Genomic DNA, 41,044 nt, shown 5'->3' with positions numbered 1-41,044 from the left:
CCCCCCCCCCCCCCCCCCCCCCCCCCCCGCGACTCCTTGGCGCCGTCCCCGGGACGGCGCAATCCAATCGGGATCAGCTGCGCACCAGCTTCTCGTAGCTCTCGGCGATATCCCGCGCCAGTGCGCCGACCTCAAAGTTGAACTCGCCGATCTGCCCGACCGGGGTGACCTCGGCGGCGGTGCCGGTCAGCCAGCATTGCTCAAAGCTTGCCAGCTCTTCGGGCATGATATGGCGTTCGTGGACCTTGATCTGTTTGGCATCCAGCATGCCGATCACCGTCTGGCGGGTGATACCGTTAAGAAAACAATCCGGTTTCGGCGTGTGCACTTCGCCATTCTTCACGAAAAAGATGTTCGCCCCGGTCGCCTCGGCCACATAGCCGCGGTAATCCATGAACAGCGAATCCGAACAGCCCTTGGCCTCGGCGGCGTGTTTGGACATGGTGCAGATCATATAGAGACCGGCGGCCTTGGCATGCACCGGGATGGTTTCCGGGCTGGGCCGTTTCCATTTGCTGATGTCGAGCTTGGCGCCCTTGAATTTGGCATCGCCGTAATAATTGCCCCATTCCCAACCGGCGATGGCCAGCCGCACCGGGTTGCGTGCCGCCGAGACACCCATGTCCGGGCCGGCGCCGCGCCAGGCGACCGCGCGGACATAGGCATCGGTCCAGCCATTGGCGGCCAGCATCGCGTATTTTGCGGCCTCGATCTCTTCGACCGTGTAGGGGATTTCGAAATCCAGCAATTGTGCCGAGCGGCGCAGGCGTTCGGAATGTTTCACCCCTTCAAAGATCTTGCCGTTGTAGCAGCGTTCGCCCTCGAACACCGAAGAAGCATAATGCAACGCATGGGTCAGCAGGTGGACATTGGCATCGCGCCAGTCGATCAGCTTGCCGTCCATCCAGATTTTGCCGTCGCGGTCATCATATGCGCCGTCCATCGCCTTGGTCCTTTCAACGCGCCCATGCCGGGCTAGATTTTCATTTATTGCGCCGATTATGGCCGATATGGACATATTATTGCGCTGAAGATGCGACTCGCTAACAAATGACCCTTGGAATGTCAACAAGGCTGACTTAAGATGACATTGGGATGAGCATCAACAGGCACGGCATAAGCATCGGCGAGGTCAGCAGCGGAGACGCCCTGCTGTTCCTGACGGATGAGCAATTGCGCCAGGGGATCGAGGCGATGTTCTTTGCCTATCGCGGCTTTACCTCGGCGCCGGATGCGATCCTTGAGGGGCTCGATTATGGCCGCGCCCATCACCGGGCGCTGCATTTCATCGCCCGGGGTCAGGGGATGAAGGTCAAGCGGCTGCTGGATATTCTGGGCATCACCAAGCAATCGCTGAACCGGGTCCTGCGTTCGCTGATCGAGGATGGTCTGGTCGACAGCCGGGTCGGGACCGCGGACAAACGTGAACGTCATCTCTATCTGACCGAGGCCGGTGCGGCGCTTGAAGCACGGCTCTCTGAGGCGCAGCGCCGCCAGATGCGCGCCGCCTATCGCCAGGCCGGGCCCGAGGCAGTGGCAGGGTTCCGCATGGTGCTTGAGGCGATGATGGATACCGGCATGCGCGCGGCCCATGCCTCGCTCCGCGATGGCGGCACATGAGCGATCCAAATCCGCACCTGTTGGTGGTCGATGACGATGAACGCATTCGCGATCTGCTGGCCAAATTCCTGGTGCGCAACGGCTTTCTGGTCACCACCGGGCGGGATGCCGACCATGCCAGGCGGCTGTTGTCGGGTCTGGAATTCGATCTGATCGTGCTCGACGTGATGATGCCAGGCGTCGATGGCATCACCCTGACCCGGCAATTGCGCGATTCCATCGCCACGCCGATCCTGCTGTTGACCGCCAAGGGCGAGGCCCGCGACCGGATCAACGGGCTCGAGGCCGGCGCCGATGATTATGTGACCAAACCGTTCGAGCCGCGCGAGCTGCTGCTCAGGATCAACGCGATCCTGCGCCGGGTGCCCGAGGCAACGGCTGACCGCGCCACGCCCAAGGCGCTGCATCTGGGGCCGATCCGCTATGATGTCGACAAGGGCGAGATGTGGCGCGGCGGCGATCTGGTGCGGCTGACATCGACCGAGAACCAGCTGATGCGGATCTTTGCCGCCCATCCCGGCGAGGCGCTGTCACGCTTACGGCTGGTCGAGGATCTGGGCCGTGCCTCGGGCCGGGATGGCGGCAAGGCGCAGGAGCGCGCCGTCGATGTGCAGATCACCCGGTTGCGCCGCAAGATCGAGGACGATCCGAAACAGCCGCGCTATCTGCAAACGGTGCGCGGCGCGGGCTATATGCTGGCCCCGGATTAAATCGCACCTCGCGCCTGAAATCCCATTTTCGATTGGACCGAACGGTCTATTTTTTGATTGCACTCGCCGGCCGGTTGGTTAGTGTGCGCCGGTCGGCCGGAGGGCCGCGAGTATCGAACAGGATCCCGTGATGGCCATCAAGCCCGAAATCCGCGCGGTACTGCCCATCCTGATCGGTGCCTCGGTAATGCTGAGCCTGACCATGGGACTGCGGCAGAGCCTGGGGTTGTTCATGCCCGCGATCACCAGCGACATCGCAGTGACGGTCACCCAATTCACCCTTGCCGTCGCGATGCAAAATCTGTGCTGGGGCATTTTTCAACCGCTGGTCGGATCACTGACCCCGCGATTTGGCTATCGGCCGATCATGGTCGCGGGCGGAATCGCCTATCTGGCCGGGTTGATCTGCCTGATGCTGGCACAGGAATTCTGGTCGGTGGGGCTGGGCGCCGGAATTCTGATCGGGCTGGGCATGGCCTGTTCCTCGACGGCGCTGTCGATGGCGGTTGCGGCGCGGACGGTTCCAACCTCGATCCGCTCGATGGTGCTGGGCATGGTGTCGGCGGTTGGGTCGCTGGGCGCGCTGATCGCGGCGCCGCTGGGGCAAATGGTGATGCAGGCCGCAGACTGGCGCTGGGCGCTGGCGGTGTTCTGCCTGATGGCGCTGCTGATCCTGCCGGCAGCCTGGACCGCCGGGCGGGTCGACAAGCTGCCACCGCCGCCAGCAATGCCGGATTCAGCCGATGACAAGACCCTCAAGGACGCGCTGCGGATGGCGCTGACCGATCTGCCGTTCCTGGTGATGACCACCACCTACTTCGTCTGCGGCATGCAGTTGATCTTTCTGCTCACCCATCTGCCCAGCTATCTAAAGCTCTGCGGCCAGGATCCGATGCTCGCCGCCAATGTCTTGGGAATCATCGGCGGGATGAACGTGCTGGGCAGTCTGTTCTTTGGCTGGGCCGGCGGACGCTGGAACAAGCAGGTCCTGCTGGGCATTATCTATCTTTCCCGGTCGCTGTTGATGGCCTGGTACTTCCTGCGTTGGCCGACCCCGGAAAACACCGTGATCTTTGCCGCTGGTATGGGCTTTTTCTGGCTCGGGGTTGGGCCATTGGTGGCGGGGTCCGTGATTGACCGGTTCGGGCTGCGCTGGCAGGCGATGCTGCAGGGTGTGACGTTTTCCTGGCACCAGATCGGCAGCTTCCTAGGCGCGCTCGGCGGTGGCCTGGTGTTCGATCTGTTCGGAAATTACGATCTGGCGCTGAAATTCGGGATCAGCCTGGGCCTGTTCGCCGGGATCGTGCAGATCATCGTTGCCCTGTCGCTGACGCCGAAAACACCACTGCCCGCCTGACACCACTGATCAGCCGATTGCCCTTCAGAGCGGCGTTTTGGCCTCCTGGGCCCGGCCCCGTTGCAGTCCGAGATACCGTTCGCGCAGGATGATCGCCACCCCTGCAGAGATGACCAGCGTCGCGCCGAGCAGCGTTTGCACCGTCGGCACCTCGCTGAACAGGAAATAGCCTATCAGCACCGCAAAGATCATCGAGGCATAGTCGAACGGCGCCACCAGCGAGGCATCGGCAAAGCGGTAGGCCGAGGTCAGCAGGATCTGTCCAATACCGCCGACCAGACCGCAGGAAATCAGAACAACCCACTCCCAGCCACTCGGCAGCACCCAGCCGAAGGGCAGCGAGATCAGCGCGATCGCCGAAGAGGTGAGCGAAAAGAAAAACACGATCGCCGAGGTCTGTTCGACCTGCACCATGTTGCGGATATGGATCTGCGACAGCGCCCCGCAGAGCGCCCCAAGCAGCGCCAGAACCACCCCAAGCATTGCGCCGGTTTGCACCGCATCACTATCGGCTATCGTCAACCGGGGCTGCATCACCACCATGACCCCGATCAGGCCGAAGATCACCGCGCCAAAGCGATAGCCCCCGACCTTTTCATGGAGGAACATGAAGGCAAAGACCACCACCAGCAGCGGCTGCGCATAGCCCAGCGCCGTCACCTCGGGCAGCGGCAACAGCAGCACCGCACCAAAGGTCGACCCCATCGCCAGAGAGCCGAGGATGCCGCGCAGGACATGGGCGGGCACCGATTTCACCTTGAAGCCGCTGCGCAGATCGCCGCGCATCGCCAGCCAGAAAATGATCACCGGCATCGCAAAGAAGGAGCGAAAGAACACCGCCTCGCCCGCTGGAACGTGTGAGGCTTTGATCAGGGCGAACATGGTGATGAAACACATCACCGCCCCGAGTTTAAGAACGATTCCGCGAAGCGGTGACATAGCTTGGCCTTGTTGGGCTTGATTGTTCCTTCCGTTTTTGTCGGCTTCATCGGACAAGGTCAATCGCATTGATGGCCTTGCAATTGACTGATCCGGCTTCATATAGGGCATACTAATTTCTAGAGGGCCGCCATGTATGAAGAAAACCACCTGCTGACCAGCCTGGCGCATCAGGCGCAACAAGCCCCCGACCGGGTGTTCGCCCGCCGCGCGGGCCTGCCCGACACCAGCCGCGCCGACCTCTTTGACGGCGCCGAGCGGATTGCCGCGGCGCTGCTCGAAGCCGGGCTGAACGATGGCGACCGGGTTGCGGTCCAGGTGGAAAAGTCGCTGGAGGCGGTGCAGCTTTATCTCGGGACGGTTCTGGCTGGCGGCGTGTTCCTGCCACTGAACACCGCCTATACGGTGTCCGAGCTGGCCTATTTCCTTGGCGATGCGACCCCTAGCGTGGTGGTCTGTGACCCGGCGAAGCGCGATGCGATTGCACCGCTGGCCCCCGGCGCCCATGTCTTTGACCTGGCCAGCGACGGCAGCGGCAGCTTGATGCAGGCGGCGGCGACAGCCGGGTCCTTTACCACGGCCAGGCGCGGCCCGGACGATCTGGCGGCGATCCTTTACACCTCGGGCACCACCGGCCGCTCGAAGGGTGCGATGCTGACCCATGCCAACCTGCTGTCGAATGCCGAAACCCTGCGCGATTTCTGGCACTTTACCGATGCGGATGTGCTGATCCACGCGCTGCCGATCTTTCACAGCCATGGGTTGTTCGTGGCCACCAATACGGCGCTGCTGGCAGGAGCGGCGGTGATCTTCATGCCCGGTTTCGACCCCGAGGCGATCCTGGATGCGATGCCCGAGGCGACCGCGATGATGGGGGTGCCGACGTTCTATACCCGGCTGCTGCAAAACACCCGGCTGACGCCACAAACCGCACGCAACATGCGGCTGTTCATCTCGGGATCGGCGCCGCTGCTGGCCGAAACCCATCGGCAATGGGAAGCGGCGACCGGCCATCGGATTCTGGAACGCTATGGCATGACGGAAACCAATATGAACACCTCGAACCCCTATGAGGGCGAGCGGCGGGCGGGCACCGTTGGCCTGCCGCTGCCGGGGGTCGAACTGCGGATCATGGCCGATGGCGCCGAGGTCGCGCCGGGCGATATCGGGGTGATCGAAGTGCGCGGCCCGAACGTGTTCAAGGGCTATTGGCAGATGCCGGAAAAAACCGCCGAAGAACTGCGCCCGGATGGCTGGCTGATCACCGGCGACCTGGCGGTGCAGGATGCCGATGGCTATGTCTCGATCGTCGGGCGGGCCAAGGACCTGATCATTTCGGGCGGCTACAACGTCTATCCGAAAGAGGTGGAAGAGGCGATCGACGACCTCGAAGGGGTCGAGGAAAGCGCCGTCATCGGCCTGCCGCACCCGGATTTCGGCGAAGGCGTGGTGGCGGTGGTGGTCGCCAATGGCGCGGTGACCGAGGCGGATATCGCCGGGGCGCTGGCGCATTGCCTGGCCAAGTTCAAACAGCCCAAGCACATCTTTATGGTCGATGAATTGCCACGCAACGCGATGGGCAAGGTGCAGAAGAAAGAACTGCGCGACCGCTATGCGGGATTGTTCGCGACACAGTAAGGTCGGGCACTAAGGTATCCACGATTGCGACCTGCGGACGCCTGGTTGGCTGCTGCTGCAGTTTGCTGGCGTCGCGAATAACCTACTCCTTGCTGCAGAGCATGCATTTTCCAACGTCGCCTCGCATGGCCCAAACGGTGACCGGCGGTCTGATGACTGTCGGGGTGTCAGTTACCGGAGTTCCAATTCGTCCCTACACGGCGGGCTATTATGACCCGAATGGGCGTCGAGGAATCAGCCAGGACCCGTCCAGCGGGTGGCGTCAGCAAGCCATGCACAACCCCCGCAGCCTGGGCATGGACGATCAAAATGCCCATGTCGACAGATCAGGTTTGTATCATTACCACGGCGTTTCTACTGATTTGATCGCGTCCCAAGGTGGCCAGTTGATTGGATACGCGCCGGATGGATTCGAGATAAAGTATAGCCCCTCGACGGCAACCTCTTCATGGCAGTTGAAATCAGGGATGCGCCCAAACCCTCCAGGCGATGCATATGACGGAACCTACGAGCAGGACTTCGAACATATCGTCGGAAGCGGGACGCTCGACGAATGCAACGGGCGCATATTGAACGGCACCTATACCTATTTCGCCACGGATACCTACCCCTACTTCCCGCGTTGCTTCAAAGGCGAAGTGACCCCGGAGTTCATGACGAGAAATTAAATGTGCTCGGACCTTTTGACGGAATGCGCGATGCGTGAATCGAGCCGTGTCCTTTGCTGTCTGGTGTCGTGGACTTTTTTCAAAGTAAATGAATGAGTGTGCAGCAATCAAACAATTGCCATTGGCGGCAGGTTTGTCCGCATAGCTGACATCCAGAACACCACGCGCCAGTGCAATACCCGCACCACAAGCAACAAAACGGCCCACCAATCGGCGGGCCGTCTGCATTTTGTCGTATTGCAGCGCGCAACCCGACAATGGCGCCTTGAATCCCGATATTGCAAATGCTGCGGTTTGTCTAAACAGCCACGCTGCAAGGCAAAGGCGGATTGGCCGGATTCCACACCATTTATGGTATGTTATGCTGTACACAACTAGGGATAGCCTGGGCGCATAGGTGGGGGATCTGAGGTGGCATATAATATAGATCTTTCGGCCATTTTTCTCGGCAACATGCCCGATATCGACACCGATGAGTCCAACTACACCATCGAAAACAAGGCCAGCTTGCTGGGCACCTATGGCTCGGACGCCAATCCGCTCAAGGAAGATGTCGTAACAATCGATTCAGACAGTCCAGTGGATGATCTGGATCTGGATCATCACGGAACCGGCTACGGCACGCTGACCTATGATGTTGGCGCCGGGCCTGTGACCACGAGCCTTGATAGTATCGTGCTGTACGAAACGCTGGTCACGTTCATGGACGGCAGCATGGCCAAGGTAAAGCTTGATGTCATCCAGACCACCAATGGCGACGTCTTTGCACTGCCCTGGGACGGGTACACCATCCTTGGCAGTCAGGGGATCAAAAGCTTCAAGCTGGCTGGCGTGGATAGCGACGGATATGCAGGGATCTACCAGTCCGATTACGACGAGGTACAGTTCGTCTGTTACGCTGAAGGCACATTGATCAAGACACCTGAAGGCGAGCGTCGGGTGGAGAGCCTGACACCCGGCGACCGCGTCAACACCCTCGACCATGGGCCGCAAACTGTCCGATGGACCCGCAGCCACACCCATCCGCTGGACGGGCGCGAGGACGCGACCAATCCGGTGCTTGTCAAGGCCGGTGCATTGGGCCGGAACCTGCCCGCATACGATCTGGTCGTGTCGCCGCAGCACCGCATTCTTGTCGGCGGTGGCGGACAGTTGCAGCGGGTCTTCGCCAGCGAGGCCTTCGTGCCCGCAAAATCCCTGACGGAGCTGCCGGGCATCCGCCGCATGAGGCGCAAAAGGGAAATCACCTGGGTTCACTTCGCCTGCGACCGGCACGAGGTTGTCACCGCCAATGGCGGCCTGGCTGAATCATTGTTGTTGGGGCCATTGGCCATGACCGCCTTGAACGCCGCCGAGCGGCAGGAGGTGACCGAAATATTCGGGGCTGCCCTGACGCCCGATGCGGCTCTGAACGGCCCGCCTGCCCGGGACTGCCTGACCGTGAGCGCTGTGAAACGCAATCTTGCCAAGTATCTCAAGGACAAGGGGCGTCCTGAGCGCAACCAAATCAGCAGATGGGATATGGCCCCTGCGATGAAGGCATTCGAAGCCGAGTCGTTGCCTCAGCCCCGCGCCGAGATACTCTGCGGCGGGTAGGCCGCGTTCTGCCTTCGATTGGGCAATGCATTCTTTACGCCTTTGATGCCGCAAAGGCCGCTGGCGATGGATGCGGCGCGAAATCTCAGGCCGAGTGTGTAACTGAGATCCAGATCCCGACGCCCTGGGGCAGAACCTCTGCCATGCTGTGCAAACGGCGCGCTGGTTGGCAGGCCGTTTGCATTGATCCGGCACTGAACCTTAGCGGAACAGCTTTTGCAGCAGCGACACCGACAGCACGATCTTGGGGTCGCTTTGCGAGGTCATCGAATTCACCCCATAGGCACCCAGCGCATTGGTGGCGTGCAGGCTGACCTCGATCGGGGCATTCGGCACCCGGGCCTTGGCCCCGGCCGCCCAGATATGGGCGCCGTTGTTGCGCAGGGTGTATTCGCCGATCAGGGTGATGTTCTTTGACACGGTGAAATTCGCGCCGAAGCCGAGGCCGAGCTCTTCGTTATTGCCGTAGAGCGCCAGCTTCGGCACCAGCTTGATCGCGGTGCGGGAATTCAGCTCGCGCATCACCGGCAGGGCGGCAAAGAACACGCCGCGCTGGTTCAGGTCACGGCCCATCGAAACGCTCAGCGCCAGCGACACCGGGTCGCCGTCGATCTGTTCGAGGAATTGCTGTTTGGCATGGCCGGTCCAGCGGTCGCGGCCGCTCAGCAATTTGCCGATCGAGCCGCTGCCGTCATTGGCGATGCTTTCATAGCTGAACCCGACCTCGGTGAAATGGTCGATGGCCAGCATCGCCCGCATGCCATAGGCGCCGTGGGTGCCGCCAAAGGCGGTCAGCTCGCCGGTGCCACGTTCGCGGATCCGGGCACCAAGCAGGGTAAAGCCGTCACCGGCAAAGGACCGCTGATCATCGGTGACCCGGGTCTCGGGCCGGCGGCCATAGGGCAAACGCTCAGACGAGCCACGGCCGAAAGTGTAGCCAAATTTCAGCCCGATCACCAGGAAATCGCCGTCCGGGAAATGGGTCAGCACACCGGTGGTGCGGGTCACACCGATGCCATTGGTGGCATAGGCTTCAATCGACGAATTCGGGGCGACGTTGTAGCGCCCGCCAAAGGTGACGACGGGACGGCGGCCATAGCTGCCATCCGAGAAAATCGTATTCGCCCCGGTCAGCGGCTGGGTGATTGTGCCATAGACCAAAGTGCGCGGCGTCGGTTTCCACGACAGACCGGCACCGATGCTGGCGACCTTGCCATAGAACCGGCTGCCGCCGCGGCTGTTCGGAAAAATCGAAATCCCCGGCGTCAGATGCGCCTGCAGGGTCGGGGTGATGTCATAGGTCAGCGGCAAATGCGCCGAGCCGATCATCAGGTATTTGTTTGCGGTGCTGCCAAAGAACGGCGCCTGAAAGCGCATCATTTCCGCCGCAACCTGGGCCGAAACACTCAGCCGCCCGCCCTGATAGAGACGCAGCTTGGCGCTCAACCCGCCACCGGTCATCTTGGATCCGCCAGTGTAACCGGCAATCGGCTTGACCGGCGGATCGACGAAATGCTGGTAGGCGACGCCGAATTCCAGCCCGTCGATCGGGGCATAGGCCAGCCGGGCATAATACAGCTGGTTGCCGGTGCCGGGGGTGGAAATCGACGGGTCGGCCTGCAGGGTGCCGCCATCCAGTTTGAAGGTGCCGCGCGGCAGGAAATTGGAGGTGGAGAAATTCTCGAAATCGTTCGGTTGCAACTCGTAGGGCGAGGCAACCTCTTCGGCCATCGCCACCGGCGCCTGGATCAAGACCGCCGCCAATCCAACCAATCTGAGGGTCCGGACCAGGCTGAGGCCCGCCCCAGTTGCAAATCGTGTCATTCCATTCTCCCACAATGCCGACCGGGTGCCGGCCTGTTCGCTTGCGGGCAAGTTCTGTGACTCAGCCGATTCCCGCAAGGCTCGCGGGCAAATTAACTTGGCGATGTGGCAAATGCGGCAGTGCGGCACCGAATCCGGCCACCGGCGCGCGCCTATTCGGCGGCGCGGCGGGGCAACACCCAGTTCGGGCGCGGGAAATGGCAGGTATAGCCATTTGGAATCCGCTCAAGGTAATCCTGATGCTCCGGCTCGGCCTCCCAGAAGTCGCTGGCCGGTTCGACCTCGGTCACCACCCGTCCGGGCCAGATGCCAGAGGCCTCGACATCGGCGATGGTGTCCCGGGCGGTGTGCTGCTGCGCCGCATCGAGATAATAGATCGCCGAGCGATAGGACAAGCCGAGGTCATTGCCCTGCCGGTTCAACGTGGTCGGGTCGTGGATCTGAAAGAAGAATTCGAGGATCTGGCGATAGCTGATCGTGCCGGGGTCAAACCAGATCTCGATGGCTTCGGCATGGCTGCCATGGTTGCGGTAGGTCGCGTTGGGCACGTCACCGCCGGTGTAACCGACCCGGGTGCGTTGAACCCCGGGCAGCCTGCGGATCAGATCCTGCATACCCCAGAAGCAGCCCCCTGCCAGAATTGCGCGCTGTGTGGTCATTGCCCGTCCTCCACCTGATCGAGATAGGCGCCATAGCCTTCGGCCTGCATGTCATCGCGATGCACGAACCGCAGCGAGGCGGAGTTGATGCAATAGCGCAGCCCGCCCCGGTCGCGCGGGCCGTCGGGAAACACATGGCCAAGATGGCTGTCGCCATGGGCGGAGCGCACCTCGACACGGATCATCCCGTGGCTGGCGTCCCGCAATTCGGCGACATGGGCCGGTTCGATCGGCTTGGTAAAGCTGGGCCAGCCACAGCCACTTTCATATTTGTCAGACGAGGCAAACAGGGGTTCGCCCGACACCACGTCGACATAGATCCCCGGTTTCTTGTTGGACAGATAGACGCCGGTCCCCGGTCGCTCGGTGCCGCTTTCCTGGGTCACCCGGAATTGCTCCGGGGTCAGCGCCGCGATGGCGTCGGGATCTTTGCGGTAGGCGGTCATCGGCATCACTCCTCAATCACCGGGTATTAGATGGCAGCACCGCGGCAAAAGAAAACCCCTGTTTCACTCCCGTCGCCCAGTCGTGACCCGCAAGGCGCGTGCCGTGCGGCTTCCTCTGGTCAAAAATATGGGGCATATCCCCTCAGCATAGGTTGTCACTGACGCCAATGCGCGTCAATTTTGTTGCAAAATCGCGAAAGGGCTGCAAGCCTAATCTCCTTTCACATTGGAGGTCTTCAATGATTCTACACCTATTTCGACTTTCGTTATCGGAGCGAAACGCTCCAAACTTATTTGAAGAGAACGACACAAGGTTTCAACTCCTTGAGAGGATCGACTATCTATTCAAGTGGTTTGGCGATGCATTCAGCTACGAGCCGAGAAAGGGAGTATTCCTGAGATTCATTCCAACTCAGATTGACGATACGGTCATTGCCGGTATCGTTGCTCGGCAGATTAACGAAATTAAGCACTCTGATGAAGACGACCCATTTCGTGAAATTGAAGGTATTGAATGGGAAACAGCAAACCTGTTTTTAAACGTCGGGGATGACGAGCAAGTCGTTGGGGTGGAGCAGAACAGAAAAATATCAGCACAGCCACGAACATTAATTCAAGATCTTGTAACGGCTATTAATGAAGTGTCCAAACCAGGTGGTTACAAGATAGATGTATTCCCGGTTCATGATGGCGAAGAGTTTTGGCAAGCAGTGAACAGCTATGGCGGCCCTATAACCAGCCTTACATTCGATCTGGTTGTTCCGAACCCACCTGACACGACGAGCCCAACAAAAGAAGCAATGTGTGCCTTGCAAGAAAAGCTAAAAATGCGGAGCGTGAAGGAGACCTACGGGAACCAAGATGGGTTGGACCTGCATAATGATTTCGTTGAAGACCGCGAAAAATATGCTGCCGCTGGCGGCGGGGACGTTGTAGCGAAAAGCAGCAACGAAACCGTTTTTAGCTCTAAGGACAGCGTGAAAAAGATCGAAGTAGACGACGATTTCAGGGCATCTGGCACGAAGAAGGATGGACTAGCTGACTCTATGCGAGATAGACTCAAGAGATGAGAGAAGGACCATCCATCACGTTGATACTCTCTGCTGTAGGGGGCCTCGTCGTGTCTATTGGTTGGCCCTCATTTCTTGCTGACAACAACTTTCTTATTAATTTCGTGAACCACGAATATATTAATGTTATTGCGGTTCTGGTAACTGTAAGCATGGTTTCTGTTATACAGATTCACCTAGAATATACACGAATTGAGCGCCGTTTTAAGGTTCGGGTTTTTGGAAAAGCCCGCGGTGCCGTGAATATCTCGGCAGTTGTGCTTTCATCAATGCTTGTCACTGCTTTTCTACTATCGTTTCTTCGCGCTGATTTGGCTGATAACCCCGTAGCGGTTTCAATCATACATGTTGCCGCGCTTATGACGGTCCTAGAATGTATTTTTATTATGTACGATCTCGTCCAAACAGTATGCACGATGGCCGAGGAGGAGCCGATTGATGAAGAAAAATAGTCTCGCGGATGCAAGAGCGCACGGCGGGGGCAGCGCCCCCAGCCCGTTCAGCCCCCCAGCCCGGCCTCGGCGGCAATTTGCGCCCGGCTCTTGCGGGCCCGTTCGGTGGCGGATTTCAGCTGGCCGCAGGCGGCCATGATATCCTCGCCGCGCGGGGTGCGGATCGGGCTGGCATAGCCGGCCTTGTGGACGATATCGGCAAAGGCCTGAATCCGGTCCCAGTCCGAGCGTTCATAGGGCGCGCCGGGCCATTCGTTGAACGGGATCAGGTTGATCTTGGCCGGAATGCCGCTGATCAGCTGCACCAGCCGCCTTGCATCGGCATCGCTGTCGTTCACCCCCTTCAGCATCACGTATTCAAAGGTGATGCGTTCGGAATTGGACAGGCGCGGATAGTCACGCAGGGTGTCGAGCAGGGTTTCAATGTTCCAGCGCTTGTTGATCGGCACCAGCTTGTCGCGCACCGCGTCGGTGGTGGCATGAAACGACACCGCCAGCAGACAGCCGATTTCGGTCGCGGCGCGGGCGATTTCCGGCACCACGCCACTGGTCGACAGGGTGATCCGGCGTCGCGACAGGGCGATGCCTTCACCGTCCATTGCGATCCGCATCGCGTCGCGCACCGCCTCGAAATTATAGAGCGGCTCACCCATGCCCATCAGCACCACATTCGACAACAGGCGCGGGCCAGCGTCGCCGGTGCCCTTGCCAGGTTCAGGCCATTCGCCCAGATCGTCGCGCGCCAGCATGATCTGGCCGACGATTTCGCCCGCGGTCAGGTTGCGCACCAGTTTCTGGGTGCCGGTGTGGCAGAACGAACAGGTCAGGGTGCAGCCGACCTGGCTGGAAATGCACAGGGTGCCGCGATCACTTTCGGGGATATAGACGGTTTCGACCTCATGCCCGCCGGCGATGCGGACCAGATATTTGCGGGTGCCGTCTGCCGAAATCTCTCGGGTCACCACCTCGGGCAGCTCGATCACAAAGGTCTCAGCCAGCAGGCGGCGGAAATCCTTGCTGAGGTTGGTCATCACGTCAAAGTCGCGAACGCCCCAGTGATAGACCCATTGCCAGACCTGATTGACCCGCATTTTCAGCTGGTTTTCCGGCGTCCCGGCAGCCGCCAGCGCCTCCCGCATCCCGTCGCGAGTCAACCCGACCAGATTCACCCGGCCATCCCCCACCGCATCCTTGCGGGGGATTGTCACCACATCCTGGGTGATCGGCGCGCTGGCATGGGGCAGGGATTCGGACATTGGAAAGCTCCTACGGAAGTCCGGCCATATATGGGATCCGCGCGCAAATTGAAACAGGGCTCAGCCCAGGATCAACACCAGCCCGATCAGTCCCGGCAGCGCCTGAATGACCGCACCGATGCGCAGTTTCGAGGTCAGCGCCAGGGTCAGCCCGGCAACCAGAACGAACAGGCAGATGAATGTCGCCAGCGTCACCGCGCCGCTGGTTGCAGCCCAGACCGCCCCGAGGGCGATCATCAGGTTGTAGACAGCCTGGTTGACGAACAGCACATCCAGCGCCCGCGCCTCGGCGGCGCGATCGAGGCGGCTGCCCGGGTTGATCTTGGGCAACAGGGCCTGGCTCAGCGCAGGCCGTTTCCACAGAAACGCCTCGCCGATGTAGAACAGCGCGTGCAACGCCGCGATAATCCACAGGATGATGACCAAAGTTGATGACATCATGTTCCCTCCACGCTTGAATGAAACGGTGCTTTGCGGCCTTCCAACTGTCAAGCCAACCGTCGCAAGACGCTGTGTCAGCGGATTCCGGCACCTGGCCACGCGGTTTTGAGCGATCCAGCGCATCGTCGGGTGAAACGTGCTAAGGTTTGCGGCAACAACCGCCTGAGTCCGGGAACCCGACGCATGATGAAACTGATTTTGGCGGCCACTCTGGCTCTTGGCGCAGATGGCGCGCTGGCGGCTGGCAGCCGCCATGAGGCAGCGCCGAAACCGCTTGAAAAGCCGGTGATGAAATCCGAGGCGCCAGAGGGCTGGGCCCGGGCAAAATCACAGCAACCGGCGGAAAAGATCGCCGCCCCTGATCTGTTTCTCGATAGTTTGCTGAACCGGGATGCACTTGGCAGCCGTCGGGCCGAGCGGATCAGAGAGTTTCGCGGGCCGATCCCGCCACGGCGAAAGCTGACCCTGGATCGGGACCTTTACGATTTCCTGTTCAACTTTGCCTTTGAGGCCGAGTCAGGCCGTCCCTATTACCTTTTGTTCAAAACCAGATCTTCGCGGCTGAGCTTTGTGGTGCCGGGCAGCAAACCGGCGCGGCTGGGAACCCTGGTGCTGGCTCGGGATGGCACCGCGCTGATGGCCGTCGGACATCTGACCTCGCATGGGTCCTGGCGGATTCACGGGGGGCGGTTGGCGATCACCCTGCCGATCATCGACAATGGTCGTGAACGCAACGGGCCGGTCGTCGTGGGAACCAAGAGAACCGGCGCCAACGGTTCCAGAGTCCGGTTTTCCTGGGCCGGGTTCGAATTCGAACCGCAACAAGCCGAATGGGGACGGTAAGCGGTGATCGCGGCTGACAGAGCCAGCCGCGACGGTCATCCGTCATTGGCAGCGTTTTTCCGCCTCTTCGACCGCTGCGGTAAAGCCGAGCAGCGAAAAGGTATCCTTGGTCTGGGTGCCACGCCCGGACACACCGGACACCACCGCAGACGTGCCACGCCGCAGCGCCGTCAGGATCTTGGCGTCCTCGGCCGGGGATGCGGCCCAGGCCCATTCGCCTTCGGTGAACAGCTCAAACTCGGTGCCATCGACACTCAGGTTGACGGTTGAGCGGTCGCGGAACGGATAGCCGCCGGTAAAGGTCACCTGCCCGGCAACCCCTGCGCCGGGGCGGAAGAAGGTCATCAACAAAATGTCAGACCGGCGCACCGAAACCACGCGACCGTCCTTGGTGTTCACGGTTTCCTTGGGCGCGGATACTGCCCAGCATTCCTTGGGATCGCTTTCGACGAACACGCTCCAGTCGGTTTTGGCCGCGACCTGATTTTCGCTGCTACCCTGTGCATAGGCGATGTTCGTCCCAGCGATTGCGACCAGTAGTGCCGCAATCCCGGCTACCTGTTTAATCATTGCCCAGCCTCCAAGCTGTCTTGCGCCTCTCGTTCAATGATCCGCGCGGTCGTTGAGCGACCTTGTTGGCAGCGAACCATTTCCATCTCGATTACTCTACATTAGCGTAAAACGCGCCACCGGTGAAAGGCCGGATGGCGATTTTTCGCCAAGATTTGAGGATGTGAGAGCATGTCTGCTTCTGTGCCACTGGTCGAGGTCACGCGTGGGCCATTTGTCGAATGCGTTCACAGCGGTCACGCGGTGATCTGCAACAGCCGCGGCGAGGTGGTCCGCGCCTGGGGAAATCCTGATCTGACAATCCTGCCGCGGTCCTCCTGCAAGATGATTCAGGCGCTGCCGCTGGTCGAAAGCGGGGCCGCCGATGCCGCCGGGCTGAGCACCCGGCAGCTGGCGCTGTCCTGTGCCTCGCACAATGGTGCGGCGATCCATGTCGGCCCGGTGCGCGCGTGGCTGTCGAGCATGGGGCTGGGCGACGACGATCTGCGTTGCGGCCCGCAAGAGCCGAATGACCGCGACGAGCGCGACGCGCTGATCCGCGCCCATGAGGCACCCTGTCAGGTGCATAACAATTGTTCCGGCAAGCACCTCGGGTTTCTGACCCTGAACCGGCACCTTGGCGGCGGCAGCGAATATGTCGGTCTGGATCACCCGGTGCAGCTGGCGGTGCGCGCGGCGTTCGAGGAGGTGACCGAAGAGACCAGCCCCGGCTATGGCATCGACGGCTGTTCGGCGCCGAATTTCGCCAGCTCGCTGACCGGGCTGGCCCGGGCGATGGCCGGTTTCGCAGCGGCCCGACCGGGTGGCGGCCTGCGGGCCGAGGCGCAATCGCGGCTGGTGCAGGCAATGATGACACATCCGGAACTGGTGGCCGGCGAGGGTCGCGCCTGCACCGGCCTGATGCGCGCCATGCATGGGCGGGCGGCGGTCAAGACCGGGGCCGAGGGGGTGTTTGTCGCTATTCTGCCGGATCTGGGATTGGGCGTCGCGGTGAAAATCACCGATGGCGCGACCCGCGCATCCGAATGCGCCACCACCGCGATCCTGACCGGGCTGGGCGTGCTCGACCCGCAGGATCCGGCCGCGCAGTGGTTTGGCCATGCACCGCTGGCCAACCGGCGCGGCATTGTCGCCGGTGAGGTGCGCCCGGCGGCAAGCCTGACCTCGGGCTGGTAGGCGGGGGCCTCTCGGCGCCGTCGCCGCGCTACAAGTTTACTCTTTCGAAGCTTCGGTCAATTGTCCTACCATGCGGTCAACCCCGGTTCTCCGGGACATGGAGGAGGAGAAAAACCCATGATGAACCCCGACAAGCTGCGGCTGAGCGCGCCCGATCCCGACAAGCTGAGCCCGCGTCAGCAGGAGGTCTATAATCAGATCCTCGCCACCCCGCGTGGCCGGGTGGTCGGGCCGCTGGCACTGTGGTTGAACAACCCCGATCTGGCCGAAGCCGCAACCGAGCTGGGCACCTATTTGCGCTATCGCAATTCCCTTGGCCCGAAACTGGGCGAATTGGCGATCATCACCACCGCCCGTTGCTGGGACGCCGAATTCGAATGGTTCGCGCACAAGCGGCTGGCGCTTGAGGCCGGGCTGGACCCGGCGATTGCCGATGCGATCCGCGCCCGCCGCGACCCGGAGTTTTCCGACCCCGAGGAAGAGGCGGTCTGGCGCTTCACCCTTGAGGCCTTCACCAACCCGCGCAAACAGGTCAGCGACGCGACCTATGCCAAGACGCTTGCAGTGCTGGGCAAACAGCGGATCGTCGATCTGGTGGCGCTGATCGGCTATTACAGCTTTGTTTCGGTGACGCTGAACAATTTCAACGTGATGCCCAACGAGGGCGAGACACTGGAATTGCAGGACTGAAATGACCAACCGCGCGGGGGCTATCGTGCCTCCGCGTTTGTTGCCATTCTATCGGCAAACGTGCGGCAACCGGGGAGGAGAACCCATGACCAAACGCGACAGCGTCGTGAACCATCCGCTGCGCGCCGATTGGCTGAACAGCCTGCACGAAGACATCATCGAACCCGATCTGCCGATCATCGACCCGCATCACCACCTGTGGGAGCGGCTGGACGGGTATCTGCTGGATGACATCACCGCCGATGTGCAATCCGGGCATAACGTGGTGGCGACGATGTTTGTCCAATGCCGTTATGCGATGCACGAAGACGGGCCCGAGGTGATGCGTCCGCTGGGCGAAACCGAGGCGGTGATGGCGATTGCCGAAGCGGCGGCGGCGCGCGGCGGTCCGACAAATTACTGCGCCGGGATCGTCGGCTTTGCCGATCTCGGGTTCGGGGCGGCGGTGGCCGAGATTCTTGAGGCGCATAAGGTTGCGGCCAAGGGCCGGTTCCGTGGCATCCGCCATATCACCGCGCATGAGCCGTCCTTCGACAGCCACCTGCAGCCGGTGGCGCCCGACCTGATGGCATCGCCGGAATTCCGTGCCGGCTTCGCCTGCCTGGCCCCTGCCGGGCTCAGCTTTGACGGCTGGCTCTATCACACCCAGATCCCGCAATTCACCGACCTCGCCTGGGCCTTTCCCGAGACCACGATGATCCTTGATCATGTCGGCGGGCCGCTGGGCATCGGCGCCTACCGCGGCAAGGGCGACGCGGTATTCGCCGACTGGAAGGCGGCGATGACCGACCTCGCCACCTGCCCGAATGTCAGCGTCAAACTCGGCGGGCTGGGGATGGAGATCACCGGCTGCACCTGGGCCGCGCAAGAAAAGCCGCCGGGTTCGCAGGCGCTGGCCGACAGTTTCCGCCCCTGGATCGATACGGTGATCGACCTGTTCGGCGCCGAACGCTGTATGTTCGAAAGCAATTTCCCGGTCGACAAGGCCTCTTGTTCTTACCCGGTGCTGTGGAACGCCTTCAAACGACTGGCCGCAGGTGCCAGCGCGACCGAAAAACGCGATCTGTTCCATGACACCGCCAAACGGGTCTATGCCCTGCCTGCCGCTGTTTGAACCGGGCAGCCACCGGCCGGCCGCGTTGATCGAGGATCTGGCGGTGACGGCCCCGCGACACCCGGCGAACCGGCCCGGACCGGGGCGCGTCGGCCTTGCCGCAGCGCCCGGCCTCGCCTAACCCTGCCGCAGCGCGCCAGTCCGGCGTGGCGGCACGAGGGGCTGATGGCAAGCGAACCGAACCGGGCAAGGGGCCAGCGCCCGCAGGCGCCGCCAGATGATCTGCGCCAGGTGCTGGAGCGCGACGGGCTGGTGCCGTGTGACCAAACCTGGAGCTGGCTGCACGGCGGGCGCAGCAATGCCAGTTGGCGGATCAGTGCCACCTCCGGCCCGGCGATGGTCGTCAAGCTCTATGGCCAGGCCGGGACCAATCCGCTGTTCCCCAATGACCCGCAGGCCGAAGCCAGCGCGCTGCGGCATTTGCAGGGCAGCGGCATCGCACCACAGTATCTGGCGAGCTGGGCCTCCGACCAGGGCCGGGCGCTGATCTATGCGATGGTCGAAGGGCCCTGCTGGTCGGAAGCGCCGGACGCGGTGGCGCGGTTGCTGACCCGGCTGCACCGGATGCCGCCGCCGCCGGGCCTGCGCCAGGTCCCCGATGGCAGCGCCGAAATCGCCCGCGACGGTGCCCGGATTCTGGCGCTCTGCGCCGCCGGACCGAAACGGGACCACCTCGCCGGATTGAGGCCAGTCGGCACGGCGCTCCCTGCCTCGGGGCGTCGGGCGTTCCTGCATGGTGACCCGGTTCCCGGCAATCTGATCGTCACCGACAGAGGCCCGGTCCTGATTGATTGGCAATGCCCGGCACAGGGTGATCCGGTCGAGGATATCGCGCTGTTCCTGTCACCGGCGATGCAGATCGCCTATCGCGGCAGGCCGCTGTCGGCGGAGGAAACCGCGCGGTTTCTGGCGGCCTATGCCGATCCCGACTGCACCGCGCGCTATCGGGCGCTGGCGCCGTGGTATCATTGGCGCATGGCCGCCTATTGCCTGTGGCGCGGCGGGGCCCATGACCCGATGGAACGCGCCGCGCTCAAAGCCGAGCTTGCGGCGCTGAGCGACCTGACGGGTTAACCCGCCAGCCAGACGATCAGCGTTTCGGCAGCCAGCCCCAGGGCCAGGCCCAACAGGCCCCAGACAATCCGACCCTTCCAGCGCGGCGGCTCTGGCGGTGTGTCATCGGCCATCTGATGGACCAACGCCCGCTCCACCAGGCCCGGCAGACGCGGGCCGAACCGGGCCAGCACCAGCGCCGTCTTGCGCAGATCGCGGGTCAGGGCGCGCGGCCCCAGATTGCTGCGGATGTAATCCTCGACCACCGGTTTGGCCGCTTCCCAGATATTGATCTGCGGATCGAGCGAGCGCGCGACCCCTTCGACCACCACCATGGTGCGTTGCAGCAGGATCAGCTCGGTCCTTGTTTCCATGCCAAAGCGTTCGGTGACCTCGAACAGATAGGACAGCAACCGCCCCATCGACATCCGCGTCGCATCCATGCCGAAGATCGGTTCACCCACCGCGCGCAGGGCGCGGGCAAACTCGTCGACATCGCGGTCGGCGGGCACATAGCCCGCCTCGAAATGCACCTCGGCGATGCGCCGATAATCGCGGCTGATGAACCCATAGAGGATCTCGGCATAGACCCGCCGGGTGTAATCGTCGATATGGCCCATGATGCCGAAATCATAGGCGATGATATCGCCATTCGCCGCGACCTTGAGGTTGCCCTGATGCATGTCGGCGTGGAAATATCCGTCGCGCAGCGCATGGTTCAGGAACAATTGCAGCACCCGCCGGGCCAGCGCCACGCGGTCGTGTCCGGCGCCATCCAGCACCGCATTGTCGCCCAGCGGCGCGCCCTCAGCCCAGCCCAGGGTCATCACCCGCCGCCCGCTGGCCAGCCATTTCACCTCGGGCAAGCAAAATCCGGCATCGCCCTTGGTGTTGGCGGCGAATTCGCTGGCACTGGCGGCCTCGAGCCGCAGGTCCAGCTCACCTTTGACCACCCCTTCGAAATGGGCGATCACCTCGGTCGGACGCAGCCGCCGCGAGGCGGGGGACAGCATCTCGATGAACCCGGCGGCAAAATAGAAGGCGTCGATATCCTTGCGGAACGCCCGTTCGATACCGGGCCGCAGCACCTTGACCGCGACCTCTTCGCCGGTTTCGGCCAGACGCGCCCGGTGCACCTGTGCGATCGAGGCAGCGGCGACCGGTTCGGAGAATTCCGAAAACACCTCGGCCAACGGATGGCCCAGCTCTGCCTCGACGGCACTGCGGGCGGCGGCGTTTGGAAACGGCGGCAGTTTGTCCTGCAGGATCCGCAATTGCAGCGCCAGATCATCACCGACCAGATCCGGGCGGGTCGACAGAATCTGACCGAATTTGATATAGGCCGGGCCCAGCGCGGTCAGCGCCCTTGTGGCGGGCGGCATCGCCGGATCACCGCGCATCCCCAGCCACTGGATCGGCCAGCCGATGATCCGCGCGGCAAAGCGCAACAGCGGCGGTGCCTCATAGGCATCCAGGATGATCTTCATCGCGCCGGTGCGTTCCAGCGTCGCGCCGGTGCGGGCCAGCCGCCAGATATTATGCGGTCCGCGCATCGCCTAGAGCTTCCATCCGGAATGCAGCGCGGCGATGCCGAGGCTCAGATTGCGGTATTTCGCCTGTTCGAACCCGGCGGCGCGGATCATCCCCAGAAATGTCTCCTGATCGGGAAAGCGGCGGATCGATTCCACCAGATATTGATAGGAGTCGCGATCCTTGGCGATCGCCTGCCCCATCGCCGGGATCATGTTGAAACTGTAGCGGTCATAGAGCCATTGCAAACCCTCATTCGGGATCTGGCTGAATTCCAGCACCATCAGCCGCCCGCCGGGTTTCAACACCCGAAACGCCTCATCCAGGGCGACCTGCGGCTGGGTGACGTTACGAATGCCAAAGCTGATGGTATAGACGTCGAAACTGTTGTCGGCGAAGGGCAGCGCCATCGCATCGCCAACCACCCAATCCAGGCTGTCCGCCATCTGGTCGGCTTCGGCCCGCTTGCGCCCCTCGGTCAGCATCGGTTCGGTCAGGTCCAGCACCGTCGCATGGCCCGATCCGGCGCGTTTCAGAAAGCGGAACGAAATGTCACCGGTGCCCCCGGCCACGTCCAGCAGGCGCTGACCGGCGCGCGGCGCCAGCCAATCCATCATCGCGTCCTTCCAGACCCGGTGAATGCCCAGGCTCATCACATCGTTCATCACGTCGTATTTCGACGCGACCGAACCAAACACGCCGCGCACCCGCCCGGCCTTTTGATCCTCGGGAATCTCCTGAAACCCGAAATGGGTGGTTTTCTGGTCCATCGCTCTTGCGCTTTCTGCAACCTGTCCCCTCTTATAGGGCGCCCCGGCGCCGCTGCAATGCGGTGCTGGCGTCGCGGCCACAGGAGACTGAGATGCCCGAACTGCCCGAGGTCGAAACTGTGCGCTGTGGCCTGGCCCCGGCGATGGAGGGCGCGGTGATTGCCCGCGCCGAAATCAACCGCCCGGATCTGCGCTGGCCGTTCCCGCCGGATATGGCCGCGCGGCTGACCGGCCAGCGGGTTTTGCGGCTGCGGCGACGCTCAAAATACATCCTTTGCGATCTGTCGGGCGGCGAAACCCTGCTGATCCATCTGGGCATGTCGGGGCGGATGCTGGTCTCTGGCGATCCGTTGGGCCGCTTTGTGCATGACCACCCGGCACCGCAGAAACATGATCATGTGGTGCTGGAAATGGACAATGGTGCCCGCATCACCTTTAACGACCCGCGCCGCTTCGGGGCGATGGATTTATTCCCGGTTGCGGCGGAACAGGATCACAAACTGATTGCGCATCTGGGGCCGGAACCGCTCGGCAACGGCTTTTCCGGGCCCTATCTGGTGGCGGCTCTGGCCGGGCGCGGCACGCCGATTAAATCGGCGCTTCTGGATCAGAGAATCGTCGCCGGGCTGGGCAATATCTATGTCTGCGAAACCCTGTTCCGGGCGGGCATCAGCCCAACGCGTCCGGCGGGGCGGATCGCCGCGGCCCGGGTTGCCGGGCTGGTGCCAATCATCCGCGATGTGCTTGCCGAAGCGATTGCCGCCGGGGGATCCTCTTTACGCGATTTCCGGCAGGCGGATGGCGAATTGGGTTATTTTCAAAAGAGTTTTGACGTCTACGGGCGTGAGGGCGCGGGGTGCAAAACCCCAGGCTGCGATCGGCAGATTCAACGAATCGTGCAATCCGGGCGCTCTTCATTCTATTGTCCAAGCTGCCAAAGATAACTTGAAAGGACGGCGCAACCTGCTAGGGACTGCCTCCGACACAGACTGGAGAGCCGCCACATGGCTTACGAAACGATCACCGTCGAAACCGAAGACCACATCTGCCTGATCCGGCTGAACCGACCGGATGCGCTGAACGCGCTGAACGACGTGCTGCTCAGCGAATTGGTCGACGCGCTGGAGGCGGCGCAGAGCAATGACAAGGTGCGCTGCATCGTCCTTGCCGGGTCGGAAAAGGCCTTTGCCGCCGGTGCCGATATCAAGATGATGGCGACGAAGAGCTTTGTTGACGTCTTTGCGGGCGATCTGTTTTCGCCCGAGGCGGATGCGATCACGCGGATCCGCAAGCCGATCATCGCAGCCGTGTCGGGCTATGCGCTCGGCGGCGGTTGCGAATTGGCCATGATGTGCGATTTCATCATCGCCGCCGACACCGCCAAGTTCGGCCAGCCTGAGATCAACCTCGGCGTCGTCGCCGGCATGGGCGGCACCCAGCGCCTGACCCGCGCGGTGGGCAAGGCCAAGGCGATGGACATGAACCTCACCGGCCGCTTCATGGACGCGAACGAGGCCGAGCGCGCCGGGCTGGTCAGCCGGGTGGTCCCGGCGAAAAAGCTGATGGAAGAAGCGATGGGCGCGGCACAGAAGATCGCCGAGAAATCGATGATCACGGTGATGGTGGTAAAAGAAGCGGTGAACCGCAGCTTTGAAGTGCCGCTGCGCGAGGGTCTGCTGTTCGAACGCCGGGTGTTCCACGCGCTGTTCGCGACCGAGGATCAAAAGGAAGGCATGGACGCCTTTCAGGAAAAACGCGCCGCGCAATTCCGCGACAAGTGACTCCCGCCGGGACCGGTGAAACTCACGGCCCCCGCTTCCTCTGGTTGAAAATATCCCGGGGGTGAGGCCGTCAGGCCGAGGGGGCAGCGCCCCCTGCCCGACTCAGACGAGGGCCCGACTCAGACGAGGGCCCGGCTCAGACAAGGGCCCGGCTCAGTCCAGGCGCCGCATCAGAATGTCATTCACCTGATCTGCGGCCTGATACTGCACCCAGTGGCCCATGTCAGGAATGACATGGAACTCCGAACCCGGCTTGATCCGCTCGACATTCGCCTGCCGCTCGTCCAGATGCTTTCTGGCGATCGCGTCTTCTGATCCGTAGATCACCGTCAGTTGACCCGGCCAGGCTTCGATTTCGCCCAGCAGGTCCAGGTTATGGAACAGCCCGCGCTTCCTCGGCCGGGCCTTTTCAGCATGGGCCATCTGGATCGCGGTGGCCTCATCCGTCACGCTCTCCGCGCCGGTCAGCATCAGCAGACCGACATTGTGGGCATGGGCTGCGACACGGTGCTCGGGCACCGGCATGCCGCGCCACTTGCGCAATTTCCCATCCACGCCGCTGCGCCCGCCCAGAAGCGGCGAGCCGACCAGGGCATAGGCGTCGACCCCGGTTTCAATGTATTTCAGGCACAAAGATCCGATCACGCTGCCAAAGGAAAACCCGGCGCCGCGCACCGGTTCGCCACCGGCAAGTTCGTCGATCCCGGCAGCAACAAGCTTGGCAAGCTCCTGCAGGTCGTCGGTGTCAAAGGTCTCGCTGTCACCGGCAGAGGGCAGGTCGGCGGCCATCACCCGAAAGTTCCGCGACAGCCATTCGATATTGCGCGCCCAATGCATCCACGAACCGTGACCGCCATGGAGCAGGTAAAGCGGCTTGCCCTCGCCCCAGACATGCCACTGGATCCCGATCCCGCCAGCACGGGTCACCGGCTTTTCGGCACTGTCGTCCAGCGCCTGTACCCAGTCAGGCAATGTCGGGATATCGGGTTCGTCGAGATAGTCGCTGTCGGAAAGCATGAAAATGTCCTGTATTTTGTGAGCTGGAATGTAGTAACCGGCCGGACGGTTGGCAATCGCCCGGTATACCGATTTCACGCATTTGGTGCGGTTCTGCATTTTCGCTGGTCTCTGCCTGTTCACATCCTAATCTGCGCTCAAAGCAGAGGAGGGAAACCATGCGGTTCAAGGATGTCTCGGCCATTGTCACCGGCGGCGCTTCGGGAATCGGCGCGGCATTGGCGCGGGCGCTGGCGGCAGAGGGCGCGCGGGTCACCGTGGCCGACCTCAACGCAGCGGCGGCCGAGGCCGTCGCGCAAGAGATTGGCGGGCTCGCGGTGCCGACCGATGTGCGCGACCGCAGCGCAATGGCCGATCTGATCGCGGCGGCCGAGGCCCGGCATGGGCCAATCGGGTTGATGTGTTCGAATGCCGGCATCGCCAATGGGGTGGACACCAGCTTCAGCAATGCCGCCGGGGCCGATTCCTCAGACTGGCAGCGCGCCTGGGAGGTCAATGTGATGGCCCATGTCCATGCCGCCGCGCTGCTTCTGCCGGGCATGATCGCGCGTGGCGAGGGCCGCTTTCTGCATACGGTCAGTGCGGCGGGCCTGCTGAACCAGATCGGCAGCGCCATCTATGGCACCACCAAACACGCCGCCGTCGGCTTTGCTGAAAACCTGGCGATCAGTCACTATTCCGCGGGAATCCGGGTCTCGATCCTCTGCCCGCAGGGGGTGGATACCCCGATGCTCGACGAGATGGGCGGCGATGGCCGCTCCGGGCCGCAAGCGGGCGATGGGCTGATCACCGCCGAAGCTTGCGCCGCCGCCGCCCTGAACGGTCTGGCCGAGGGTCGCTTTGCGATCCTGCCGCATCCGCAGGTGGGCGAGTATATGACCCGCAAGACCGCCGATTATGACCGCTGGATACTCGGCATGGCCAAGCTGCAGAACCGGCTCTACGCGGTATAATCCTTGCCCGCCTGTCCAATGGTTTCAGCAAGAAGCTGGAAAACTAAAGTGGTCCCATCTTTTCGGACAGGTTCGCAGCGTTTCCAAGGTGTATCGGGTTTAGGTTTCATGCTGCTTTTTGCTCTTCCAAGCCGGTCCAGTATGCTTCGTCCGGCGGCCGCCATGGAGCGGATCGACCAATAGGTGGCATCCTTCGGCGTGCTGTTCCGCGTGCGTTCGACTACCGCGGCAACCTGATCGTCCGATACAGTGCGTGGCCGACCGGGGCGGTATTCGTCGGTCAATCCCTCGATCCGGTCCTTCACAAACCGCCTGCGCCACTTGCCAACAATGTGCTCATGCATCCCGAGCCGCGCACCAACCTCCTTGCTTTGAAGCCCTTGCGCGCAGAGCAAGATCATCCTGCACCGGTCCGAGAGCGACCGTGCCGCCTTGTGTCGCCGACCTGTGCCTCGAGGAAGGCGCGTTCCTCGTCGCGCAGAACGACCGCGTCTGCCAAACGCCCCACCATCGCATCATCTCCCGATATACATCAGGTCAACGATACGAATTACAGTTCCAGGTGACTAGGGCTTGCCAAACCCCACCCCGACTTGCCAGATCCCCCGATTGGATCGTGCGGAAAGGTGTGGCGGCGAAATGGGTTGGCTGGGCCCCGAGGAATGGCAAGCGGTGACGCTGTCGCTGAAGGTTGCCTTTTGGGCGACGCTGCTGTCCTTACCCGTCGCCCTCGCGGTCGCCTATCTGCTGTCCCGTTTCCGGTTTCCCGGGCGTGACATCCTGAACGGGCTGGTGCATCTGCCGCTGGTGATGCCGCCGGTGGTCACCGGCTATCTGCTGCTGGCCAGCCTTGGCCCGCAGGGCGTGATTGGCGGCTGGCTTGAGGCGCATCTGGGTCTGGTCTTCGCCTTCCGCTGGACCGGCGCGGCGCTGGCCGCCGCGGTGATGGGCTTTCCGCTGATGGTGCGCGCCATGCGCCTGTCGATCGAAGCGGTGGACCAGCGGCTCGAAGACGCCTCGGCCACCCTTGGCGCCGCGCCCTGGCGGGTGTTCGCCACCGTCACCCTTCCGCTGTCGCTGCCCGGGGTGCTGACCGGTGCGATCCTGGCCTTTGCCAAGGCAATGGGCGAATTCGGTGCGACGATCACATTCGTCTCCAACATCCCCGGTGAGACCCGGACCCTGGCTTCGGCGATCTACACCTTTCTGCAGGTGCCGGGTGGCGAGGCCGCGGTGGTGGCGCTGGTCGGCGTTTCCATCGTGATTTCGATGATCGCGCTGGTCGGATCCGAGGCGCTGGCACGGGCGCTGTCACGCCGGATCGGCATGGCATGAGCGGGCTCAGCGTCGATATCAGCCACCGGGTCGGGGCGTTCACCCTGACCGCCGCGTTCGAGGCGCCGGGCGGGGTCACCGCGCTGTTCGGGCATTCCGGCGCCGGCAAGACCACGCTGGTCAATGCGGTGGCCGGGCTGCTGCGCCCCGACCGGGGCCAGATCCGGCTGGGTGACCGGGTGCTGTGCGATTCTGCCGCCAGGCTCTGCCTGCCACCGCATCAGCGTCGGATCGGTTATGTGTTCCAGGAGGGGCGGCTGTTTCCGCATCTCAGCGCCGCCGCCAATCTGGCCTATCCGGCCAGGGTGACCGGGCGCCGACCGGACGCCGCCGCAACCGCGCGGGTGGTAGAGATGCTGGGCATCGGGCCGCTGCTGGCCCGGCGCCCCGGTGCGCTTTCGGGGGGTGAAAAGCAACGGGTGGCCATCGGGCGGGCGCTGCTGTCGGCGCCGGAGCTGCTGCTGATGGACGAACCGCTGGCCGCGCTCGACCCCGAACGCAAGGACGAGATCCTGCCCTATCTTGAACGGCTGCGCGACGAGGCGGCGCTGCCGATCCTCTATGTTAGCCATGTGATGGAAGAGGTGGCGCGGCTGGCGACCTCGGTCGTGCTGCTGGCTGAGGGTCAGGTGGTCGCGGCAGGGCTGGCCGAGGTGCTGTTCGCCGATCCCGACCTGGCGCCGCGTTTTGGCCTGCGTCAGGCCGGGGCGCTGCTGAGCGGCCAGATTATCCGCCATCACCCGGACGGGCTGAGCGAGATCGCAGTGTCCGGTGGACAGCTGTTCCTGCCGCATGTCGCCGCCGATCCCGGCACCCGCCTGCGGGTGCGGATCGAGGCGCAGGATGTGATCCTGGCGCGCGACCGGCCTCAGGGGCTGTCGGCACTCAACATCCTGCCAGCGGTGGTGGTCGCGGTGAAACAGGGCCAGGGGCCGGGGGTGATCGCGCAGCTCAAGGTCGGCGAGGATCTGATCCTGGCGCGGCTGACCGCCCGCTCGGCTCTGGCGCTCGATCTGGTGCCGGGGCGGCATTGCCATGCCATCGTGAAATCGGTGGCGGTGGCGCGCGGCGATGTTGCACGGTTCTGACCTTTGGTTGCAGCCCCCCGGCAACCCCGCCAAAGTCGCCGCGACATAGGGGAAATGACAATGAGCGACATGGCAAACGGACCAATGTTGAGCGGCGTGCATAATATCCGCGGGCTTGGCGGCCATCCGACCGGCAGCGGCGAACGCACCCGGGATGGCGCCTACCTGCGCGGCGACGCGTTGCGCGGACTCGACAGCGCCGGACTCGCGGCGCTGCTGGCCTCGGGGCTGACCACCATCCTCGACCTGCGCTCGCATCACGAGGTCGACGAGGCGCCGAACCCGCTGGCCGATCACGACGCGGTGCAATATCGCCACCTGCCGCTCTATGACCGGCTGGCCACGATTGACGCGATGGCGCAAGGACAGCCGGGCGGCTTTGACATGGGGCTGCGCTATCGCGCCGGGTTGAGTGGCTGCGGCCCGGCCTTTGCCGAGGCGCTGGATTTCCTGGCTCAGCCGCATCCGGGCACGGTGCTGTTCCACTGCACGGCGGGCAAGGATCGCACCGGGCTGATCGCGGCGCTGCTGCTGGAAAACGCCGAGGTCGGTCGCGACGCCGTGGTGGCCGATTACGCCCGCACCGCCAGTCATGGCGCCGGGCTGATCGCGGTGCTGCGCGCCCGCTCTCGCGCCCGAGGGACCGATCCGGCGCATGCCGAACGGGTGCTCGGCTCGCGCCCGGAAACGATGCGGGCAACGCTGGACTGGCTGGATCGCGAACACGGCGGCGCTGTGGGCTATTTGGCGGCCATCGGGGTGCCAGAGGCGACTCGCGCGGCATTGCGCACCAGATTGCTGGGTTAAGCGGACCCCGCGCCGCGCCTCAAGGCAGCAGGGTCAACCAGAGCCAGACGCTCAGCAGACAGCCCATCGTGGTCATCAAGACCGACGAGGCCGCCACCCGTTCCGCCCGGCCATAGATATTGGCAAAGACATAGGAATTCACCCCCGGCGCCACTGCGGCGGTGATCACTGCCGAGCGGAAGGCCGATTGCGACAGCCCGGCGACACTGCCCGTCGCCCACATCAAGGCCGGATGCACCATCAGGGCAATGACGCAGACCATGGCGATCAGCCGCCCGTCGCCCTCAAGCTTGTATTGGGTCAGCACCCCGCCGATCGCGAACAACCCGACCGGCACCGCCGCATTGGCCAGCATATTGATCGCCGCATAGAGCGGCACCGGGGTGATCAGCCCGGCCAGGTTCACCACAAAGCCCAGCGCCAGCGCGATCACCAGCGGATTGGCCACCACCTGGCGCAGGATCTGACGGCCCAGCGCCAGCGGGCGAAATCCGTTCTGACCGGCCCGCACCAGCTCCATCGACACAATGCCGAGGGTGTAGCAGAACGGCGCATGGATCGCGACGATGGCGAAATTCGAGGCCAGCGCCTCGTGACCATAGGCGCGTTCGGTGATCGGGATTGCCAGCATCAACGTGTTCGAGAACAGGCAGCAAAAGCCGACGACGACGCTGTCTTCCCAGTCGCGGCGAAACACGTAATGCGCAGCGAACATGCCGATAAAGAAACAGGCGGCGGCGGCGGCATAATAGGACAGCAACAGCGGCGCGTTGAATTCCTGGCCGATATCGAGGTTCACCACCGCGCGGAACAGCAGGCAGGGAAAGGCGACCACCTGGGCGAATTTGGTCAGCGCCTCTGACATCGCGGCGGCGGTCAACCCGCCGCGCGTCGCCGCCCATCCGGCACCGATCAACAGGAACACCGGCAGGATGACCGTGATCAGCGCTTGCATCCGGTCAGGCCGGGTAGGTGATCGTCATGCCGTCATAGGCCGGAACGATGTGATCGGGGGTTTCGGCGGCAACGGTCGCGTAATCGAGGTCGATATGCATATTGGTCAGCACCGCGCGCTTCGGCGCCGCCCGTTCGATCCATTCCAGCGATTGCGCCAGATGCGAATGAGTCGGATGCGGTTCCCGGCGCAGCGCGTCGAGGATCCAGCAATCGAGGCCCTGCACCGCCGCCCAGGCTTCGTCCGTCATCTTGGCGACATCGGGCAGATAGGCCAGATCACCGATCCGGAACCCCAGCGCGTCGATGGCCCCATGGTTGACCTTGAACGGCTCGAACACGATCTCGCCGCCGTCGCCATCGATGGTGATCGGCCCGTCGATCGTGTGCATGTTCATGATTGGCGGATAGGGCGAACCTGCGGGCTGCACGAAGGCATAGCCAAAGCGCGAGAACAGATCGTTCTGGGTGTCGCCATCGGCCCAGACATGCAGCCGTTTGCGCATGTTGTAGACGATCATCCTGAGGTCATCGAGCCCATGCACATGATCGGCATGGGAATGGGTCCAGATCACCGAATCCAGCCGCCCGACCCCGGCATTCAGCAATTGCTGGCGCAGGTCCGGCCCGGTGTCGATCAGCACGGAGGTGGTGCCATCCGCCCCCTCGCGTTCGACCAGAAGCGCACAGCGATGGCGGATATTGCGTGGCTCGTTGGGATCACAATCGCCCCATTTTCCGCCCAGACGCGGCACCCCGCCCGAGGATCCACAGCCGAGGATGGTAAAACGCAATTCGCCCATTACGCGGCGGCCCTCCATGCGGCGGCTTTCCAGAACAGCCGATCGAAATTGGCCTGGGTCGCGGCGGCAAATGCCGCATAGTCGAGGCCAAAAGTCTCTGCCGCCCTGCGCGCCGTGTCGGCGGTATAGGCCGGTTCGTTGCGCCGCCCGCGATGCGGTGGCGGCGCCAGATAGGGGCTGTCGGTTTCCACCAGGATCCGGTCGAGCGGCACGGCGGCAAAGATATCGCGCAACGGCTGGCTTTTCGGAAAGGCGGTGATTCCCGACATCGACAGATAGAACCCGAGGTCGAGCGCGGCACGCGCCAGCTCCGGCGAAGACGTAAAGCAATGCATGACGCAGGAATAGGCGCCGTTGCGGTATTCTTCGGACAGGATACGGGCGGCATCGTCATCGGCGTCGCGGGCATGGATGATCAGCGGCAGGCCGGTGGCGCGGGCTGCGGCGATATGAATGCGCAGCGACTCCTGCTGCGCCTCGGCGCTGTCGGCGGAATAGTGGTAGTCCAGACCGGTCTCACCGATACCGACGAATTTCGGATGCCGGGCCAGCGCGATCAGCTGATCGGTGGTCGCCATCGGCTCACTGGCCACGCTCATCGGGTGGCTGGCGGCGGCATAGAACACCGGGTCATGCGCCTCGGCCAGGGCACGCACCGCCGGTTCGTTTTGCAGCTTGGTGCAGATGGTGACCATGCGGGTGACCCCGGCGGCGGCGGCGCGGGCAATCACCTCGCCATGTTCCCCATCGAAATCCGGGAAATCGAGGTGGCAATGGCTGTCGGTGATCTGCGGAATATTCATTGCGGCCTCGGTCGGCGCCGGGTCAGGCCGCGGCGGTCTTTTGGATCTTGAACAGGGTATCAAGGATCAACGCCGCAGGGTCAAGGTTAACGGCAGCGCCATGCCGGGCGCGGGCGCCGATCAGCTCGGCCGCTTCGGCCCAGCGTCGTGCCGCGGCGCTGTCCGGGGCCAGACGCGCCAGCAGCGTCGCCTCGCCCGGCGCCGCCTCCGGGCTCGGCGGGGCACCGATGGCGCCAGTGCGGGCCAGCCGGGCGAGGAACAGCGCGGTCAGGCTGTGCACCAGCTTGCGCCGTTCCTCGGCGCCGCGGGCCGCGGCACTGTCGGCCAGCGTCAGGGCACGGCGCCGGTCAAGCCGGGGCAGCCCGGCAAAGGTGGCGATCAGCTCGGCATAGAGTTTCGGCCCCTCCAGCAGGCAGAGGCGCATCGCCTCGCCCGCCGATCCGGCCGCCAACGCCGCCAGCGCATCCGTCTGTCCGGCGGTGTCGATCCCGGCCTGATCCAGCGCCCGGGCGATATCCTGCACCGACAGCGGCGCCAGCCGCAATTCCCGACAGCGCGAGCGGATCGTCGGCAGCAGCGCCGAGGGCCGGTGCGCCACCATCAGGATCGTGGTCTTGGCAGGCGGCTCTTCGAGGATCTTGAGGATCGCATTGGCGGCGTTGACGTTCATTTCGTCGGCGGCATCGACGATCACCACCCGGCGCCCACCATCCGCCGAGGACAGGGCGAAAAAGCCCTTCATCTTGCGGGCTTCGTCGACGGTGATCTCTTGCTTCAACCGCTTGGCCTTGTCGTCATAGGGGCGGCGCAGCACGAACAGCCCCTGTTCGGCCCCCGAACGCATCCGCCGCGCGACCGGGTGTTCGGGGTCGATGGCCAGGGTTTCGACGGGTGGCGGCGCCCCGAACAGACCAGCACTGTCGGCCAACGGGGTGGCCAGCAGAAACCGCGCGATCGACCAGGCCAGCGTCGCCTTGCCGGTGCCCTTGGGCCCGGTGATCAGCCAGGCGTGATGCAGATGGCCGGAATTGAACGCGGTCAGAAATCCAGCCTGGGCGGCGTCCTGACCAAAGATCTCGGGCGTGTCGCGGGGATGCGGCGCGCCGTCGATCCGGTCGGGTTCTGGGGTAAGCTCGTCAGTCATCGGGATCCGCGCATGGTTCGCCTGCAAGGATAGGCAGGTGCGGCGGCGAGGTGAAGCGGGAAAGCGGGCGACGATCGCCCCCGTCCGTGGCGTTCATGCCCCGCGCCTGCCCTAGCCGCGCGCCGCGGCGGCGCCCAATTCGCTTTGCACCAGATCCAGCACATCCGCCGCCACCGCCTCGATCGCGCGGCCACCGTCGATCACCCGGAACCGGTCGGCAAATTCCGCCGCCAGATCCAGAAAGGCGCGGCGCATCTGCGCCTGCAAACCTTCGCCAAAGCTCTCAAACCGTTCCTCATTGCCCTGACGACCCAGCGCCCGCGACAGGCCTTTGGCCGGTTCCATGTCGATCAGCAGGGTCAGGTCCGGCTCACGCCCGATCATCAGCCTGTGCAACTGATCCACTATTGGCCGCAGATCGCCACGAGACACGCCCTGGTAGACCCGGGTGGAATCGGCAAAGCGATCGCAGATCACCACCTTACCCGCCGCCAGGGCTGGCTGGATGGTGCGTTCCAGGTGGTCGCGCCGGGCGGCGGTGAACAACAGAATCTCGGTCTCGGCCGACCAACGGTCCGGGGCGCCCTCAAGCACCAGACGGCGGATTTCCTCGGCCCCCGGCGATCCGCCGGGTTCGCGGGTCAGCACCACCTCATGACCGCTGGCCTGCAGCGCCTCGGCCAGCAGCCGGGCCTGGGTGGATTTTCCGGAGCCGTCGATCCCCTCAAGGGAAATGAACAGACCGGCGCCGGTTCCTTGGCTCAAGAGCTGGCCTCGGGCGCGCTGTCCAGCCGGTTCAGCAGATGCTGCGTCGCCGCCCGCATCCGCACCATGATGCCGCCGCGCGCAACCCCGTCGGCAGTGACGACCGGCACCCGGATTTCCGGCAGCCCCTCGGGGCGCAGGATCAATTCGCCAACCTCGGTGCCCGCTGAAACCGGCGCACGCAGCGGCGATTGATAAACCACCTCAGCCGCCAGCCCAGACCCTGCCAGCACCGGCAACAAGGCGCTCACGTCGCGGGCCGGGGTCAGCCCGACCTGATTCACCTGCCCCATCGAGACCTGCGCCTGCAGCACGATGTCACCGGATTTGATCACTTCTTTTTCGGCAAACTGGCGAAACGCCCAATTGACGATCGACCGGCTCTCCTCGGCCCGCGATTGCGGGCTGTCGAGACCGGTCAGGGCAAAGACCACCCGGCGATCGCCCTGTTTTGCCGATCCGACCAGGCCATATCCGGCCTCGGAGGTGTGCCCGGTTTTCAGACCATCGGCGCCGATGCCAAGACCCAGCAGCGGATTGCGGTTGTGGACATTCTGTGGGGCGCGATTGTCAAAGGCGAATTCGCGCTCGGCGAACATCGGGTAGAACTGCGGGAAATCCTCGATCAGATGCGCCGCCAGCAGCGCCAGATCGCGCATCGACATCCGGTGCCCCTCTGCGGGCCAGCCGTTGGAATTGGCAAAGGTAGAGGCTGTCATGCCCAGCTGCTGGGCCCGCTGGGTCATGTAATTGGCAAACCCGGCCTCGGTCCCGTCCGGCGACAGCGCCTCGGCGATCACCGCACAGGCGTCGTTGCCGCTGAGCACGATGATGCCGCGAAGCAGATCCTCGACCCGAACCTTGTCGGTGGTATCCAGGAACATCGTCGAGCCGCCATAGGACATCGCATGGCGCGATACCGGCAGTTTCTCATCGAGCTGCAAGCGCCCGTCGCGGATCGCCTCGAAGGCCACGTAGAGCGTCATCAGCTTGGACATTGATGCTGGCGGCAGCGCCTCGTCCGCGTCCTTGGCCAGCAGGATGGTGCGGGTGCTGATGTCGATCACAAAGGCGGCGCGCGCCTTGGTGTCAAAGGCCCGAGCTGGCAGGGCGGCCAGCGCCAGCAGCAGCAACGCGGCACTGATCCGGGTAAAGCCGGCCCAGATAGGGCGGCGTCCTGGCCGCGCCTGCCGGTCGGCGCAGGGCGTCATCTGGCATGCGGGGAATGTGATCATGGCTGCCTCCGTCTGGCCAGGGCCGATCCTGGCCCCGGTTTTGCCCGCGATACTGGCATGACGGCGGTCAGTTTGTCACGGCATAGGCGTCGGTAAAGCCCGCCGATTTCACTTTCTTGAGCAGCTGCGCCTGATCCGCGCTGCTGGTCGCCGGGCCGATCAGCACCCGCCAGAATTTCTTGCCCTTGCTGGACTGTTTGCGCACCGTTGGAATCATCCCGGCCTGGCGCATCGCGGTGGCGGTGTTGTTGGCATTCTGCTCGACGCTGAAGATCCCGATCTGCAGATAGGGCTTGCTGAGGCCGCTGGCGCGCGCCGTCTTGACGGCGCTGGCCGCCGGGGCCGATGCCGGTTGCACCCTTGCTGCGGACGGCGCCGCCTGGACCGCCGGTTTCATCGCATTCAACGGCGTGCTCTGCACCGCCGGGGCCGACAGGGTCGTGGTGCTTACACCACTCGCCATCTCTTTGGCATCGGCGGCGGGCGCGGCTTTCTTCTTGCTGAACAGCTTGGAAAAGAAGGTTTCTTTCTTCGCCGGTTCCGGGGTCGCCCCGGCCATCTCGACAGCGGAATCGGTCGCCGTGGTTGCAACGGCGGCAGCGGCCGCGACAGGCGCTGTGGCCTTGGCCGCCGGTTGCTTCTTGCCCTCGGCCTTGTCGATGGCCGACGCCGCCGAGGCGATCGGATCCAGCGCCTGCTCCTCAACCTTGTCGGCGGACGGCAGCGCTTCGGGTGCCTGTGGCACCTCTTCGCGACGCAGGGCGGTGACGTTCAGATTGATCGGCGCACCGGCCAGCAACCCAAGCGCAGCGGCGGCATCCGATGACACCTGGAACCGGGGACCGGGGTTTTCCCGTTCGCGGCGGAACAAGGCACCGATGACGAATTTGTCGTTGGCGGTGTTGCGGATCAGAACCCGTTCCGGATCCTTCACATCCGGATGCGCGACCCAGACCCCGCCCAGTGACGGGCGGCCATCCCAAAGACCGGCCTCGGTCACCTGAAACACCTCCGGCGCCTCGATATCGCGCTCGATCAGCCGGGTGGCGCGCCGGGTGGCGACCTCATCACTGGCGGCCTCTTCTGCCGGTTTCGACTGGAACAGCGGAAATTCGCCGCCCTCCATGCAGGCCGAGGTTGCCAGCGTCAGCGACAGCGCGGTCGCGGCCCGAATGACACGCGAACTGGGGGCCCCTACGGCCCCAAAAAACTGGGTTTTCCCTTGTAACATGCCTGATCCCTTGCCTGTGTGACGGTCATTGCCGCTGGTGCCGGTTACTCCGGCGCTGCCGATAGGATCGCCCTTTGCGGGCGTTGATTTGGCGAGAGTGTAACCTTTCACACCGCACAAGAAAAGCCTGCCGTGAAGGGGGCCCGGAATGGCACGCCGCGGCGTGGCCCAGTTGCACAGGCCGGCTGGACCGTTGGTTGCATTTGCCGAATCATTTGCCGCCCGTTACAGCGGTCAAACCCGGAGGAGTGGCAGAGTGGTCGAATGCACCGGTCTTGAAAACCGGCGTGCGTGAGAGCGTACCGTGGGTTCGAATCCCACCTCCTCCGCCATTTTACAATCCCGCACGGATTCCCCTCCTAACACTTTGAACAGAAACGAAACCTCCGGGGTTCGAAACCCTGTTTCGCGGCAGTAGGCCAAGCGGTCTGTAAAGGCCAGTCTGAGCACGAGTCGTTGCAGGTCGAAGCGACCTGTTTCCCAGACTTTCCAAAGGTTTGCAGGAAATCGGACGGCGAGTTCGAACATTTGCTCAAAGCCTGCTCTCGGTTTGCCTGTTGCGTCAGCTTTTTCGGCTAGCAGGAGTTTCTGATGTTCGAGTTCGGCAATCTTCTTTTCGTAAGCTTTGACGACCGTGCTGGTGTCGGCCTCCATGAGACGGGACAGCAGCGTCTCCACTTGCTTGTCCAATTCGCCGATCTTGTTGGCATAGAGCGCGGCATTTTCACGGGCGCGGTCCTGGCGCTCATTCCACGCGGCTGAGAACATCCGTTTGGCCAGTGACAGCTTTGCCGGAGACGGTGCAACGTCACGCAGCAGGTCTGCGAACTCACCCTCGATCACGGCGCGCCGGATGGATTTCCGGTAGGAGCCGCAGCCCTTGTTGAAGCACATGTAATAGGGATGCTTGTCTCCGGTCTTGGACTTCGACCAACAAGAGGTCAGTGGCTTTTCACAATCACCGCAGAGCGCGAAGCCGCGTAGCGGGAAGTCCTTGTTGATGTCCGCTCTTGCGGCAACACGCGCACCTTCGCGGATACGCTGCTGGATACGGGTATAGGTTTCCAGCGTGATCAGCCCCTCATGCTTGCCCTTCATGAGCGGAATGCCCCAGGCAGGCACCTCGATATATCCCGCATAATGCGGACGAGTGAGCAGGCGGATCACCTCTTCATAGCGCATGTAGCCGTTCGGAAAGCGGGAGGCGAAGACGGGTTCGGATTCGAGGTAGGTCTTCACTTCGGACTGGGACGCATAGCGCCCGGTTGCAAACCCCTCCAGCGCGTCAGTGATGATGGTTGCCATCGGTTCATCCCGCACCAGCAGTTTGCCGTGCCCGTCCACACGCGCATATTTGAAACCCGGCGGCGCAGGGAAACACCAGTAACCGTTCATGGTACGGGCGCGCATGCGGTTGGTGGTCTGTTCGCGGTTCTTCTGGCGCTGGTGCTGCGAGACGGAGGCGAGCAGGTTCTCAATCAAGACGGAATCGGAATCTTCACCAAAGGTGATGGACGGGCTTTCCAGCTTGCCGCCGATATCTTTCAGGGTGCGGCGGAGCGTCCAGTGACTCTCAACGTCGCGGGCAAAGCGGCTGATATCGTCGATAATGACAACCACACCGTCCAGCTTCGAGGCTTTGATAAAGGCAATGAGTTTGTTGAAGGACGGGCGGTCCATCAGGCCGCCGGACACGCCCCGTTCATAGAAGGTCTTGATAACCTCATAGCGTTTACGCTCCGCATATTCACGGCAACGGGTCGCTTGGGACTCAAGGCCGTGGCCTTCCTCAACCTGTTTGGCAGAAGACACGCGGCAGTAAATGACCGCCTTGGGTATTGTTGGATCGGAAAATGGTAGATGTTCTGCGCTCATGGTCGCTCCTCTTCTTGTTGTTTTTCAGGGGATGCGACTGTTTCACGCGGCAGGTCTTCAAGGCACAGGTAGTTTAGCACATCATCGAAGCCCACGTCACTTTCGGGGAAGAGTTTATCCCCAGGCTTGACGCTGAACCCCAGATCAACAAACGCGACCATCACCTGCCACAGGGCGAGCAGACATTCCTTCTGCTGCTCTGCGCTCAGACCTTCACCTTCCAACTCAGCCCCGTAATCGTCCAGCAGGCGATCACCGAGTGACCTTGGCGGCCCGAGCGTGCTCAGGTCTTTCTGCTCTGTTTTCGTTTTCCCTCTATCTTTCATGGTGCGTCCTTTCTGTTTTTCTTGTTGATGTCAGGACGGGCGCGGCCCCACACAGCCAAGCGCCCGTCCGCTGTTCGGTTACTCACCTGCGGAAGCGTGCCGGACGCTCAGAGCGAGAGCGGTTGCTTCCCTGTTCAGCCTGTTGCTCGGTGTTCCGCTCGTGGCTGCGTTCGCGCTTCAGGTCACGGACCACGCCGTGCGCTTCACGAGCAAGTTCGGCCACGCGCAACAGCTCACTTGCAGAAAACGATTGTGTCTCCTGAAGGTGGCCGTCCTTGTCCTCGTAAATCTTGGCAAGAGAGACCGTGTAGTACGGGCCTTTCTCGGATGCGTTCTCCCAGATACTCGCCTTCAGACGGCTATCGCGCAGGGTTTCGATTGGTTTGTTGGGCACAGTTGTACTGTCCATGGAAATGCTCCTTTCCTTGGTTGGTGGTTTAGTTTTCGGGATTTGTCGTTTTGCTCTTATGGTCCGCGAGGACATGCCGTCAGCGAATAAGAACAAAGATAGAACATATCACATCGGCTTTCTCCTTTTCAACGTAAAATTGAGCAAGATCAGCACATTAGACTTTGCTGATATTCATCGGTCGCGCGCCCGCCGAAAAAACCGACTGGCCACATTCAGACGGCGTTCCTCGAACTTCGCACGGGACAGGCGGCGCATCTCTTCCCAGTCAGCATTGAAGCGGGCGCGGTTTGGCGGGGCGAAGTCAGGACGCGGTTCCGGCAGATCGAAGCGGTTGATCTTTACATGCCACTGGTCGCGCTCTGCGAGGTCGCGGGTGGCGCGAGGTTCAGGCGTCCGGCCTGTCCGCAGGGCTTCAAACGCTTCCCGCGACAGCCCGGCATCACGGGTGAACTTGGCATCATAGGATGGTAGTTCGCCCCGGTGCTGAAAACTGTAGGAACTGGGACGGCGGTCACGCATCACCGCTCTCCCCGATATGCGACCAAATCCCGTCCCGGTATTGCGGCAGGTGGGCGAAGGGGTCGGGCACACGCTCACAGATGACGGGGCGCAGTTCCCTACGGCCTGTATTGGTCGTCACGCTCACATGGTCATAGGGCGGATGATAGGGGTTCGGGTGATACCGCCCCGCCACAAACGGCTGATCGAAGTACGGCGCGCGTTCCGCCAGCACCGCCCCCGGCAGGCCATCCGCAAAGATGAACTGGCGGTTCTCCGGCAGGTTCAGCACTTCATCCGTGGTGCGCAGCGGGCGGCGTTGCCGTGTCTGCCACTGGCTTTCCAGTCGCTTCTGCATGAGCTGCGGGATCAGATCGAACGGATCGGCCCCGCTGAAGAGATTGCCAAGTAGCCTGGCCTGATCGAGGCGCGCTCGCCCTTGCCGGATGGGATCGTTCCATTTGAAGGTCTGCACCCCGAGCATTTCCGAGATCGTGCGCGAGGACAGGACATCGCGCAGGCTGAAATAACTCTGGCAACCCGCACTGGAGGTGATGATGTCCCGCGCGCCGGGTGCGAGATCATCCATCTGCTTTAGTGACTGGAACACCGCCCACGGGCGAATGCCCATGTGCCGCAAAGTTGGCCGAGCCAAACGGATGACGGTCATTCCAGTCCTTGCTCATGACAGCCCCCACTGAACGAGGCCGACGACCACGATCAGGCCGAGGATCATCATCTTGCGGCGGGATTTGCGCTGACGGCGCAAGCTCGAAGGGTCTTCGATGACCTCACTGTCCTGCTGCATCACCTTCATCGCCAGATGCAGGCCGTAGGCGGACAGGGCAGCGTGACGGGAAGAGCGCTGCGTGATCTTCGGGAGCCGGATGTAGCTTCAGCCAGTCCTGGATCGCGCTTGCTGCCGTCCCGTTCAGCGTAATCATCCTATGCCGCTGATTTTTCGACTGCATGAGATCGAGGGTGTCGCCTGCGCTCAAATGCGCAACCTGTCCAACGCGGATGGAGAGCAGTTCATTGGCCCGGTAAGCCGTGTTGATGCCGAGCGTGAACAGACACAGGTCACGCGGCCTTGCCGATAAATTTTTCTTGATCGCTGCAATCGCCGAAAGATCACGGATCGGCTCCACCTTGGTCGTGGAACCAGCCTTCGGATGATTGGAATTTCGGAGTCTGTTCAACGGCATAGAGCTGACAAAGCGCCCGAATTAGTCCGATGTCAACTTCTACTCAAAACTTGACATACGTGAGTATGTAACGCCCGGTCAAGCCTTTAGGACGTCATTCCTACTGTCTCTTCCCCCTGAAAACGGCGCTCGTCCTAACCTACGGCGAATACCCCAACTTCTGAGTAGAAGTTGAGGAGAAGGTCCGATGCTGAACCGCCTGAGCGCCCCCGTTACAGCCGCTTTTCTGGCCTTTGGGCTGCCCGCGTCCGCCGAGCTAAACCCCGGCCACCAGGTTGATGAGGGCGTGGATATCATCGTCGGGGAAGCGGACGCGGCACACGAGCTGATCGTGTTGTCAAGGGCGGCGCAAAATTGGTCCATTAGGGCGGCGTAAAAGTAGGCCAGTTT

The 41,044-nt window shown here is 62.8% G+C and carries 45 protein-coding genes, 1 tRNA gene and 2 pseudogenes; 22 read left to right on the top strand and 26 right to left on the bottom strand.

Features of this window, described 5'->3' with window-relative positions; all coding sequences use genetic code 11:
- Nucleotides 1–73: 73 nt before the first annotated feature.
- Nucleotides 74–943: a branched-chain amino acid aminotransferase gene (locus P1U48_RS12885; protein ID WP_301069448.1), complete on the bottom strand. Its 870-nt coding sequence runs from the start codon at nucleotides 941–943 to the stop codon at nucleotides 74–76.
- Between the two features lie 152 nt (nucleotides 944–1,095).
- On the opposite strand from P1U48_RS12885, the gene P1U48_RS12880 reads away from it, so the two are divergent.
- The 3 genes from P1U48_RS12880 to P1U48_RS12870 all read left to right on the top strand — a co-directional run bounded on the left by P1U48_RS12880 (nucleotide 1,096) and on the right by P1U48_RS12870 (nucleotide 3,687).
- On the top strand, nucleotides 1,096–1,620 hold the full coding sequence (locus tag P1U48_RS12880) for a MarR family transcriptional regulator (RefSeq protein WP_301069446.1): 525 nt from the start codon (nucleotides 1,096–1,098) through the stop codon (nucleotides 1,618–1,620).
- The gene (locus P1U48_RS12875; RefSeq protein WP_301069444.1) at nucleotides 1,617–2,330 is read left to right on the top strand and encodes a response regulator; all 714 of its coding nucleotides are present in this window, start codon (nucleotides 1,617–1,619) and stop codon (nucleotides 2,328–2,330) included. The genes P1U48_RS12880 and P1U48_RS12875 overlap by 4 nt, the downstream gene beginning before the upstream one ends.
- 130 nt (nucleotides 2,331–2,460) lie before the next feature.
- A complete protein-coding gene (locus P1U48_RS12870) occupies nucleotides 2,461–3,687 on the top strand; it encodes an MFS transporter (protein WP_301069442.1) in 1,227 nt (408 codons plus the stop codon).
- A 24-nt stretch (nucleotides 3,688–3,711) separates the two neighbouring features.
- Here the strand turns inward: P1U48_RS12870 and P1U48_RS12865 are convergent, their stop codons facing one another.
- On the bottom strand, nucleotides 3,712–4,626 hold the full coding sequence (locus P1U48_RS12865; protein WP_301069441.1) for a DMT family transporter: 915 nt from the start codon (nucleotides 4,624–4,626) through the stop codon (nucleotides 3,712–3,714).
- Nucleotides 4,627–4,758: 132 nt separating this feature from the next.
- Here P1U48_RS12865 and P1U48_RS12860 point away from each other — a divergent pair, with 132 nt between their 5' ends.
- The 3 genes from P1U48_RS12860 to P1U48_RS12850 all read left to right on the top strand — a co-directional run bounded on the left by P1U48_RS12860 (nucleotide 4,759) and on the right by P1U48_RS12850 (nucleotide 8,528).
- Entirely contained in the window at nucleotides 4,759–6,264 is a 1,506-nt protein-coding gene (locus tag P1U48_RS12860) for a malonyl-CoA synthase (RefSeq protein WP_301069440.1), read from the top strand.
- A 101-nt stretch (nucleotides 6,265–6,365) separates the two neighbouring features.
- Nucleotides 6,366–6,932 (top strand): YHYH protein, encoded by a 567-nt coding sequence (locus P1U48_RS12855; RefSeq protein ID WP_301069498.1) that lies wholly within the window; start codon nucleotides 6,366–6,368, stop codon nucleotides 6,930–6,932.
- Between the two features lie 453 nt (nucleotides 6,933–7,385).
- Complete coding sequence (locus tag P1U48_RS12850; RefSeq protein ID WP_301069438.1) at nucleotides 7,386–8,528, top strand: Hint domain-containing protein; 1,143 nt, start codon at nucleotides 7,386–7,388, stop codon at nucleotides 8,526–8,528.
- Between the two features lie 201 nt (nucleotides 8,529–8,729).
- Here the strand turns inward: P1U48_RS12850 and P1U48_RS12845 are convergent, their stop codons facing one another.
- The 3 genes from P1U48_RS12845 to msrB form a co-directional block, all read right to left on the bottom strand.
- A complete protein-coding gene (locus tag P1U48_RS12845) occupies nucleotides 8,730–10,352 on the bottom strand; it encodes a hypothetical protein (protein WP_301069437.1) in 1,623 nt (540 codons plus the stop codon).
- Nucleotides 10,353–10,504: 152 nt separating this feature from the next.
- On the bottom strand, nucleotides 10,505–11,011 hold the full coding sequence (msrA, locus tag P1U48_RS12840; RefSeq protein ID WP_301069436.1) for a peptide-methionine (S)-S-oxide reductase MsrA: 507 nt from the start codon (nucleotides 11,009–11,011) through the stop codon (nucleotides 10,505–10,507).
- Nucleotides 11,008–11,457 carry a peptide-methionine (R)-S-oxide reductase MsrB gene (msrB, locus tag P1U48_RS12835; protein ID WP_301069435.1) on the bottom strand — a complete coding sequence of 150 codons (450 nt, stop codon included), beginning with the start codon at nucleotides 11,455–11,457 and terminating at the stop codon, nucleotides 11,008–11,010. The genes msrA and msrB overlap by 4 nt, the downstream gene beginning before the upstream one ends.
- Nucleotides 11,458–11,696: 239 nt before the next feature.
- On the opposite strand from msrB, the gene P1U48_RS12830 reads away from it, so the two are divergent.
- The gene (locus P1U48_RS12830; protein WP_301069434.1) at nucleotides 11,697–12,527 is read left to right on the top strand and encodes a hypothetical protein; all 831 of its coding nucleotides are present in this window, start codon (nucleotides 11,697–11,699) and stop codon (nucleotides 12,525–12,527) included.
- A gap of 50 nt (nucleotides 12,528–12,577) precedes the next feature.
- On the top strand, nucleotides 12,578–12,979 hold the full coding sequence (locus P1U48_RS12825) for a hypothetical protein (RefSeq protein WP_301069433.1): 402 nt from the start codon (nucleotides 12,578–12,580) through the stop codon (nucleotides 12,977–12,979).
- A gap of 47 nt (nucleotides 12,980–13,026) precedes the next feature.
- Here the strand turns inward: P1U48_RS12825 and rlmN are convergent, their stop codons facing one another.
- Both rlmN and P1U48_RS12815 read right to left on the bottom strand, forming a co-directional pair.
- Nucleotides 13,027–14,235 carry a 23S rRNA (adenine(2503)-C(2))-methyltransferase RlmN gene (gene rlmN / locus P1U48_RS12820; RefSeq protein WP_301069432.1) on the bottom strand — a complete coding sequence of 403 codons (1,209 nt, stop codon included), beginning with the start codon at nucleotides 14,233–14,235 and terminating at the stop codon, nucleotides 13,027–13,029.
- 60 nt (nucleotides 14,236–14,295) lie between these two features.
- Nucleotides 14,296–14,673: a DUF1304 domain-containing protein gene (locus P1U48_RS12815; RefSeq protein ID WP_301069431.1), complete on the bottom strand. Its 378-nt coding sequence runs from the start codon at nucleotides 14,671–14,673 to the stop codon at nucleotides 14,296–14,298.
- A gap of 186 nt (nucleotides 14,674–14,859) precedes the next feature.
- On the opposite strand from P1U48_RS12815, the gene P1U48_RS12810 reads away from it, so the two are divergent.
- Entirely contained in the window at nucleotides 14,860–15,519 is a 660-nt protein-coding gene (locus tag P1U48_RS12810; protein WP_301069430.1) for a hypothetical protein, read from the top strand.
- A gap of 42 nt (nucleotides 15,520–15,561) precedes the next feature.
- Here the strand turns inward: P1U48_RS12810 and P1U48_RS12805 are convergent, their stop codons facing one another.
- Nucleotides 15,562–16,089 carry an invasion associated locus B family protein gene (locus tag P1U48_RS12805; RefSeq protein WP_301069429.1) on the bottom strand — a complete coding sequence of 176 codons (528 nt, stop codon included), beginning with the start codon at nucleotides 16,087–16,089 and terminating at the stop codon, nucleotides 15,562–15,564.
- Nucleotides 16,090–16,260: 171 nt separating this feature from the next.
- Here P1U48_RS12805 and P1U48_RS12800 point away from each other — a divergent pair, with 171 nt between their 5' ends.
- The 4 genes from P1U48_RS12800 (at nucleotide 16,261) to P1U48_RS12785 (ending at nucleotide 20,143) form a co-directional block, all read left to right on the top strand.
- Complete coding sequence (locus tag P1U48_RS12800) at nucleotides 16,261–17,265, top strand: asparaginase (RefSeq protein WP_301069427.1); 1,005 nt, start codon at nucleotides 16,261–16,263, stop codon at nucleotides 17,263–17,265.
- Between the two features lie 117 nt (nucleotides 17,266–17,382).
- Nucleotides 17,383–17,955 (top strand): carboxymuconolactone decarboxylase family protein, encoded by a 573-nt coding sequence (locus P1U48_RS12795; protein WP_301069425.1) that lies wholly within the window; start codon nucleotides 17,383–17,385, stop codon nucleotides 17,953–17,955.
- Nucleotides 17,956–18,040: 85 nt separating this feature from the next.
- Nucleotides 18,041–19,069, top strand: coding sequence for an amidohydrolase family protein (locus tag P1U48_RS12790; protein ID WP_301069424.1), 1,029 nt, complete (start codon nucleotides 18,041–18,043; stop codon nucleotides 19,067–19,069).
- Nucleotides 19,070–19,234: 165 nt separating this feature from the next.
- Nucleotides 19,235–20,143: a phosphotransferase gene (locus tag P1U48_RS12785; RefSeq protein WP_301069423.1), complete on the top strand. Its 909-nt coding sequence runs from the start codon at nucleotides 19,235–19,237 to the stop codon at nucleotides 20,141–20,143.
- Here P1U48_RS12785 and ubiB read toward each other — a convergent pair.
- Nucleotides 20,140–21,675, bottom strand: a complete 1,536-nt coding sequence (gene ubiB, locus P1U48_RS12780) for a 2-polyprenylphenol 6-hydroxylase (RefSeq protein WP_301069422.1) — start codon at nucleotides 21,673–21,675, stop codon at nucleotides 20,140–20,142. The two genes, P1U48_RS12785 and ubiB, sit on opposite strands and share 4 nt — an antisense overlap.
- 3 nt (nucleotides 21,676–21,678) lie before the next feature.
- Nucleotides 21,679–22,422, bottom strand: coding sequence for a bifunctional demethylmenaquinone methyltransferase/2-methoxy-6-polyprenyl-1,4-benzoquinol methylase UbiE (gene ubiE / locus P1U48_RS12775; protein ID WP_301069420.1), 744 nt, complete (start codon nucleotides 22,420–22,422; stop codon nucleotides 21,679–21,681).
- A 92-nt stretch (nucleotides 22,423–22,514) separates the two neighbouring features.
- Here ubiE and mutM point away from each other — a divergent pair, with 92 nt between their 5' ends.
- Together mutM and P1U48_RS12765 are read left to right on the top strand one after the other, a co-directional pair.
- A complete protein-coding gene (gene mutM, locus P1U48_RS12770; RefSeq protein ID WP_301069419.1) occupies nucleotides 22,515–23,366 on the top strand; it encodes a bifunctional DNA-formamidopyrimidine glycosylase/DNA-(apurinic or apyrimidinic site) lyase in 852 nt (283 codons plus the stop codon).
- A gap of 60 nt (nucleotides 23,367–23,426) precedes the next feature.
- The gene (locus P1U48_RS12765) at nucleotides 23,427–24,203 is read left to right on the top strand and encodes an enoyl-CoA hydratase (RefSeq protein WP_301069418.1); all 777 of its coding nucleotides are present in this window, start codon (nucleotides 23,427–23,429) and stop codon (nucleotides 24,201–24,203) included.
- A 153-nt stretch (nucleotides 24,204–24,356) separates the two neighbouring features.
- Here the strand turns inward: P1U48_RS12765 and P1U48_RS12760 are convergent, their stop codons facing one another.
- Nucleotides 24,357–25,220: an alpha/beta hydrolase gene (locus P1U48_RS12760; RefSeq protein ID WP_301069416.1), complete on the bottom strand. Its 864-nt coding sequence runs from the start codon at nucleotides 25,218–25,220 to the stop codon at nucleotides 24,357–24,359.
- A 158-nt stretch (nucleotides 25,221–25,378) separates the two neighbouring features.
- On the opposite strand from P1U48_RS12760, the gene P1U48_RS12755 reads away from it, so the two are divergent.
- A complete protein-coding gene (locus tag P1U48_RS12755; RefSeq protein ID WP_301069415.1) occupies nucleotides 25,379–26,173 on the top strand; it encodes an SDR family NAD(P)-dependent oxidoreductase in 795 nt (264 codons plus the stop codon).
- A gap of 155 nt (nucleotides 26,174–26,328) precedes the next feature.
- On the opposite strand, the pseudogene P1U48_RS12750 reads toward P1U48_RS12755, so the two are convergent.
- Nucleotides 26,329–26,684, bottom strand: a pseudogene (locus P1U48_RS12750) (helix-turn-helix domain-containing protein); the annotation flags it as partial.
- A gap of 128 nt (nucleotides 26,685–26,812) precedes the next feature.
- Here P1U48_RS12750 and modB point away from each other — a divergent pair.
- The 3 genes from modB to P1U48_RS12735 all read left to right on the top strand — a co-directional run bounded on the left by modB (nucleotide 26,813) and on the right by P1U48_RS12735 (nucleotide 29,403).
- Entirely contained in the window at nucleotides 26,813–27,508 is a 696-nt protein-coding gene (gene modB / locus P1U48_RS12745; RefSeq protein ID WP_301069414.1) for a molybdate ABC transporter permease subunit, read from the top strand.
- Nucleotides 27,505–28,596 carry a molybdenum ABC transporter ATP-binding protein gene (gene modC, locus P1U48_RS12740; RefSeq protein ID WP_301069413.1) on the top strand — a complete coding sequence of 364 codons (1,092 nt, stop codon included), beginning with the start codon at nucleotides 27,505–27,507 and terminating at the stop codon, nucleotides 28,594–28,596. The genes modB and modC overlap by 4 nt, the downstream gene beginning before the upstream one ends.
- A gap of 69 nt (nucleotides 28,597–28,665) precedes the next feature.
- Nucleotides 28,666–29,403, top strand: a complete 738-nt coding sequence (locus P1U48_RS12735; RefSeq protein ID WP_301069412.1) for a tyrosine-protein phosphatase — start codon at nucleotides 28,666–28,668, stop codon at nucleotides 29,401–29,403.
- Nucleotides 29,404–29,422: 19 nt separating this feature from the next.
- Here the strand turns inward: P1U48_RS12735 and P1U48_RS12730 are convergent, their stop codons facing one another.
- The 7 genes from P1U48_RS12730 to P1U48_RS12700 form a co-directional block, all read right to left on the bottom strand.
- The gene (locus P1U48_RS12730; protein WP_301069411.1) at nucleotides 29,423–30,358 is read right to left on the bottom strand and encodes an AEC family transporter; all 936 of its coding nucleotides are present in this window, start codon (nucleotides 30,356–30,358) and stop codon (nucleotides 29,423–29,425) included.
- A gap of 4 nt (nucleotides 30,359–30,362) precedes the next feature.
- A complete protein-coding gene (locus P1U48_RS12725; RefSeq protein ID WP_301069410.1) occupies nucleotides 30,363–31,160 on the bottom strand; it encodes an MBL fold metallo-hydrolase in 798 nt (265 codons plus the stop codon).
- A complete protein-coding gene (locus tag P1U48_RS12720; RefSeq protein WP_301069409.1) occupies nucleotides 31,160–31,963 on the bottom strand; it encodes a TatD family hydrolase in 804 nt (267 codons plus the stop codon). The genes P1U48_RS12725 and P1U48_RS12720 overlap by 1 nt, the downstream gene beginning before the upstream one ends.
- A gap of 22 nt (nucleotides 31,964–31,985) precedes the next feature.
- Nucleotides 31,986–33,107, bottom strand: coding sequence for a DNA polymerase III subunit delta' (locus tag P1U48_RS12715; protein ID WP_301069408.1), 1,122 nt, complete (start codon nucleotides 33,105–33,107; stop codon nucleotides 31,986–31,988).
- Nucleotides 33,108–33,218: 111 nt separating this feature from the next.
- The gene (gene tmk, locus P1U48_RS12710; RefSeq protein WP_301069407.1) at nucleotides 33,219–33,872 is read right to left on the bottom strand and encodes a dTMP kinase; all 654 of its coding nucleotides are present in this window, start codon (nucleotides 33,870–33,872) and stop codon (nucleotides 33,219–33,221) included.
- Complete coding sequence (locus P1U48_RS12705; protein ID WP_301069406.1) at nucleotides 33,869–35,107, bottom strand: D-alanyl-D-alanine carboxypeptidase family protein; 1,239 nt, start codon at nucleotides 35,105–35,107, stop codon at nucleotides 33,869–33,871. The genes tmk and P1U48_RS12705 overlap by 4 nt, the downstream gene beginning before the upstream one ends.
- A gap of 67 nt (nucleotides 35,108–35,174) precedes the next feature.
- The gene (locus P1U48_RS12700) at nucleotides 35,175–36,233 is read right to left on the bottom strand and encodes an SPOR domain-containing protein (protein ID WP_301069497.1); all 1,059 of its coding nucleotides are present in this window, start codon (nucleotides 36,231–36,233) and stop codon (nucleotides 35,175–35,177) included.
- Between the two features lie 347 nt (nucleotides 36,234–36,580).
- Here P1U48_RS12700 and P1U48_RS12695 point away from each other — a divergent pair.
- Together P1U48_RS12695 and P1U48_RS12690 are read left to right on the top strand one after the other, a co-directional pair.
- Nucleotides 36,581–36,670, top strand: a tRNA-Ser gene (locus P1U48_RS12695).
- A gap of 259 nt (nucleotides 36,671–36,929) precedes the next feature.
- Entirely contained in the window at nucleotides 36,930–37,100 is a 171-nt protein-coding gene (locus tag P1U48_RS12690; RefSeq protein WP_301069404.1) for a hypothetical protein, read from the top strand.
- A 63-nt stretch (nucleotides 37,101–37,163) separates the two neighbouring features.
- Here P1U48_RS12690 and P1U48_RS12685 read toward each other — a convergent pair.
- The 7 genes and pseudogenes from P1U48_RS12685 to P1U48_RS12655 all read right to left on the bottom strand — a co-directional run.
- Nucleotides 37,164–38,213: pseudogene (locus tag P1U48_RS12685) on the bottom strand (recombinase family protein); the annotation flags it as partial.
- A complete protein-coding gene (locus P1U48_RS12680) occupies nucleotides 38,210–38,539 on the bottom strand; it encodes a hypothetical protein (RefSeq protein WP_301069403.1) in 330 nt (109 codons plus the stop codon). The gene P1U48_RS12680 and the pseudogene P1U48_RS12685, both read right to left, overlap by 4 nt.
- Nucleotides 38,540–38,621: 82 nt before the next feature.
- Nucleotides 38,622–38,948: a hypothetical protein gene (locus tag P1U48_RS12675; RefSeq protein ID WP_111734230.1), complete on the bottom strand. Its 327-nt coding sequence runs from the start codon at nucleotides 38,946–38,948 to the stop codon at nucleotides 38,622–38,624.
- A gap of 174 nt (nucleotides 38,949–39,122) precedes the next feature.
- Nucleotides 39,123–39,470 (bottom strand): hypothetical protein, encoded by a 348-nt coding sequence (locus P1U48_RS12670; RefSeq protein WP_301069401.1) that lies wholly within the window; start codon nucleotides 39,468–39,470, stop codon nucleotides 39,123–39,125.
- Nucleotides 39,463–40,119 (bottom strand): TraM recognition domain-containing protein, encoded by a 657-nt coding sequence (locus P1U48_RS12665; RefSeq protein WP_301069400.1) that lies wholly within the window; start codon nucleotides 40,117–40,119, stop codon nucleotides 39,463–39,465. Before P1U48_RS12665 ends, P1U48_RS12670 begins: the two co-directional genes overlap by 8 nt.
- Nucleotides 40,120–40,131: 12 nt before the next feature.
- Entirely contained in the window at nucleotides 40,132–40,257 is a 126-nt protein-coding gene (locus P1U48_RS12660; protein ID WP_301069399.1) for a hypothetical protein, read from the bottom strand.
- Nucleotides 40,241–40,654, bottom strand: a complete 414-nt coding sequence (locus P1U48_RS12655; RefSeq protein WP_301069397.1) for a tyrosine-type recombinase/integrase — start codon at nucleotides 40,652–40,654, stop codon at nucleotides 40,241–40,243. The genes P1U48_RS12660 and P1U48_RS12655 overlap by 17 nt, the downstream gene beginning before the upstream one ends.
- A gap of 187 nt (nucleotides 40,655–40,841) precedes the next feature.
- On the opposite strand from P1U48_RS12655, the gene P1U48_RS12650 reads away from it, so the two are divergent.
- Nucleotides 40,842–41,030 (top strand): hypothetical protein, encoded by a 189-nt coding sequence (locus P1U48_RS12650; RefSeq protein ID WP_301069396.1) that lies wholly within the window; start codon nucleotides 40,842–40,844, stop codon nucleotides 41,028–41,030.
- The last annotated feature ends 14 nt before the right edge of the window (nucleotides 41,031–41,044 follow it).

Origin of the sequence: Pseudooceanicola sp. (assembly GCF_029213205.1) — a bacterium.
GTDB lineage: Bacteria > Pseudomonadota > Alphaproteobacteria > Rhodobacterales > Rhodobacteraceae > Pseudooceanicola.
This window is presented reverse-complemented; position numbering and strand designations above follow the sequence as displayed.

Excerpts from the sequence above, each read along its gene's own strand:
- P1U48_RS12800 (WP_301069427.1), top strand. The coding sequence starts at position 16,261 with ATGTCTGCTTCTGTGCCACTGGTCGAGGTCACGCGTGGGCCATTTGTC.
- modB (WP_301069414.1), top strand. The coding sequence starts at position 26,813 with ATGGGTTGGCTGGGCCCCGAGGAATGGCAAGCGGTGACGCTGTCGCTG.
- P1U48_RS12810 (WP_301069430.1), top strand. The coding sequence starts at position 14,860 with ATGATGAAACTGATTTTGGCGGCCACTCTGGCTCTTGGCGCAGATGGC.
- P1U48_RS12680 (WP_301069403.1), bottom strand. The coding sequence starts at position 38,539 with ATGAAAGATAGAGGGAAAACGAAAACAGAGCAGAAAGACCTGAGCACG.
- P1U48_RS12790 (WP_301069424.1), top strand. The coding sequence starts at position 18,041 with ATGACCAAACGCGACAGCGTCGTGAACCATCCGCTGCGCGCCGATTGG.
- ubiB (WP_301069422.1), bottom strand. The coding sequence starts at position 21,675 with ATGCGCGGACCGCATAATATCTGGCGGCTGGCCCGCACCGGCGCGACG.
- modC (WP_301069413.1), top strand. The coding sequence starts at position 27,505 with ATGAGCGGGCTCAGCGTCGATATCAGCCACCGGGTCGGGGCGTTCACC.
- P1U48_RS12865 (WP_301069441.1), bottom strand. The coding sequence starts at position 4,626 with ATGTCACCGCTTCGCGGAATCGTTCTTAAACTCGGGGCGGTGATGTGT.
- rlmN (WP_301069432.1), bottom strand. The coding sequence starts at position 14,235 with ATGTCCGAATCCCTGCCCCATGCCAGCGCGCCGATCACCCAGGATGTG.
- P1U48_RS12760 (WP_301069416.1), bottom strand. The coding sequence starts at position 25,220 with ATGCTTTCCGACAGCGACTATCTCGACGAACCCGATATCCCGACATTG.
- P1U48_RS12675 (WP_111734230.1), bottom strand. The coding sequence starts at position 38,948 with ATGGACAGTACAACTGTGCCCAACAAACCAATCGAAACCCTGCGCGAT.
- P1U48_RS12785 (WP_301069423.1), top strand. The coding sequence starts at position 19,235 with ATGGCAAGCGAACCGAACCGGGCAAGGGGCCAGCGCCCGCAGGCGCCG.
- P1U48_RS12735 (WP_301069412.1), top strand. The coding sequence starts at position 28,666 with ATGGCAAACGGACCAATGTTGAGCGGCGTGCATAATATCCGCGGGCTT.
- P1U48_RS12870 (WP_301069442.1), top strand. The coding sequence starts at position 2,461 with ATGGCCATCAAGCCCGAAATCCGCGCGGTACTGCCCATCCTGATCGGT.
- msrA (WP_301069436.1), bottom strand. The coding sequence starts at position 11,011 with ATGACCACACAGCGCGCAATTCTGGCAGGGGGCTGCTTCTGGGGTATG.
- P1U48_RS12765 (WP_301069418.1), top strand. The coding sequence starts at position 23,427 with ATGGCTTACGAAACGATCACCGTCGAAACCGAAGACCACATCTGCCTG.
- msrB (WP_301069435.1), bottom strand. The coding sequence starts at position 11,457 with ATGACCGCCTACCGCAAAGATCCCGACGCCATCGCGGCGCTGACCCCG.
- P1U48_RS12885 (WP_301069448.1), bottom strand. The coding sequence starts at position 943 with ATGGACGGCGCATATGATGACCGCGACGGCAAAATCTGGATGGACGGC.
- P1U48_RS12830 (WP_301069434.1), top strand. The coding sequence starts at position 11,697 with ATGATTCTACACCTATTTCGACTTTCGTTATCGGAGCGAAACGCTCCA.
- P1U48_RS12705 (WP_301069406.1), bottom strand. The coding sequence starts at position 35,107 with ATGATCACATTCCCCGCATGCCAGATGACGCCCTGCGCCGACCGGCAG.
- P1U48_RS12815 (WP_301069431.1), bottom strand. The coding sequence starts at position 14,673 with ATGTCATCAACTTTGGTCATCATCCTGTGGATTATCGCGGCGTTGCAC.
- P1U48_RS12725 (WP_301069410.1), bottom strand. The coding sequence starts at position 31,160 with ATGGGCGAATTGCGTTTTACCATCCTCGGCTGTGGATCCTCGGGCGGG.
- P1U48_RS12860 (WP_301069440.1), top strand. The coding sequence starts at position 4,759 with ATGTATGAAGAAAACCACCTGCTGACCAGCCTGGCGCATCAGGCGCAA.
- P1U48_RS12755 (WP_301069415.1), top strand. The coding sequence starts at position 25,379 with ATGCGGTTCAAGGATGTCTCGGCCATTGTCACCGGCGGCGCTTCGGGA.
- P1U48_RS12730 (WP_301069411.1), bottom strand. The coding sequence starts at position 30,358 with ATGCAAGCGCTGATCACGGTCATCCTGCCGGTGTTCCTGTTGATCGGT.
- P1U48_RS12690 (WP_301069404.1), top strand. The coding sequence starts at position 36,930 with ATGTTCGAGTTCGGCAATCTTCTTTTCGTAAGCTTTGACGACCGTGCT.
- P1U48_RS12670 (WP_301069401.1), bottom strand. The coding sequence starts at position 39,470 with ATGCGTGACCGCCGTCCCAGTTCCTACAGTTTTCAGCACCGGGGCGAA.
- mutM (WP_301069419.1), top strand. The coding sequence starts at position 22,515 with ATGCCCGAACTGCCCGAGGTCGAAACTGTGCGCTGTGGCCTGGCCCCG.
- P1U48_RS12715 (WP_301069408.1), bottom strand. The coding sequence starts at position 33,107 with ATGACTGACGAGCTTACCCCAGAACCCGACCGGATCGACGGCGCGCCG.
- P1U48_RS12880 (WP_301069446.1), top strand. The coding sequence starts at position 1,096 with ATGAGCATCAACAGGCACGGCATAAGCATCGGCGAGGTCAGCAGCGGA.
- P1U48_RS12875 (WP_301069444.1), top strand. The coding sequence starts at position 1,617 with ATGAGCGATCCAAATCCGCACCTGTTGGTGGTCGATGACGATGAACGC.
- P1U48_RS12660 (WP_301069399.1), bottom strand. The coding sequence starts at position 40,257 with ATGCAGCAGGACAGTGAGGTCATCGAAGACCCTTCGAGCTTGCGCCGT.
- P1U48_RS12795 (WP_301069425.1), top strand. The coding sequence starts at position 17,383 with ATGATGAACCCCGACAAGCTGCGGCTGAGCGCGCCCGATCCCGACAAG.
- P1U48_RS12650 (WP_301069396.1), top strand. The coding sequence starts at position 40,842 with ATGCTGAACCGCCTGAGCGCCCCCGTTACAGCCGCTTTTCTGGCCTTT.
- P1U48_RS12655 (WP_301069397.1), bottom strand. The coding sequence starts at position 40,654 with ATGCCGTTGAACAGACTCCGAAATTCCAATCATCCGAAGGCTGGTTCC.
- P1U48_RS12700 (WP_301069497.1), bottom strand. The coding sequence starts at position 36,233 with ATGGAGGGCGGCGAATTTCCGCTGTTCCAGTCGAAACCGGCAGAAGAG.
- P1U48_RS12855 (WP_301069498.1), top strand. The coding sequence starts at position 6,366 with ATGCATTTTCCAACGTCGCCTCGCATGGCCCAAACGGTGACCGGCGGT.
- P1U48_RS12720 (WP_301069409.1), bottom strand. The coding sequence starts at position 31,963 with ATGAATATTCCGCAGATCACCGACAGCCATTGCCACCTCGATTTCCCG.
- P1U48_RS12665 (WP_301069400.1), bottom strand. The coding sequence starts at position 40,119 with ATGACCGTCATCCGTTTGGCTCGGCCAACTTTGCGGCACATGGGCATT.
- P1U48_RS12845 (WP_301069437.1), bottom strand. The coding sequence starts at position 10,352 with ATGACACGATTTGCAACTGGGGCGGGCCTCAGCCTGGTCCGGACCCTC.
- P1U48_RS12805 (WP_301069429.1), bottom strand. The coding sequence starts at position 16,089 with ATGATTAAACAGGTAGCCGGGATTGCGGCACTACTGGTCGCAATCGCT.
- ubiE (WP_301069420.1), bottom strand. The coding sequence starts at position 22,422 with ATGGACCAGAAAACCACCCATTTCGGGTTTCAGGAGATTCCCGAGGAT.
- P1U48_RS12850 (WP_301069438.1), top strand. The coding sequence starts at position 7,386 with ATGCCCGATATCGACACCGATGAGTCCAACTACACCATCGAAAACAAG.